At 74.4% G+C, this 56882-nt stretch carries 52 protein-coding genes and 1 tRNA gene (1 of these 53 running past the window's edge); 18 read left to right on the top strand and 35 right to left on the bottom strand.

Features of this window, described 5'->3' with window-relative positions:
- The 6 genes from kdpA to ACFUK0_RS13530 form a co-directional block, all read right to left on the bottom strand.
- Positions 1–220: the start of a potassium-transporting ATPase subunit KdpA gene (kdpA, locus tag ACFUK0_RS13555; protein WP_380249464.1), read on the bottom strand. It extends 1442 nt beyond the left edge of the window; the window shows 220 of its 1662 coding nt (coding positions 1–220); the start codon lies at positions 218–220; its stop codon lies off the left edge, out of view.
- A 1-nt stretch (position 221) separates the two neighbouring features.
- On the bottom strand, positions 222–311 hold the full coding sequence (kdpF, locus tag ACFUK0_RS13550; RefSeq protein ID WP_380249463.1) for a K(+)-transporting ATPase subunit F: 90 nt from the start codon (positions 309–311) through the stop codon (positions 222–224).
- A 378-nt stretch (positions 312–689) separates the two neighbouring features.
- Entirely contained in the window at positions 690–2675 is a 1986-nt protein-coding gene (locus tag ACFUK0_RS13545; RefSeq protein WP_380249487.1) for an APC family permease, read from the bottom strand.
- Positions 2676–2949: 274 nt separating this feature from the next.
- On the bottom strand, positions 2950–4827 hold the full coding sequence (locus ACFUK0_RS13540) for an APC family permease (RefSeq protein WP_380249462.1): 1878 nt from the start codon (positions 4825–4827) through the stop codon (positions 2950–2952).
- Between the two features lie 218 nt (positions 4828–5045).
- Positions 5046–5480, bottom strand: a complete 435-nt coding sequence (locus ACFUK0_RS13535; RefSeq protein WP_380249461.1) for a hypothetical protein — start codon at positions 5478–5480, stop codon at positions 5046–5048.
- An 11-nt stretch (positions 5481–5491) separates the two neighbouring features.
- Positions 5492–6040: a universal stress protein gene (locus ACFUK0_RS13530; protein ID WP_380249460.1), complete on the bottom strand. Its 549-nt coding sequence runs from the start codon at positions 6038–6040 to the stop codon at positions 5492–5494.
- Positions 6041–6386: 346 nt separating this feature from the next.
- Here ACFUK0_RS13530 and ACFUK0_RS13525 point away from each other — a divergent pair, with 346 nt between their 5' ends.
- The 9 genes from ACFUK0_RS13525 to ACFUK0_RS13485 all read left to right on the top strand — a co-directional run bounded on the left by ACFUK0_RS13525 (position 6387) and on the right by ACFUK0_RS13485 (position 12639).
- A complete protein-coding gene (locus tag ACFUK0_RS13525; RefSeq protein WP_380249459.1) occupies positions 6387–6746 on the top strand; it encodes an SAV_915 family protein in 360 nt (119 codons plus the stop codon).
- Positions 6743–7171, top strand: a complete 429-nt coding sequence (locus tag ACFUK0_RS13520; RefSeq protein WP_380249458.1) for a hypothetical protein — start codon at positions 6743–6745, stop codon at positions 7169–7171. The genes ACFUK0_RS13525 and ACFUK0_RS13520 overlap by 4 nt, the downstream gene beginning before the upstream one ends.
- Positions 7168–8526 (top strand): diaminopimelate decarboxylase, encoded by a 1359-nt coding sequence (lysA, locus tag ACFUK0_RS13515; protein ID WP_380249457.1) that lies wholly within the window; start codon positions 7168–7170, stop codon positions 8524–8526. The genes ACFUK0_RS13520 and lysA overlap by 4 nt, the downstream gene beginning before the upstream one ends.
- Positions 8527–8593: 67 nt before the next feature.
- A complete protein-coding gene (locus ACFUK0_RS13510; RefSeq protein ID WP_380249456.1) occupies positions 8594–8872 on the top strand; it encodes a hypothetical protein in 279 nt (92 codons plus the stop codon).
- Positions 8854–9111: a winged helix-turn-helix domain-containing protein gene (locus ACFUK0_RS13505; RefSeq protein ID WP_380249455.1), complete on the top strand. Its 258-nt coding sequence runs from the start codon at positions 8854–8856 to the stop codon at positions 9109–9111. Before ACFUK0_RS13510 ends, ACFUK0_RS13505 begins: the two co-directional genes overlap by 19 nt.
- A gap of 166 nt (positions 9112–9277) precedes the next feature.
- Positions 9278–9856 (top strand): universal stress protein, encoded by a 579-nt coding sequence (locus tag ACFUK0_RS13500; RefSeq protein ID WP_380249454.1) that lies wholly within the window; start codon positions 9278–9280, stop codon positions 9854–9856.
- 196 nt (positions 9857–10052) lie between these two features.
- Positions 10053–10502, top strand: coding sequence for a MarR family winged helix-turn-helix transcriptional regulator (locus ACFUK0_RS13495; protein WP_380249453.1), 450 nt, complete (start codon positions 10053–10055; stop codon positions 10500–10502).
- Positions 10499–11977 carry an MFS transporter gene (locus tag ACFUK0_RS13490; RefSeq protein ID WP_380249451.1) on the top strand — a complete coding sequence of 493 codons (1479 nt, stop codon included), beginning with the start codon at positions 10499–10501 and terminating at the stop codon, positions 11975–11977. The genes ACFUK0_RS13495 and ACFUK0_RS13490 overlap by 4 nt, the downstream gene beginning before the upstream one ends.
- Before the next feature lie 56 nt (positions 11978–12033).
- The gene (locus tag ACFUK0_RS13485; RefSeq protein ID WP_380249449.1) at positions 12034–12639 is read left to right on the top strand and encodes a hypothetical protein; all 606 of its coding nucleotides are present in this window, start codon (positions 12034–12036) and stop codon (positions 12637–12639) included.
- Here ACFUK0_RS13485 and ACFUK0_RS13480 read toward each other — a convergent pair.
- The 6 genes from ACFUK0_RS13480 to ACFUK0_RS13455 form a co-directional block, all read right to left on the bottom strand.
- Positions 12602–12678 (bottom strand) — tRNA-Pro (locus ACFUK0_RS13480). The two genes, ACFUK0_RS13485 and ACFUK0_RS13480, sit on opposite strands and share 38 nt — an antisense overlap.
- Before the next feature lie 164 nt (positions 12679–12842).
- Entirely contained in the window at positions 12843–14213 is a 1371-nt protein-coding gene (locus ACFUK0_RS13475; RefSeq protein ID WP_380249447.1) for an MFS transporter, read from the bottom strand.
- Positions 14214–14286: 73 nt separating this feature from the next.
- Complete coding sequence (locus tag ACFUK0_RS13470) at positions 14287–15099, bottom strand: DUF1684 domain-containing protein (RefSeq protein ID WP_380249445.1); 813 nt, start codon at positions 15097–15099, stop codon at positions 14287–14289.
- Positions 15100–15276: 177 nt separating this feature from the next.
- A complete protein-coding gene (locus tag ACFUK0_RS13465; protein WP_380249443.1) occupies positions 15277–16140 on the bottom strand; it encodes an acyl-CoA thioesterase in 864 nt (287 codons plus the stop codon).
- 184 nt (positions 16141–16324) lie between these two features.
- Positions 16325–16819 carry a transglycosylase family protein gene (locus tag ACFUK0_RS13460; RefSeq protein WP_380249441.1) on the bottom strand — a complete coding sequence of 165 codons (495 nt, stop codon included), beginning with the start codon at positions 16817–16819 and terminating at the stop codon, positions 16325–16327.
- A gap of 244 nt (positions 16820–17063) precedes the next feature.
- Positions 17064–17834 (bottom strand): transglycosylase family protein, encoded by a 771-nt coding sequence (locus ACFUK0_RS13455; RefSeq protein WP_380249439.1) that lies wholly within the window; start codon positions 17832–17834, stop codon positions 17064–17066.
- A 579-nt stretch (positions 17835–18413) separates the two neighbouring features.
- Between ACFUK0_RS13455 and ACFUK0_RS13450 the strand changes: the two genes are divergently transcribed.
- Together ACFUK0_RS13450 and ACFUK0_RS13445 are read left to right on the top strand one after the other, a co-directional pair.
- Positions 18414–19274: a hypothetical protein gene (locus ACFUK0_RS13450; RefSeq protein WP_380249437.1), complete on the top strand. Its 861-nt coding sequence runs from the start codon at positions 18414–18416 to the stop codon at positions 19272–19274.
- Positions 19275–19447: 173 nt separating this feature from the next.
- Positions 19448–20002 carry a hypothetical protein gene (locus ACFUK0_RS13445; RefSeq protein WP_380249435.1) on the top strand — a complete coding sequence of 185 codons (555 nt, stop codon included), beginning with the start codon at positions 19448–19450 and terminating at the stop codon, positions 20000–20002.
- 94 nt (positions 20003–20096) lie between these two features.
- Here ACFUK0_RS13445 and der read toward each other — a convergent pair whose 3' ends face one another.
- The 3 genes from der to ACFUK0_RS13430 form a co-directional block, all read right to left on the bottom strand.
- Positions 20097–21539, bottom strand: a complete 1443-nt coding sequence (gene der, locus ACFUK0_RS13440) for a ribosome biogenesis GTPase Der (protein WP_380249433.1) — start codon at positions 21537–21539, stop codon at positions 20097–20099.
- Positions 21540–21670: 131 nt separating this feature from the next.
- On the bottom strand, positions 21671–22384 hold the full coding sequence (cmk, locus tag ACFUK0_RS13435) for a (d)CMP kinase (RefSeq protein WP_380249431.1): 714 nt from the start codon (positions 22382–22384) through the stop codon (positions 21671–21673).
- Positions 22385–22525: 141 nt separating this feature from the next.
- The gene (locus ACFUK0_RS13430) at positions 22526–23611 is read right to left on the bottom strand and encodes a prephenate dehydrogenase (protein ID WP_380249429.1); all 1086 of its coding nucleotides are present in this window, start codon (positions 23609–23611) and stop codon (positions 22526–22528) included.
- Between the two features lie 228 nt (positions 23612–23839).
- Between ACFUK0_RS13430 and ACFUK0_RS13425 the strand changes: the two genes are divergently transcribed.
- The 3 genes from ACFUK0_RS13425 to ACFUK0_RS13415 all read left to right on the top strand — a co-directional run bounded on the left by ACFUK0_RS13425 (position 23840) and on the right by ACFUK0_RS13415 (position 28072).
- Positions 23840–26044, top strand: a complete 2205-nt coding sequence (locus ACFUK0_RS13425) for a DUF4139 domain-containing protein (protein WP_380249427.1) — start codon at positions 23840–23842, stop codon at positions 26042–26044.
- A gap of 2 nt (positions 26045–26046) precedes the next feature.
- On the top strand, positions 26047–27621 hold the full coding sequence (locus ACFUK0_RS13420; protein ID WP_380249425.1) for a DUF4139 domain-containing protein: 1575 nt from the start codon (positions 26047–26049) through the stop codon (positions 27619–27621).
- Between the two features lie 88 nt (positions 27622–27709).
- Positions 27710–28072 carry a DUF952 domain-containing protein gene (locus ACFUK0_RS13415; RefSeq protein WP_380249423.1) on the top strand — a complete coding sequence of 121 codons (363 nt, stop codon included), beginning with the start codon at positions 27710–27712 and terminating at the stop codon, positions 28070–28072.
- A 31-nt stretch (positions 28073–28103) separates the two neighbouring features.
- Here ACFUK0_RS13415 and ACFUK0_RS13410 read toward each other — a convergent pair whose 3' ends face one another.
- From ACFUK0_RS13410 to ACFUK0_RS13365, 10 genes are all read right to left on the bottom strand, one after another.
- Positions 28104–29084, bottom strand: coding sequence for a helix-turn-helix domain-containing protein (locus tag ACFUK0_RS13410; RefSeq protein WP_380249421.1), 981 nt, complete (start codon positions 29082–29084; stop codon positions 28104–28106).
- Between the two features lie 270 nt (positions 29085–29354).
- Positions 29355–30992, bottom strand: a complete 1638-nt coding sequence (locus ACFUK0_RS13405; RefSeq protein WP_380249419.1) for a pseudouridine synthase — start codon at positions 30990–30992, stop codon at positions 29355–29357.
- Positions 30993–31056: 64 nt separating this feature from the next.
- Positions 31057–31650, bottom strand: a complete 594-nt coding sequence (scpB, locus tag ACFUK0_RS13400; protein WP_380249485.1) for an SMC-Scp complex subunit ScpB — start codon at positions 31648–31650, stop codon at positions 31057–31059.
- A gap of 269 nt (positions 31651–31919) precedes the next feature.
- Entirely contained in the window at positions 31920–32870 is a 951-nt protein-coding gene (locus tag ACFUK0_RS13395; RefSeq protein WP_380249417.1) for a segregation and condensation protein A, read from the bottom strand.
- Between the two features lie 101 nt (positions 32871–32971).
- Entirely contained in the window at positions 32972–33493 is a 522-nt protein-coding gene (locus tag ACFUK0_RS13390; protein WP_380249415.1) for a hypothetical protein, read from the bottom strand.
- A gap of 41 nt (positions 33494–33534) precedes the next feature.
- Positions 33535–34593 carry a ParA family protein gene (locus ACFUK0_RS13385; RefSeq protein WP_380249413.1) on the bottom strand — a complete coding sequence of 353 codons (1059 nt, stop codon included), beginning with the start codon at positions 34591–34593 and terminating at the stop codon, positions 33535–33537.
- A gap of 488 nt (positions 34594–35081) precedes the next feature.
- Positions 35082–36200: an alanine dehydrogenase gene (gene ald / locus ACFUK0_RS13380; protein WP_380249411.1), complete on the bottom strand. Its 1119-nt coding sequence runs from the start codon at positions 36198–36200 to the stop codon at positions 35082–35084.
- Between the two features lie 258 nt (positions 36201–36458).
- Positions 36459–38576 (bottom strand): AAA family ATPase, encoded by a 2118-nt coding sequence (locus ACFUK0_RS13375; protein ID WP_380249409.1) that lies wholly within the window; start codon positions 38574–38576, stop codon positions 36459–36461.
- A gap of 221 nt (positions 38577–38797) precedes the next feature.
- Positions 38798–39445, bottom strand: coding sequence for an NUDIX domain-containing protein (locus ACFUK0_RS13370; RefSeq protein WP_380249407.1), 648 nt, complete (start codon positions 39443–39445; stop codon positions 38798–38800).
- 94 nt (positions 39446–39539) lie between these two features.
- Entirely contained in the window at positions 39540–41174 is a 1635-nt protein-coding gene (locus ACFUK0_RS13365) for a CTP synthase (RefSeq protein ID WP_380249483.1), read from the bottom strand.
- 756 nt (positions 41175–41930) lie between these two features.
- On the opposite strand from ACFUK0_RS13365, the gene ACFUK0_RS13360 reads away from it, so the two are divergent.
- Positions 41931–43925 carry a glycoside hydrolase family 15 protein gene (locus ACFUK0_RS13360; protein ID WP_380249405.1) on the top strand — a complete coding sequence of 665 codons (1995 nt, stop codon included), beginning with the start codon at positions 41931–41933 and terminating at the stop codon, positions 43923–43925.
- A 44-nt stretch (positions 43926–43969) separates the two neighbouring features.
- On the opposite strand, the gene ACFUK0_RS13355 is transcribed toward ACFUK0_RS13360, so the two are convergent.
- From ACFUK0_RS13355 to ACFUK0_RS13345, 3 genes are all read right to left on the bottom strand, one after another.
- Entirely contained in the window at positions 43970–45136 is a 1167-nt protein-coding gene (locus ACFUK0_RS13355; protein WP_380249403.1) for a glycosyltransferase family 4 protein, read from the bottom strand.
- Between the two features lie 261 nt (positions 45137–45397).
- A complete protein-coding gene (gene recN, locus ACFUK0_RS13350; protein WP_380249481.1) occupies positions 45398–47131 on the bottom strand; it encodes a DNA repair protein RecN in 1734 nt (577 codons plus the stop codon).
- 78 nt (positions 47132–47209) lie between these two features.
- Complete coding sequence (locus tag ACFUK0_RS13345) at positions 47210–47887, bottom strand: YitT family protein (RefSeq protein ID WP_380249401.1); 678 nt, start codon at positions 47885–47887, stop codon at positions 47210–47212.
- A gap of 153 nt (positions 47888–48040) precedes the next feature.
- On the opposite strand from ACFUK0_RS13345, the gene ACFUK0_RS13340 reads away from it, so the two are divergent.
- Positions 48041–49573, top strand: coding sequence for a PLP-dependent aminotransferase family protein (locus ACFUK0_RS13340; protein ID WP_380249399.1), 1533 nt, complete (start codon positions 48041–48043; stop codon positions 49571–49573).
- A gap of 38 nt (positions 49574–49611) precedes the next feature.
- Here ACFUK0_RS13340 and ACFUK0_RS13335 read toward each other — a convergent pair whose 3' ends face one another.
- From ACFUK0_RS13335 to ACFUK0_RS13315, 5 genes are all read right to left on the bottom strand, one after another.
- Complete coding sequence (locus tag ACFUK0_RS13335) at positions 49612–50154, bottom strand: MOSC domain-containing protein (protein ID WP_380249397.1); 543 nt, start codon at positions 50152–50154, stop codon at positions 49612–49614.
- Between the two features lie 28 nt (positions 50155–50182).
- Entirely contained in the window at positions 50183–51085 is a 903-nt protein-coding gene (locus ACFUK0_RS13330) for an NAD kinase (RefSeq protein WP_380249395.1), read from the bottom strand.
- Between the two features lie 114 nt (positions 51086–51199).
- Positions 51200–52006, bottom strand: a complete 807-nt coding sequence (locus ACFUK0_RS13325; RefSeq protein WP_380249479.1) for a TlyA family RNA methyltransferase — start codon at positions 52004–52006, stop codon at positions 51200–51202.
- A gap of 105 nt (positions 52007–52111) precedes the next feature.
- A complete protein-coding gene (locus ACFUK0_RS13320) occupies positions 52112–52312 on the bottom strand; it encodes a hypothetical protein (protein WP_380249393.1) in 201 nt (66 codons plus the stop codon).
- Positions 52305–53138 carry a hypothetical protein gene (locus ACFUK0_RS13315; protein WP_380249391.1) on the bottom strand — a complete coding sequence of 278 codons (834 nt, stop codon included), beginning with the start codon at positions 53136–53138 and terminating at the stop codon, positions 52305–52307. The genes ACFUK0_RS13320 and ACFUK0_RS13315 overlap by 8 nt, the downstream gene beginning before the upstream one ends.
- Before the next feature lie 180 nt (positions 53139–53318).
- Between ACFUK0_RS13315 and ACFUK0_RS13310 the strand changes: the two genes are divergently transcribed.
- Positions 53319–53666: a sterol-binding protein gene (locus tag ACFUK0_RS13310; RefSeq protein WP_380249389.1), complete on the top strand. Its 348-nt coding sequence runs from the start codon at positions 53319–53321 to the stop codon at positions 53664–53666.
- Between the two features lie 31 nt (positions 53667–53697).
- On the opposite strand, the gene ACFUK0_RS13305 is transcribed toward ACFUK0_RS13310, so the two are convergent.
- Entirely contained in the window at positions 53698–54741 is a 1044-nt protein-coding gene (locus tag ACFUK0_RS13305) for an HAD-IIA family hydrolase (protein ID WP_380249387.1), read from the bottom strand.
- Positions 54738–55361: a tetratricopeptide repeat protein gene (locus ACFUK0_RS13300; protein WP_380249385.1), complete on the bottom strand. Its 624-nt coding sequence runs from the start codon at positions 55359–55361 to the stop codon at positions 54738–54740. Before ACFUK0_RS13300 ends, ACFUK0_RS13305 begins: the two co-directional genes overlap by 4 nt.
- Positions 55362–55466: 105 nt before the next feature.
- Here ACFUK0_RS13300 and ACFUK0_RS13295 point away from each other — a divergent pair, with 105 nt between their 5' ends.
- Entirely contained in the window at positions 55467–56837 is a 1371-nt protein-coding gene (locus ACFUK0_RS13295; RefSeq protein WP_380249383.1) for a DUF1015 family protein, read from the top strand.
- Positions 56838–56882: the final 45 nt, after the last annotated feature.

Here is a 56882-nt window from a genome sequence, read left to right as displayed (position 1 = left end):
CCGAGACGGCCGAGAAGGCCAGCACCGAGCGGAGGTAGACCGGCCAGCGCTGGTCGGCGTCACCGTCGACGCCTATGACCCGGTAGAGGCCGCGTTCGACCCGGAGGTGCTTGGCGGTGGTGAGGAGCCTGGCGATGTGGTCGCCGAGGGGGCGGTAGCACAGGGCCAGTGCGCCCACCAGGGCGAGGGCCTGCAGCCAGCCCGCGAGAGTGGAGCTCATGTCAGAACTTCTCCGGGTGGATCAGCGCCAGAACGAGGTAGCCGACGAGAGCGACGGCGACGATGAGACCTGCGATGTTCTCGGCGCTCACAGCTTCTCCACCCCTCGCGCGATCAGGGCGATGACGGCGAACACGGCGACCGTGACGCCGACGAAGACGATGTCGGACATGGGCTCCACCAAAGTGGTTCAGGGGCCTGGCCGTACGGTCTCCTGGGAGTCCGCACAGCGCCGGAGGAGGACCGGCGTGGCCAGCAAACCAGCTGGTCACGCCGTTGGGAGCCGTCCTGACGGGCTCCATACGGCTGGTCCCGTGACCTTGACGCGTCCTTGATACCGGCGTCACTCACCTGCGACCGGAGGCCGCCCCGAACGACTGCCGGAGGCCGTCCGGACCGACGACCGAGGGCCGTCCGGAACGCGTCGGGCCCCGGGCGGCCGAGCTGCCCGGGGCCCTGCGCGTGCGACGTCAGACGCTTTCCGACTCCGCGACGTCCTTCGCCCGGACGGGCTCGCCCCGGCGCACCGCGCCCGGCGCCCGGCGGGCCGGGTGATCGGCCCTGGGGGCCGAGGACAGCTGCCAGGGCACGCTGATCACCATCACGCCGGGGGTGAACAGCAGCCGGCTCTTCAGCCAGAGCGCCGACTGGTTGTGCAGCAGGTGCTCCCACCAGTGGCCGACCACGTACTCCGGGATGAACACGGCGACGGCGTCGAGCGGGTTGCCCTGCCGGACGCCGCGGACGTACCCGACGACGGGCTTGGTGATCTCCCGGTACGGCGAGTCCAGCACCTTCAGCGGCACCTCGATGCCGGACTCGTCCCACTGGGCCCTCAGCTCGTCGGTGGCCTCCCGCTCGACCTCGACGCTGACGGCCTCCAGGGTGTCCGGGCGGAACGCCTGGGCGTAGCCCAGCGCCCGCAGGGTGGGCTTGTGCAGCTTGGAGACCAGCACGATGCCGTGCACCTGGGACGGCCGTGCCGACTCGGCGTGCGGGTCGTCCACGGCCAGTTCCTCGGCGACGGTGTCGTAGTGCCGGCGGATGCCGCGCATCATGGCGAACAGCACGATCGCGGCGACCACGGCCAGCCAGGCGCCCTGGGTGAACTTGGTGAGCAGCACGATCACCAGCACCAGCGCGGTGGTCACCGCGCCCAGGCCGTTGATGATCCGCGAGCGCTGCGCGGCGCCCCGCACCTGGGCGTCGGTCTCGGTGGCCAGCGCCCGGTTCCAGTGCCGGACCATACCGATCTGGGACAGCGTGAAGGAGGTGAAGACGCCCAGGATGTACAGGTGGATCAGGCTGGTGACGTCCGCCCGGTAGAGCCAGAGCAGGCCGCCGGCCACCACGGCGAGGGCGATGATGCCGTTGGAGAAGGCGAGCCGGTCGCCGCGGGTGTGCATCTGCCGGGGCAGGTAGCGGTGCTCGGCGAGGATCGAGGCCAGCAGCGGGAAGCCGTTGAACGCGGTGTTCGCGGCCAGGATCAGGACCAGCGCGGTGGCCGCCTGGATCAGGTAGAACAGGATGCTGTCGCTGCCGCCGAAGACCGAGGCCGCCAGCTGGGCGATCACGGTCTGCTGGGTGTAGGTCGAGCACTCACCCGCGATGCCGGTGAGCTGGCAGGCGTCGTCGACGTAGTGCACCTTCGCGATCAGGGCGAGCGCGGTGACCCCGACGAACATCACCACGGCCGTGATGCCCATGACGGCCATCGTGCTGGCGGCGTTGCGCGACTTGGGCGCCCGGAAGGCGGGCACGCCGTTGGATATCGCCTCCACCCCGGTCAGCGCCGTACAGCCGGAGGCGAACGCCCGCAGGCCCAGCAGCAGCAGGCCGAGGCCGGCCAGGGTGTCCTTGCCGTGCTCCGGGTCGACCCCGAACGCCGCGCTCTCGGCGACCGGGGCGTGCCCGAACGCCACCCGGACCAGGCCGGTGGCGATCATCAGCAGCATGGCCCCGATGAACAGGTACGTCGGCGCGGCGAACGCGTTGCCCGACTCCCGGACACCCCGCAGGTTCATCGCCATCAGCAGGGCGACGAAACCGACGGCCAGCAGGACGCGGTGGTCCGCGAGGCTGGGCAGCGCCGAGATGATGTTGTCCACGCCGGACGCCACCGACACCGCGACCGTCATCACGTAGTCGACCAGCAGTGAGGCCGCCACCACCAGGCCCGACTTGGGCCCGAGGTTTCTGGACACCACCTCGTAGGAGCCGCCGCCGCTCGGGTACGCGTGCACCACCTGGCGGTACGAGGCGACCACGACCACCATCAGCGCGACGACGCCCGCCGCGACCCACGGGGTCAGGTAGAGGAACGCGGTGCCGCCGACGGTGAGCACCAGCAGGATCTCCTGGGTGGCGTAGGCCACCGAGGAGAGCGGGTCGGACGCGAAGATCGGCAGCGCGAGCCGCTTGGGCAGCAGCGTCTCGCCCAGCTCCTCGCTGCGCATGGCCCGGCCGATCACGAGACGCTTGAGCGCCTGGGGCAGATTGAACACGTGGGCGAGCGTATGCGGCTCCGCCGTCGGGGCAACGGGCCCGAAAATGGCGTACCGAGCATGCGAGAGGCGCTCTGATCCAGCGTTTCCACAGGTCAGAGAGGTCCTGGGCCAACGGGCAGGTGGCCGCCCGCACGCGTCGGGGCGTGCCGTTAAGGGATCGTCAAGATATACCGATGGAATCGGACATTCCGCCGCAATCGGGCGGTTTGCCGGGGCGGGCCTCCTACATCCGCAACCGCAGCCGGCAGACCACCGCGTCGGTGTGGCGCCGCAGGGCCCGGTCGATCACGGCCCCGCGCCGGTTCTGCAGGGACCGCTGCCAGAGCCGGACGGGTTCCACCTCGGGGATCAGGACGGTGATCCGGTCGTAGGCGTGCTCGGCGGCGAGCTCGTTGACGAAGGCGGCGATCGGCGGGCCGAGGCGGCGGTGCGCGTCGGCCACCTCGACGAGGGCCACGCCGGGCTGCCACAGCTCCCAGTCCCGGCGCAGCGCTTCGGCGGCCTGCCGGTCCTCGGTGTCGGGGGCGGTGTGCACGACGGTGACGGCGAGCACCTCGTCGCCGAGCGAGACGGCGGCGCCGAGCGCGTCGCGGGTCAGCCGGGTGATCGCGGTGACCGGCACGACGACCAGGGAGCGCTGCCGCTCGACCGGACCCGGCACCCGGCCGAGTTCCAGCCGGGCGCCGATCCCGGCGTAGGTACGGTGGATCAGTTCGAAGAGCAGGACGAGCAGCGGCAGGGCGAGGCAGATGCCCCAGGCGCCCTCGGTGAACTTGGTGCCGGTGACGACGATCGCCGCCACGCCGGTGAGCAGTGCGCCGAAGCCGTTCAGCAGCGCCCGGCCCTGCCAGCGGGGGCCGCGCTCGCGGTTCCAGTGCCGGACCATGCCGACCTGGCAGATCGTGAAGCCGACGAAGACCCCGATCGCGAAGAGCGGGACCAGGCTGTTGACGTCCCCGCCGGAGGCGACCAGCAGCGCGGCCGACACGACGGACAGGAACAGCACGCCGTGCCGGTGCACCTGGTGGTCGGCGCGCAGCGCGAAGACGTGCGGCAGGTGGTTGTCCCGGGCCAGCAGGCGCATCAGGACGGGCAGGCCGCCGAAGGAGGTGTTGGCGGCCAGGCCCAGCAGCACGACGGTGGCGAACTGGACCAGGTAGAAGCCGAAGCCGTGGCCGAGCGAGGCGTCCGCCAGCTGCGCGAGGACGGTGACGCCCTCCACCGGCTGGAGGTGGAAGCGTCCGATCAGGACGGCCAGGCCGATCAGCATCACGCCGAGCAGTCCGCCGAGGGCGACCTCGGTGTGCTGGGCCCGCTTCACCCGGGGTGCCCGGAAGGACGGGACGGCGTTGGCGACGGCCTCCACCCCGGTCAGGGCCGAGCAGCCGGCGGCGAACGCCTTGAGCAGGAGCAGTGCGCCGACGGCGGTGGCGTTGCCGGCCAGCGCGGAGGCATGACCGGCGGCGGCCTCGGTGGAGGCAGGCGCGTCCCGGAACAGCCCGACGACGACGATCGCCATGACGGAGAGCACGAACACCGCCGTCGGCGCCATGAACCAGCGCGCGGACTCGGCGATCCCCCGCAGGTTCACGGCGGTGACGACGGCGAGGACCGCCAGGCAGAGCCAGACCCTCTGCCCGTACAGGCCGGGGAACGCGGAGGTCAGGGCGGCGACCCCGGCCGTCACCGACACCGCGACGTTGAGGATGTAGTCGATCACCAGCGAGGCGGCCGCCGTCAGGGCGGTCCGTCTGCCGAGGTGGGCCTTGGCGACGGCGTAGGCGCCGCCGCCGTCCGGGAACGCCGCGATCACCTGTCGGTAGGAGGCGACCAGGACGGCCAGCAGCACGGCGATCGAGACGGTGACCGGCAGCGTGAAGCCGAGTCCGTACCCGCCGGCCGCGGCGAGCACCAGCACGATCGACTCCGGCCCGTACGCCACCGAGGCCATCGCGTCCAGCGACAGCGCCGCGAGGCCGCCCGGAGCGGTCAGCCTGTCCCGGCGTTCACCGGCGGCACCGGCGGCACCGGCATCAGGGGGCTCGGGCTCACCGGCGTCCAGGGCCGGCACGAGTCGCTGCCCCTTGGTGGTACCGAACATGGATGGACCCTCCGTCGATCGGAATGTGCTCCGATCCTGGCCGGTGCACCGGCCGCTGCCGACGGTCCGTACGGGATCTTGACGGCCCCGCCGGAGACCCTGACGGGGCCTTGACGCCGAGGGCCGGACGCCGCTGCCCGGGGGCGGCAGCTCCCGGCGGAGGCGAACCGGGCGGCCGCGTACTCCCTTCCGCCCAGATGCTTGTGACTGACGCACAGTCATCTATGTTCCGAAAGCGGCCGCTTCGGTACGGAGAGGGGCTGCCCGTGGATTCGGCGCCGGGGCAGCGCCGCAGGCAGCGCGGCCAGCAGGGCGGCGCCGGCGAACAGGCCCAGGCGGGCGAGCTCGGTGCCGCTGCCGTCCCACCCGAGGGTGGCGTAGCGGTGGACCACGAAGCCGTTGAGGACGAGCCAAGCGGCTCCCCCGATCAGCGGGGCGGCCGCCGGACGGGAGGCCCTGCCGAGGAGTGCGCTCAGCAGGGCGAACGCCCCCAGGGCGAACCAGGTCGGGCGCAGCTCGCCGACCAGCGACAGGACGTACGCCAGCCCGAGGCCGGCGACCAGCGCGAGCACGCCCGACATGCCCACCGGCAAGCGGTCGTCCGCCGCCGGCCGGTAGCGGCGTCCGCCGGGAGGTACGGAGTAGCGCCTCATGACCGCCCCTGTCAGTGACTCGGAACGGACCGGCTCGGCAGGTGCCACGCGTTGCGGCGGTGCAGGGCCTCCAGTTCGCGTTGCAGGACGGGCCGGGGCACCGCGAGGACCGGGCAGCCCGCGTGCCTGACGCAGTACGCCGTCACCGAGGGCCGCAGCCCCCGGTGCAGCCAGCCACCGCTGCCGGCTCCGACGACCAGGACGTCACCCGGGTCCGCCGCGATGCGGACCAGGGCGTCGCCGCTGTCGCCGCGCACCACGGCGGCCGACAGCCGCACCCCCGGTGCCGCGCCGGCGAACGCCTCGTCGAGGGCCTCGCCCAGGCGGGCCTCGGCGGCCTCCCGGCAGGCGTCCAGGAGTGGCGGGCAGGGCACGCGGCGGTAGCCGAACTCACCACCCGGCGGTGCCCAGACCAGCACGGCCAGCACCTCGGCGTCGGTTCGGCGGCCTTCGGCGACGGCCCGGTGCAATGCGGCCAGACTGCCGAGTGATCCGCTGAGCCCGACGACGATCCGGCCGGCGCGAGGTCCGTCGTGGTAGCCCTGCCCGGTATCCGTCATGTCCGTCTCTCGTTCGCTCGTGTGCTCGCTTTTCCACCAGCCAACCGGCCCGGCGGCCGGTCGGGCCCGCCCCTGACGCTTTCCTGACGTCCGTGGCGGGGATCCCGACGCTTTCCTGACGCCGAGGCCCGGCGGCGCGCGGGGGACGCCGTCCGGTCCCGGCGTCGGGGTGCCCGCCGGCGAACGGGCCGGCGGCGTCAAGGCTTCGTCAGGGGAGCCGCCGGGACAGTCAACGGGACGTCAGGATCAGGCGCTCCGCGCGTCGGCCGACCTAGCGTCGGAGATGTTCCCAGCGGGTCGACGAGGACCCGTCCCTGTTCTCCACCAGCCCTCCGGAGCACCCGCCATGACCAGCACCACCCCGGCCCCTACGGAGCCCGAAGAACCCCGGCCCGTGCTGCACGTCCCGGTCCGGACCGTGGGAGCCGCGTACGCACTGCGGCTCTTCAAGCAGCGCGACGGCAGCCGCTGCGCCGTCGCCTTCTCCTCGGCCACCGCACTGACCGCGCTGCTCGGGCCCGCCCAGCTCTCCGTCCGACTCGCCGAACCCGCGCTGCGTGCCCTGGCCGCGCCGCTCGGCGCCACCGCGCTGGTCGTCGACCCTCAGCTGGTCGCGCCGCCCGTCGCCCGGGCCACCACGGCGCCGGCCGCCCGCACCGCGGTGCACGCCGCACCCCGCTTCCCCGCCCTGCAGCACCAGCGATGACCGCCCTCCGCACCGAGTCCGGCCCGCGCACCCCGGGGCGGCCACTGCGGGCCGTCGCCCGCGTCACCCACGGGCCCGTACCGCTGGACTTCGACCGGCTGGCGGACCGGCTCCCCGCGCTCCAATGGGGGCTCGCGCTCGCCGGGGAAGCCGATCTGGAACTGCACCTGGCCTGCACCGACCGGCACGAACTGCGCGCCGTCGTCGCGGACCTCTGCCGCGCCGGGGCCGCCAGGGTGCAGGTCGAGCTGGTCCTGCGCCGCCTCGTCCCCGCCGGAGCCACGGCAGCCGGCAGCGCGCCGGTCGTGACCACCACACCCGTCGTTCCCACCGCGCCCGTCGTGACCATCGCAACCGTCGTGACCACCGCGCCGGTCGTGACCATCGCAACTGTCGTGACCACCGCAAGGAGCACCACGTCATGACCCTCTCCCCCGTCCGCGGCTGCCTCTACACCGACGAAGCCGAACCCACCCCCGGCACCCCGGTCGGCGCCCCCTGGCCCGTCTCGGCCCAGGACGGCCCCGCCGGGTTGACCGTCGCCGGGGTCTCCCTCGCCGACGCCGCCGACCGCTTCGGCACTCCGCTCTACGTGCTCGACGAGGACGAGTTCCGCTCCCGCTGCCGCGCCTACCGCGCCGCGCTGCCGGGCGCGGAGGTGCTCTACGCGGCGAAGGCCTTCCTGTGCAGCGCCGTCGCCGACTGGGCCGCCGAGGAGGGCCTCGGGCTCGACGTCTGCTCCGAGGGCGAACTGCGCCTCGCCGCCGCGACCGGCTTCCCGCCCGCGCGGATCCTGCTGCACGGCAACGCCAAGAGCCCCGAGGAGCTGCGCCTCGCCCGGCGTCTGCGGGTCGGGCGGATCGTCGTCGACAACCTCGCCGAGATACCCCGGCTCGCGGCCCTGAGCAGTGCGGACGCGCCGCAGCGCGTCCTGGTCCGGATCGTGCCCGGGGTGTCCGCCGGCCACCACGAGGCCGTCCGGACCGGCGTCGCGGGGCAGAAGTTCGGCTTCGCCGTCGAGGGCGGCGACGCGTCGGAGGCCGTCCGGCGCATCCTGGGCCAACCCGGCCTGCAGCTGGCCGGGTTGCACTGCCACCTCGGATCCCAGATCACCTCCGTCGAGCCGTACCTCACCGCCGTCGACCGCCTCGTCGAGCTCCTCACGGCGATCCGCGACGAGCACGGCGTCCAGCTCCCGGAGCTCGACCTCGGCGGCGGACACGCGGTGCCCTACCTCCCCGGGGAGACCGGGCTGGACCTGGACGAGTTCGCCGCGCTCGTCCCCGTCCGGCTGGCCGACGCCTGCAAGCGCCGCCGCCTGGACGTCCCCCGCCTGGTCGTCGAGCCGGGCCGGGCGGTCGTCGCGCCCGCCGCGGTCGCGGTCTACCGGGTGCTGACGGTCAAGCACACCGCCGACGGCCGGGTGTTCGCCGCCGTCGACGGCGGTATGAGCGACAACCCGAGACCCGCCCTGTACGACGCCCGGTACACGGTGCGCCTGATCGGCCGTACCTCCACCGCCGGCACCCGCGAGGTCGACGTGGTGGGGCGGCACTGCGAGGCCGGCGACGTCCTGGTCCGGGCCGCCCGGCTGCCCGCCGACCTGCGGGCGGGTGACCTGCTGGCCGTCCCCGCCGCCGGCGCCTACCAACTCTCGATGGCCTCCGGCTACAACCTGGTCGGCCGCCCCGCCGTCGCCGCCGTCCGCGCCGGACGGGCCAGGCTGCTGATCCGGCGCGAGAGCGTCGAGGACTTCCGCGCCCGCGAGGTCAGCCGCTGACCCGGCCCACCTCTCTCACTCACTCGCCTGCCCAGACCTGCTGACGCCTCACCGAGGTGGTGTCCACATGACCGCTCTCAACCCGTTCCACATCCGCACGCCGATCCGCACGTCCATCCGCTGCGCCCGGGCGGACGGACCCGCGCACCTGCTCCTGACCGGCATCCTTCGCCGACTCGCCGACAGCCCCCTCGACAACACGGTGCTGTGGGCGCTCGGCGGCCCCTCGTCCACCAGGGGTGACAGCCCGCACCGTCCTGCCGTCCCCCTCCAGGCCTCCTGGCGGCCGGTCGTGGGCGCCGACGGCCGGCAGCGGCTCGAAGCCCGGTGGCGCCCGGAGCACTGACCACGCTGGAGTTCGAGCTGCTCGCCCACCTGGTCGCGCACCCCCTGCGGGTCTACACCCGCCGCCAACTGCTGAACCTCGTACGGGCCCAGGAGCCGCTCGGCGACGCACACACCGTCGACGTCCACATCGCCCGGCTGCGACGCAAGCTCGGCCCCGAGCACCGGGACCGGATCTCCACCGTCCGGCAGGTCGGCTACCGCTTCGACCCACGGGGCGCGGCAGCCACGAGCGGCTGACAGCCCGCCCCTGCGCCGCCGTGTCAAAGCCGCATCAAAGAAGGGCCGGGCCGCGTAGGACGTGCGTCAAGGACCGGCGCCGCAGGGGCGGCCGGGGCGTCGAATGGAGGGGCGGGGCCCGGCCGGGACGCCGGGACGCCGGGACGCAGAAGGGAAGCGAGCAGCCATGGTCGGGAACATTCGGGTCATCGTCGGGGTCAACGGCTCGTTGAGCAGTCTCGCGGCGCTCCACCGGGCGGTGGAGGAGGCCGGCCGACGGGACGCCCTGCTCGTCCCGCTGATCGCGTGGTCCGGCGCGGACACAGCACTACGGCCGCTCTCGGAGCTGGAACACGCCGCCCGCAGGCGCCTGGACACCGCTTTCGAGCAGGCCTTCGGCGGATACCCCAACGACATGATCATCCGCCCACTGGTGGTCCGCTCCGAACCCGGCCGCGCCCTGGTGGCCGCCGCCAACAGCCCGGGCGACCTGCTCGTCCTGGGCAGCGGCCACCACGGCCGGGTCCAGCAGGCTCTGCACGGCTCGATCGCCCGCTACTGCCGGGCCCACGCACACTGCGAGGTGGTCGTGGTCCCACCGTCCGCCCTGCTGGAGAGCCTGGAACTCACCGCCCGCAGCGGCGCACCCATGCCGTTCCTGACCAGCAGCCCCCGCACCACGCACCGTCCCGCTGCCCGGGGTGCCCTTCCGCTGAGCAAATCCACCCGGCGCGCCCCGGCGAAGGCAACAGCAGTCGAGACCTGAACATCTCGGCATGTCGTTGCTCAACAACAGCTATTTGCAGACGAATTGGCGGAGCAGCACCGGCGCCTCAAGCCGCCGGACACCATCGCACATGAGGCACCGCCATCGTTCACTTCGTACATGGCCATTCGGGTGCCGGCATAGAATTCGACAGTCCAGACTGGACAGTCTGACCTGTGCAATCTAGCGTGGGGCCATGGACGAGACCACCGAGGGCATCTCCGATTCCGCCGTGCGCGCAGCCAGTGAGGTACGGGCCGTCTTCAGTCGCCTGCGCCGACGGCTGCGCGAGCTGGCCGGGCCGGAGGGCCTCACCCCCTCCCAGGTCTCGGTGCTCAGCCGACTGGACAAGGAGGGCGCCTCCTCGGCCAGCGCCCTGGCCGGCGCCGAGCGGGTCCGGCCCCAGTCGATGGCCGCCACGCTGGCGGCACTCGACCAGCAGGGGCTGGTCCAGCGCCATCCGGACCCCGAGGACGGCCGCCGCCAGCTGGTCACCCTCTCCGTGGCCGGCCGCGAGCGGATCGAGGGAGACCGGCAGGCCCGCACGGAGTGGCTGGCCCACACCCTGCAGGAACGCTTCACCGAGGCCGAGCGGCGCACCGTCATCGAGGCGCTGGGCCTGCTGGACCGGCTGAACCAGCCGTGATCGTCAGCACCGCCCGCCGCCCCGGCGGCCCACGCCCTGCCGGGGCCCGCCCCGCCCCCGGCTTCGACCGCCGACTGATCACCCCGATGATCCTCGGCTCGGTCCTCAATCCGATCAACTCCTCGATGCTCGCGGTGGCCCTGGTACCGATCGGAGCCGCCTTCGGGACGCCCCTGTCGCAGACCGTCTGGCTGGTCTCCGCGCTGTACCTCGCCACCGCCGTCGGCCAGCCCGTGGTCGGACGACTGGTCGACATGTACGGGCCCCGCCGGCTCTACCTGGCCGGCACCGCACTGGTCGGTGCGGCCGGCCTGCTGGGGGCCCTCGCGCCCTCGCTCGGCGTCCTGATCACCGCGCGGGTGCTGCTCGGCCTGGGCACCTGCGCCGCGTACCCGGCCGCCATGCACCTCATCCGCAGCGAGTCCGCCCGCACGGGCGACGACAGCCCCAGCAGCGTCCTGTCCGCACTCTCGATCGCCAACCAGACCATCGCCGTGATCGGCCCCACCCTCGGTGGCCTGCTGATCGGCCTGGGCGGCTGGCGCACGATCTTCACCGTCAACATCCCGCTCTCCCTGGCCTGCCTGGTGCTCGGCGCGCTGCGGCTGCCCCGGAACCCCGCCAGGGAGCGCAGGCCCGGCGCCCGGCCGGCCGCACCCGTGGACGTACCGGGCATGGCACTGTTCGCCGCGACGCTCACCGCGCTGATGCTCTTCCTCATGGACCCGCATCCCGCGCACGGGTACCTGCTCCTGCTCACCGCCCTGGCCGCGGCCGGCTTCGCGCTGCGGGAGCTGCGGGTCCCGCAGCCGTTCATCGACCTGCGGGTCCTCGGCGGCAACCGGCCGATGCTGGCCACCTTCCTGCGCCAGCTCCTCACCTGCACCACCGGCTACGCGTTCATGTACGGCTTCACGCAGTGGCTGGAGCAGGGCCGGGGACTGCACGCCTCGGCGGCCGGCCTCGTGCTGCTGCCGATGTCGCTCGCCGCGGTCGTCGCCACCGGGATCACCGGACGGCGCAGGGAGGTCCGCGGCAAGCTCCTGACCGGCAGCATCGCCCAGATCGCCGCCTGCGCACTGCTGCTGACCGTGCACCCCGGCAGCCCGCTCTGGCTGCTCGGCACCGCGGCCGTGCTGGTCGGCGTCCCACAGGGCCTCAACGGTCTCGCCAACCAGAACGCGCTGTACCACCAAGCGGATCCGGCCCGCACCGCCTCCTCGGCCGGCCTGCTGCGCACCTTCACCTACCTCGGCGCGATGAGCGCCTCGGCCGCCGACGCCGTGTTCTTCCCCCACCGCGCCGACACCCCGGGCCTGCACCGGCTCGCCCTGTTCATGCTGGGCACCTCCGTCGTGCTGCTGGTGGTGGTCCTGCTGGACCGCTCGCTGCGCCTGGCCGGCCCCGGCGGCACGGACTCCGGCCCGGCCGCCCCGAAGGACGCGCCACGCCGCCAGAAGCCTCCCGACAGCTGACCGCCAGGCGGGTTCCCGAGGCCGGAGGAACAGTGGCCCCGGTCGAGTCCGGCGCATTGCCTCGCGACGGGTCTGCCGAACCCGGTGGCGATTGCGCCTCACCACTGCACTCGCACGGCAGCACCCGCGACCAGGACCAGCCCGCCGACGGCCTCGTCTTCACCAGGAACGGCCGCCGACTGCACCCGCAGTACGTCCTCAACCGCTTCCACGCCCCGTGCCGTGCGGCCGGCGTCCCGAAGACCACCCTGCACGACCTGCGCCACCTCGACGTCACCCTGGCCATGGACGCCGGCACCGAGATGGCCATCCTCTCCAAGACCGTCCGCCACTCGACGTTCTCGACCGCCGTGAACCTCTACCACCACCTGCGCGGCAAGGCGGCCCGCGGCGCCGTCGACGGCATCGCCGACGCCTCGACCACGCCGACCAGGACGCCTACCGCGGCATCAGCCACCCGCACAGAAAGGGGCCGCGCCACCCACGGCTTTCCATTCGACCCGCCCCGCCGAGAACACTCACAGCCGTGGCGCAATGCGACCACCAGGCGACCACACGCTGACGGAACAACAGAAAGGCCGTCCCCACCTCACGGTGGAAACGGCCTACGACCTGCGAAAACGCTGGTCGGGACGACAGGATTTGAACCTGCGACCCCTTGACCCCCAGTCAAGTGCGCTACCAAGCTGCGCCACGTCCCGTGGTCTCGGACCTTGGGGCAGGTGCCTTGCGGCTCTGCTCTTCGGTTTCTCGACCTTGTCGCCATTGTTCCGGTGACGTGGAAAACAATACAGCACGTCGGGGGGTGCTCGCTGCCAGGTTTCGGGTGGCGGGGTGGCGGGGGTGAGCAGGGCGGCGGTGCAGGTCAGGGTGTGGGGTGGCGGGCGTCGTAGCGGAGGAAGGCGGGGCGGCGGGCGGCCAGGAAGATGATGGCGGCGACGCAGGCGAGGCCTCCGGTGACGACGGAGACGGCGGGTGAGGTGAGGGAGGCGACGGCGCCGGACTCGAAGTCGCCGAGGCGGGGGCCGCCGGCGACGACGACGATGAAGATGCCCTGGAGGCGGCCGCGCATCTCGTCCGGGGCGGCGACCTGCATCATCGTGTTGCGGAAGATCATGCTGACGGTGTCGGCGCAGCCCGCGACGGCCAGCAGGAGGAGGCCTAGCCAGAGGTTGCGGGCCAGACCGAAGGCGGCGATGGCCAGGCCCCAGGCGGCGACCGAGACGAGGACGGCGGCGCCCTGGCGGTGGATCTTTCCGATCCAGCCGGAGAAGAGTGCGCCGGCCAGGGCGCCGATGGCGGGGGCGGAGACGAGCAGGCCGACCGTACGGGCGTCGCCGCCGTAGAAGCCGACGGCGATGGCGGGGAAGATGGCGCGCGGCATGCCGAAGATCATGGCGGCGAGGTCGGCGAGGAAGCTGGTGCGCAGGTTGGGCTGTTCGCGCAGGAAGCGGAGTCCGTCGAGGACGGAGGCCCGGCCCTTGCGGTCCCCGAGGGGTCGCATCGCGGGCAGCCGCCACATGGCGTAGAGGGTCGCGGTGAAGGCGACGGTGTCGACGAGGTAGGCGGACTGGGCGCCGTACGCGCCGATGAGGACGCCGCCGATCATCGGGCCGACGGTGAGGCCGAGGTTCATGCTCACGGTGTTCAGGGCGTTGGCTGCCGGGAGCTGACGGGACGGCACCAGTCGGGGGATCATCGCGGAGCGGGCGGGCGAGCTGATGGCGAAGAAGCCCGCCTGGGCGGCCACGGCCGCGTACAGCACCAGGACCTGTCCGAGGCCCGCGAGCGCCTGGCAGGCCAGTACGGCGGAGACCAGGGCGAGGCCGGCCGCGCCGATCAGGCCGAGGCGGCGGCGGTCGACGGTGTCGGCGATGGCGCCGCCGTACAGGCCGAAGGCGATCAGCGGGAACAGGGAGCAGAGGCCGGTCAGGCCGGTGGCGAAGCTGGACCCGGTCAGGTCGTAGACCTGGACGGAGACGGCGACGGCCGTCATCTGCTGGCCGATGGAGGAGACGGCCTGGCCGAACCAGACGCGGCGGTAGTCGGCGTTCTCCCGCAGCGGGGTCAGGTCGGCGAAGGCTCCCCGCGCCGCCCGGCGGTACCAGGACCCGCGCTCCGCCGCCGGCGGGAGGGGCGCGGCGGGGGCGGCCCGCGCGTCACCGGCCGCAGGCAGGGCGTCCGTCGCGGGGAGGGGTATGGAATGAGGCGCGGGGGCGGGTTGGTTCGTCGGCACAGTGACACATGCTCGACCCTCATTCCTGGCCGCCGCCCACCGGGGTGGCCGGCAGCCAGGACGGACCGGGTGGTCAGCGGGTCAGAACCTGCTTCTCACCTGCCTCGACGGCGACGGTGAGCCGGTTGCCCGGCGGCGGGAAGGGGCAGATGAAGTGGTCGGCGAAGGCGCAGGGGGGCAGGTGCGCCTGGTTCAGGTCGAGGACGGTGCGGCCGTCCGCGTCGGGGGCGGGCAGGGTGATGAAGCGGAAGCGGTAGGTGTCCTTGCCGCTGGTCGCGTCGGCGATGACGCCGCTGAGCCCGGCCCCGGAGCGGCTCACGGTGAGGGTGTGCTGTTCGCCGGTCAGGGTGAACGTGATCAGGCCGGTGACCTGGAGCGGGCGCTCCCGGCCGTCGGCGTTCGGGACGACCAGGGCCTGGTCGTCCTCGAACGGGGTGAAGACCGCCGGGACGGCCCACTCGGGCGAGTAGGGGTAGGCGGCGATACCCGCGAAGGCGGCGCGGGCCGGGGAGGCGGGGTCGAAGACCCGCAGCGCGATCTCGCCCTCGCGCTCGATCGGGACCAGCTTCAGGTCGCCGAGCGCGGCCACGTCGGCGGCCGGGTCGGTGTCGGGGCGGAGCAGCACCTCGCCGTCCACGGGACTGTCCGAACCGCCCTCCGGGCCACCGCCCGGACCACCGGACACCGTGATGCCGTCCGCCGCCGTGGCGCGCAGGCGCACACCTTCGCTGTCGCTCCACCACAGGCCGGGCAGGCCGGGGATCGCCGTGGGCTCCGGCTCCAGCCAGTGCGTGCCGGTGAGCGCGAGCTGGCCGTGCGGTGAGCTGACCGCGGCGGCCCGGCCGTCGGTCCAGTACTTCCATGCCTCGGCGGCAGTGGCTGTCATCGAAACCCCTCCAGTGCGGTGCGATAGGTACCGACTGGGTCAACGCTCAGGGCCGGGGTGGATCATTCCCCGCAGGCCACGCACGGCCACGCACGGCCACGCACGGCCAGGCACAACCAGACACAACCAGACACGACCAGACACGGCCGCCGCCGCGCTGCTGCTCCCGCACGGCCGCTACCGCTGCGACAGCGGCCGGAACAGGCCCTCCTGCATCACCGAGACGACGAGCCGGCCGCTGCGGTCGTAGATCTCCCCCCGGGCGAGGCCGCGGGCGCCGTGCGCGACGGGCGAGGCCTGCTGGTAGAGCAGCCACTCGTCCGCGCGGAACGGCCGGTGGAACCACATCGCGTGGTCGAGCGAGGCCATGTCGAAGTTCCGGTGCCCCCACAGCGGCTCCACCGGGACCCGGACGGAGTCCAGCAGGGTCATGTCGCTCGCGTACGTGAGGGCGCAGACGTGGATGAGCGGGTCGTCCGGCAGTGCGCCGTTGGTGCGCAGCCAGACGCCGCTGCGGGGCTCGATGCCGGTCAGTTCCTCCTTCGTCCAGCGCAGTCGCTCGACGTAGCGGATGTCGAAGGGCTGCCGGCGGCTGATGAACGGCGGCAGCTCGCCGAGTCTGGCGCCGACCTCCTCCAGGGCGCTGGGCAGGTCCTCGGGCGCGGGAACGTCGGGCATCGCGTCCTGGTGCTCGATGCCGCCCTTCTCCGGTACGTGGAAGTCCGCGGTGAGCGCGAAGATCGAGCGGCCCTGCTGGATCCCGAGCACCCGGCGGGTGGTGAAGGAGCGGCCGTCCCTGATGCGGTCGACCTGGTAGACGATCGGCACGCCGGGCACGCCCGGGCGCAGGAAGTAGGCGTGCAGCGAGTGCACCGGGCGGTCCCCGTCCACCGTGCGGCCCGCCGCGACCAGGGCCTGTCCGGCGACCTGGCCGCCGAAGGTGCGTTGGAGCTGCTCCTCGGGGCTGCGGCCGCGGAAGATGTTCAGCTCGATCTGCTCCAGGTCGAGCAGCTCGACCAGTTGGTCGACGGGGGTTCCCATGGTGCGTGTCCTCTCCCTGACGGCCCGGGAGAGGTCTTCTGCCCGGCTGCCGCCTTCGTCCAGTCGAATTCTCCAGCGGCCCGGCGCATTCCCGCCGCCCGGGGTGGGCGGCACAGGCGGCGGCAGGACGGGCGTCGCACCGGCACCGGCACCGGCACCGGCCCGGCCCGGTCATCCGGCACGGTCATCCGGGACGGGGTGGCCGGCTGCGGGTACGGGCGTCCGGCTCGTACCCAGGCGCCGGGCCCACCGGGCCGGCGTCCAGCAGACCGATGTCGCGGGAGCAGGAGGGCCAGGCCTCCCAGCCCTGCTGACGGAGGATCTCCTCGGCGACGGTGATCTGCTCGCGCCGGGTGGCGTGGTCGGGGCGGTCGGCGAACGCGAAGCCGTCGGCCTCCTCCCAGGTCGGGGGCCAGATCTGCAGGCCGCCGTAGTAGCCGTTGCCGGTGTCGGCCTGCCAGTCGCCGTCGCTCTCGCACTCGGCCAGTTCGTCCCAGACCATGTCGTGGACAGCCGGGAGGACTGTCGGGAGGACCGCTGGGAGAGCCTTGGGGAGGCCGACCGGGGCGCTGGCCAGGACGGTGGCCCGAAGCACGGCGGGGACGGGGGCGGGCGGAAAGGCGGCCGGAGCCGCCGCGACGGCGGGCGACGTGAGTGCGGTGGCCGATGCCGGCAGCACGAACAGCAGCGCCGCGGCGCCGCGTAGAAGTGATTCTCGTTCGATCCTATGAGGGCACAGCAGCCGAGCCTAGGCGCCGCCCTGTCCGCCGGCGGCCCGCTGCGGAGTGACACGCCGCAGGTGCCCGCCGTCCGGGGCCCTCGGCGCGCGGGCGGACGGGGGCCGAGGGCCTGGCGCCGGGGGGGCGACAACGCCGAACGGCCGCCCCCGAAGGGAGCGGCCGTTCCGCGTGTCAGCGGTCGGGTCAGACGCTGAGGGTCTGGCCCGGGTAGATCAGGTTGGCGTTGCCGCCGATGACCTGGGCGTTGTTGCTGTACAGGGTGTGCCAGTCGACGCCCTGCGCGGCGGCGATGCTGCTCAGCGTGTCGCCGGCCTTGACGGTGTAGTTGCCGCCGGTGCTCTTCTTGGCGGCCGGCTTCCACGACTTCGAGGCGTTGTCGGACTTCCAGGACTTCGCCGGGTCCGAGGCCTTCGGGGCCTGGGCGGGCTTGGCGGTGTTGGTGGTCGCGGCAGCGCTGTCCGAGGAGGAGGCAGCGGGCTTGGCGGCCGGCTTCGGCGTGGCGGCCTTCGGCGCGGCGGCCGGGGCCGGGGTCGCGGCGGAGGTGTCGACGGCGGCGGGGGCGCCACCGGCGGTCAGGCCGGCCTTGACGGAGCAGACCGGCCAGGCGTCGGGGCCCTGCGAGGCGAGGACCTTCTCGGCGATGGCGATCTGCTGCGCCTTGGTGGCCAGGTTGGCCTGCGGGGCGTAGGCGGTGCCACCGAAGGCGGCCCAGGTGCTGGAGGTGAACTGCAGGCCGCCGTAGAAGCCGTTGCCCGAGTTGATGCTCCAGTTGCCCGTGCTCTCGCACTGGGCGACGGCGTCCCAGGTGGACACCGAGGCGGCGGAGGCCGTGGTGGCCGTGACGAGGCCGGCCACCGGCAGGGCGGCGACAGCGCCGGCCATGACGACCATCCGCACGCGGTTGCGCTTGGCGGGGGTGGTGGTGGCAGCGGCAGTCTCGTTACGGAAGGTCATGAGGTTCCTCTCGACAGCCCCGGGCGGGCATGCGGAACCAGACCCTCGACGGGCCCGTTTCGCGTGCCTCACTCACTGAGCGGCCGAGCACGTATGGGACGTGCCGCGCCGCCCCGGCCTACCCCCTGCGCACCGGCGGCCCGTTCGAGACGGCCGGCCGGCGGGCACGTCCGGCGCCGGGCGAACCGGCGGGCCGTGCGGTGGGGGTGAACCCGGGTGGTGCTCGTTGCACCGAGAAAGAAGCTACGAGCGCCTGGGCCAGGAACCAAACAGTTTGAGGTCTTCCCAGCTCAGCGAAGCGTTACCGATGGTAACGATCACGGAAACAGGTCTTGATTGTCCGTTTTGACCGTCATTTCCTAGATCAAACCATTGCCGCCCGTGTCCCACCTCACAGTTCACCGCGGCCCTGTTCATGCCAGATGTCGACGCAATGTGACCACAGGAGCACTCTTCGGAGCCGAGGACGGGGCAATACCTGTCAGGTGCCGCACCCACCCGTGACCCCTGACACAGGGGCACGTTGGTAATGGCGGCCGGGGGCGCCCCCGCCACCGTGCAACAACCCGAGGAGTCTTCGTGCCGCACATGCTCGATGTCAGCGACGAGGTTCGATCCGAGATCGGCGACGACGAGGCCGACCGCCTGCTCGGCGGGAACCACGCACCCGAGACCTACGAGTGCACGTCCTGCCGGACACCGGGTGACACCCTCCTGGAGCCCACCAGCACCGTTCTGTTCATCGGCGACGAGACGGCGGTGCTCGCCTTCGCGCACTCCCGCTGCATCCCGTCCCAGGTGGTGCCGGTCTCCGAGGAGCAGCTGCTCGGCGCGGTCGCCAGCATCAGCCAGGCCCAGGGCGGCGTGCCGGCGCAGGGTCCGGCCACGGTCACCCCGCAGCACCCGCTCGCCCCGCCCGTGGCGGACGCGCCGGCCCCCGCACCGCTGCCGGCCCCGACCACGGCCGGCCAGGCCGCCGTCCTCGGCATCACCTGCGGGCTGGTCCTGCACGGCGACACCGGCCACGCCGCGCTGGTCGTCGAGCCGACCGGCCCGGTCGGCCGGCCGGGCAACACCACGGGCTCGGACGAGTTCCTCAGCCTGCTCCAGGACGCCGGGTTCCAGCCGCTGACGGACATCGACGTGACGCCCGCCCAGCTGAACGGCTGGTCGGTGCTGATGGTGATGGGCCAGCTGCACGCGATCCTGCAGCCCGCCGCGGCCGGCGGCAGTACCGGCTGGTGGCAGGCGCACCAGCCGCTGCAGGTCACCGACGCCTGGCGGGTGGCGGCCGGCAAGCAGGCCGAGGTCACGATGTACGCGGTGCCGGCCGGGACCATCGGACGCCAGCCGCGCGAGGACCTGCTGCGGCTGGCGCTGGAGCGGGCCGCGTCCCAGGGCCGCGTGGTCGGCGCCTCGCTCCCGCTCGCCGGCACCTGAGCCGGCGCCCCCGAGCCGGCCCGACGCGCGCATCACGTTCACCACGTACGTCACGTAGGTCATGCACGTCACGTACAACCACGCGGCCGGGCGGAGTGCGGGGATGCGGCTCCGGGCGGCCACGGGGCCGCACGCAGCCGCATCCCCGGCCGTTCTCGCTCGTTGGCTCCTACGTGTACAGCTACGACGTCGCCGCAGCCCACCGTCAGCCCACCAGCTCCACCGTCACCACCAGCCGCCCGATCCCGGCCATGCGCCCGTCGTACGACGCGGAGCACCCGCACTCCGCGACACCGATCTACGACGAGCTGTACTCCGAGTACCGCAGGCTGTTCCGGGCCCTGCCCGGCGACCGCGCGGGCGAGGAGGACCTCCGCTTCACCGGGTTCGCCGTCCGGGACTCGTACGCCGGCCGCTCCGAGGCGCGTCCGCACCCGCCGCAGCAGCAGGCCTTCCTGACGTACGCCGGGCAGGCCCCCGGCGCACCGCAGTTCATGCCAGGTCAGCAGAACGGGCAGCAGGCCGGGCAGCAGGGCGCCCAGGGCGGTCCGTCGGACGGGCAGCAGGGCGGCGGGCACCAGGGATCGCACGGGGGCCAGCTCGGCAACGGGCAGGGCTGGGTGGCGGCCGGCTACCTCGGCCAGGTGCAGCCCGCGGGCACCGGGACGGGCGGGCGGCACCGCAACCGGCTCTCGCTGCCGCCGGGCCGGAGCTCCGCCGACTCCTGACAGCGGGCCACCCGGGAGCGGGAAAGGCCGCGGGCCCCGGCACCCGTCCGGGTGCCGGGGCCCGCGGCCTTCAGCGCGTCCGTCCTGCTGCGGCCTACTTGCGGCGGCGCTTCTCGCGCACCCGGACGGAGATCGAGATCGGCGTACCGACGAAGCCGAACTCCTCCCGCAGGCGGCGCTCGACGAAGCGGCGGTAGCCGGCCTCCAGGAAGCCGGAGGCGAACAGCACGAACCGCGGCGGACGGATGCCGGCCTGGGTGCCGAACAGGATGCGCGGCTGCTTGCCACCGCGGATCGGGTGCGGGTGGGCGGCCACCAGCTCGCCGAGGAAGGCGTTGAGCCTGGCGGTCGGGATCCGGGTCTCCCAGCCGGCCAGCGCGGTCTCGATCGCCGGGACGAGCTTCTCCATGTGGCGGCCGGTCAGCGCCGAGACGTTGACGCGGGGCGCCCACTGCACCTGGACGAGATCCTTCTCGATCTCGCGCTCCAGGTAGTAGCGGCGCTCCTCGTCCATCTGGTCCCACTTGTTGTAGGCGATGACGACGGCGCGGCCGGCCTCGACGGCCATCGAGATGATCCGGGTGTCCTGCTCGGCGAGGGTCTCGCTGGCGTCGACCAGGACGACGGCGACCTCGGCCTTCTCCAGCGCGGCCGAGGTGCGCAGCGAGGCGTAGAAGTCGGCGCCCGCGGTGAGGTGCACCCGGCGGCGGATACCGGCCGTGTCGACGAACTTCCAGGTCTTGCCGCCGAGTTCGATCAGCTCGTCGACCGGGTCGCGAGTGGTGCCGGCCATCTCGTTGACGACCACCCGCTCCTCGCCGGCGACCTTGTTCAGGAGGCTGGACTTGCCGACGTTCGGCCGGCCGATCAGCGCGACCCGGCGCGGGCCGCCCTGCGCGATGCCGAAGGTCTGCGGCGGGGCCTCGGGCAGCGCGGCCATCACGGCGTCGAGCAGGTCGCCGGAGCCGCGGCCGTGCAGGGCCGAGACGGGGTACGGCTCGCCGAGGCCGAGCGACCAGAGGTACGCGGCCTCGGCCTCGGTGGACTGGCCGTCGACCTTGTTGGCGCAGAGCACGGTGGGCTTGCCGGCCCGGCGGATCAGCTTGATCAGCGCCTCGTCGGTGTCGGTCGCGCCGACCGTGGCGTCCACGACGAAGAGCACCGCGTCGGCGCTCTCGATGCCGAGCTCGGCCTGCGCCGCCACCATGGCGTCGATGCCGAGGACGTCGAGCTCCCAGCCGCCGGTGTCGACCAGCTTGAAACGGCGGCCGTTCCAGGTCGCCTCGTACGAGACGCGGTCGCGGGTGACGCCGGGCTTGTCCTCGACGACGGCCTCGCGGCGGCCGATGATGCGGTTCACCAGGGTCGACTTGCCGACGTTGGGCCGGCCGACGACGGCCAGGATCGGCAGCGGGGCGTGGCCGCCCTCGCCGTCGAAGTCCTCGCCGTCGAAGCCCTCCTCGGCCGCGAGGGCCATGAACTCGGCGTAGTCGGCGGCGTCGAGCTCACCGGAGTCGGTGGTGGTCTCTTCGGTCATGTTCGTTTGTCCGTTTCCCGGCCCGGCCCTTCCCAGGGACGTGCCGTGCGTACCTGCCCTCGTTACGGGCAGCGCGAAAATCAGGGGGTGGAGCGGGGTGGAGCGGGGTGGAGCGGGTGGTGGTGAGGTGCTCAGACCGCAGACAGGCCGGCCCGCTCCTCGACCAGCGCGGCGATCGTGGCGATCACCTGGTCGAGGGTCAGCTCACTGGTGTCGACCAGGACGGCGTCGGCGGCCTGGGTGAGCGGTGCCGTCTCCCGGGAGGAGTCGGCGGCGTCCCGGCGGGCGAGGTCGGCCGCCATCGTGGTGATGGTGGCCTCGTCGACGCCCTTGGCCCGCAGCTCGGCGGCCCGGCGCCCGGCGCGGGCGGTCTCGGAGGCGGTCAGGAAGATCTTGACCGTGGCGTCCGGGAACACCACGCTGCCCATGTCCCGGCCCTCGGCGACGATGCCGCGCTCGGCGACCCCGGCGCAGCCCCGCTGCAGCTCCACCAGCCGGGCCCGCACCTGCGGGACGGCGGCGACGGCGCTCACCTCGGCGGTGACCTCGGGGCCGCGGATCGGGCCGGAGACGTCCTGGCCGTCGACCGTGATGGTCGGGCCGACCGCGTCCGTACCGGAGACGATCACCGGCTTGGAGCAGGCGACGGCGACGGCCTCGCGGTCCTCGACGTCCACCTCGTTGGCGAGCATCCACCAGGTCATCGCGCGGTACATCGCGCCGGTGTCCAGGAAGCTCAGCCCGAGCCGGGCGGCGACCGCGCGGGAGACGGTCGACTTGCCCGATCCGGAGGGTCCGTCGATGGCGACGACGACCGGGGCGTGCGCTCGGTCGGCAGTGTCCACGGGGCGAACCTCTCTCTAAACCTGGGGATGTCTCCCTCAAGGTTAGTCGACCCGCGCCGGACGCCCCGCCGCACCGGCCCTCACCCGTCCGGCCCAGCGCCGGGGCGCCGCCGCGGATCGTGCCGGACGGCGCCGGACCGCTCAGTCCCGGACGCTCCACCCGTGGGCGCGCAGGGTCGCCGTGAGGGGTTTGACCGCCGCCGGGGCGACGGACAGCTGGACGAAGCCGACCTGCTGGGCGGTGGAGTGCTCGATCACCACGTCCTCGATGTTGACGCCCGCCGCGCCGACCTCGCCGAACAGGCGGCCCAGCTCGCCCGGCTGGTCGCCGAGGACGACGGCGACCGTCTCGTAGCGGGTGGGCGGGGCACCGTGCTTGCCGGGAATGCGGGCCTGGCCGTGGTTGCCGCGCCGCATCACCGCCTCGATGCCGGCCGCACCGGCCCGCCGCTCGGACTCGTCGGCGGCCTGCATGGCGCGCAGCGCGGTGACGGTGTCGCCGAGGTCGGCGGCGAGGTCGGCGAGCACGTCGGCGACCACACCGGCGTTCGCGGAGAGGATGTCGACCCACATGGCGGGGCTGGAGGCGGCGATCCGGGTGACGTCGCGCACGCCCTGGCCGGCGAGCCGGACGGAGGTCTCGTCGGCGTGCTCCAGGCGGGCCGCGACCAGGGAGGAGAACAGTTGCGGGGCGTGCGAGACGAGCGCGACGGCCCGGTCGTGCTCGGCCGCGTCCATCACGATCGGCATGGCGCCGCACAGGGCGACGACCTCCAGCAGCGCGTTGAGCGTGTCGGTGTCGGTGTCCGGGGTCGGGGTGAGCACCCAGGGCCGGCCCTCGAAGAGGTCGGCGCTGGCGGCCAGCGGGCCGGAGCGCTCGCGGCCGGCCATCGGGTGGCCGCCGATGTAGTGGGTGGTGTCGCAGCCGAGCGCGGTGATCTCGGCACGCGGGCCGGCCTTTACGCTGGCGACGTCGGTGTACCAGCGGGCCAGGCCGCGCCGCTGGCAGTCCGCGAGCACCTTGCCGACGAGGGCGGGCGGCACGGCGATGATCGCCAGGTCGACCGGGCCGTCGGCCGGCTCGGTGGTGCCGGCGCCGAGCGAGGCCGCGGTGCGGGCGGCGTCCGGGTCGGCGTCCTCCAGGTGGACGGTGAGCCCGCGGCCGGTGAGGGCGAGCGCGGCGGAGGTGCCGATCAGTCCGGTGCCGACGACGGCGACAGTGCGCATGGCGGGGTACGTCTCCTGACGGGCTGACGGGCGGGCGGGCTGTCCTGGGGCGGGGCGGGGCGTACTCACGTGCTCACGTGAGCACGTGCTCGGCTGCGAGGCCATCCTCTCGCATCCGGCCACCCGGCCGCGCACACGCCCGAGGGCGGCCAAATCCGAGGACAGCGGGCCGGACGGGCGGCAGACTGGGCGCCCGGGAGCAGCGGCGCGGACGAAGGGGTTACCGGGGTGGCGGCAGAAGCGGTCGGAATCGGTGCGCACGACAGCGGTACGGACAACATCGGTGCGGACGGTACGGACGGGGACGGGGACGGTACGGGCGAGGCCGGCTGGGAGTCCGTCCTCGACTCCGTCGTGGTGTACGCCGTGGGGGCGTTGTGCCGGCGCCGGGCGGCCGGGGTCGTCCCGGCGGGGCGGCGGGTGCGGCTCACCGGGCTGCCGCGGGTGCTGGACGGCCGGTCCCTGCGGGCCAGGGTGGTCGGTGGTGCGGCCGGCTGGAGCGTGACCGAGGCCCGGCTGGAGCCCCGGGCCGAGCTGCGCCCGCGGGCGGGGCTGCCGGAGCTGCGCCGCAGGCTGGACGAGGCGCGCGAGCACGAGAGCGCCGTCCGGGAGCGCCACCGGCTGCTGCTGGTCCGGATCGCGGAGAGCACCGCGCTGCGCGCCGTCCCGCCGCCGCGCCGTGACGACGAGGGCCATCGCCGCACGCCCGCCGACGCCTGGCTGGAGCTCGCGGACTTCGTGGACGAGCGCCTCACCGCCCTGCACGCCCGCGCCGAGGAGCTGACCCGGGAGCTGCGGCTCGCGGAGCACGAGACGGAGGTGCTCACCGACCGGCTCCGGCGGGCCTCGACGGCGCGGCCCGCGCAGCCGGTCGAGACGTCCGCGACCGTCCTGCTGACGCTGGCCGGGCCGGCCGCCGCACCGGAGTCCGTACCGGCGGCCGTCGAGGTCGAGATCGAACTGGAGTACGGCGTGCCGGGCGCGCGCTGGGTGCCGGCCTACCGGCTCGGCTACAGCCGCGGGGCCGGCACCGGCAGCCTGCTGCTGCGGGCCTCGGTGGTGCAGCGCACCGGCGAGGACTGGACGGGCGTCCGGCTGGCACTGTCCAGTGCGGACCTCCAGCGCCGCACCGATCTGCCCCGGCTGCGCTCCCTGCGGATCGGCCGCAGCCAGCCCGCGCCGCCGCCGACCGGCTGGCGGGAGGCGCCGGGCGGCCTGGCCGACCTGTTCACCGCGTACGACGCGGTGGGCCCGCGCCCGGCCCCGGCCCGGCCGCTCGCCGTCTCCGCCCCCGCCGTCTCCGCCCCCGCCGGGCCGCCCTCCGCCTCCGCCCCCGTCTGGGCGACCGGCGGCGGGACCCTCGAAGCGGGCGGCCCGCCGCTCCCGCCGCCCGCACCGTTCGCGCCGATGATGGCGGCCTACGGCGGCGCGGCGCCCGCCCCGCAGGCCGCTCCGGCGGCCGACCTCGCGAGCCCGGACGTTCTGACGTCCCGCAGCGCGCCCTCCCGCAAGCGCGTCGGCGCCGCTGCGCCGAGCCCGGCGCCGCCCGGCGGCCTGCCGCCCGGTGCGGCGCCCGCCGGACCGCCCGCCGGACCGCCCGCCGGACCGCCCGCGCCCGACCCCGCCCTGCTCGACTACCCGGCCCTGGAGCTGGCGGGCCCCGACCAGGGCCCGGCCCGCCGGGGGGTGCTGCGCCCGGCACCGGCCGCCGAGCCGGACTCCGCCGCGCGCGGCCTCGCCCAGCGGGTGACCGATCTGCCGCTGCCCCGGCACGCCGTGCCCCCGCGCCGCTCGGCGGGCTCCTTCGACCACCGCTTCGACGCCGCCGCGCCCGCCGACATCCCCTCCGACGGCACCTGGCACACCGTCACGGTCGGGGAGGTCGAGGTGTCGCTGCGGCCGGAGTACGTCTGCGTGCCGTCCGTCGAGGAGAAGGTGTACGGGACGCTGCTGGTCGCGAACGACTCACCGCAGGCCCTGCTGGCCGGGCCGGTCGAGGTGACGGTGGACGGCGACTACCTGCTGACCGCCGCCCTGCCATCGCTCCCGCGCGGCGGCGGCAGCCGGCTGGGCCTGGGCGTCACCGAGAGCATCGAGGTGGCGCGCCGCACCGAGCTGCGGGAGTCCACGGCGGGGATGCTGAACAGCAGCACCGTGCTGGAACACCGGGTGCACGTGGAACTGGCGAACCGGCTGGGCCACGCCGTCACGGTGGAGGTCCGCGAACGGGTGCCGGTCGCGTCCGAGGACGGGATCAGGATCGAGGAGCGGGCCGGCTGGGCGCCGCCCGACGACCCGTCGGACGAGCTGCCGGCGAGCACCCGGCTGTGGCGGGTCGAGCTGCCGGCCGGTGGCCGGGCCGAGCTCGACGGCGGCTACGAGATCCGTATCCCGGCCGGCAAGGCCATCGTCGGCGGCAACCGGAGGAACTGACCATGGCACCCCTGACGACAACCCCGCTGCCCCAGGCTCCGCCGGCCGCCTTCCCGGTCACCGCCGTCACCTGTCTGGAGGACCGCAGCCAGGTCGAGCGCTCGGCCGTCTTCGACCTGGCCGCCGGAGTCCAGCAGCTGCGGCTGGGCCCGGTCACCGCCCTCGCCGTCGACCGGACGCTGCGGGCCGAGAGCGACCGGCCCGGCGTCCGGGTGCTGGACGCCCGGGTGGTCCGGGCCTGGACGCCGCCCGCGCCGCTGCCGCCCGGCCCGGACGACTCCCGGCTACGGCACCGCCTGCACGAGCTGGAGGAGCTGGTCCGGGAGAACGAGCGGCAGCGCGACCGGCTGGACGCCCGGCTCGCGCTGCTCGCCCAGCTCGCCGCCGACCTGCTCCGCGAGATCGGCGAGGGCGCCGGCCGCGGCGAGGTCGAGCGGGGCCGCTGGGCCCGCGAGCTCGACCGGGTGGACGGCGAGCGCGAGCGCCACGGCGAGGAGCTGCGGGCGGCCCGCTCGCGGCTGCGGGTGCTGGCGGAGGAGCGCGAGCAGGCCGCGGCGGCCCTGGAGCTCGCCGAGGAGGAGCCGGCCCGGCTCACCGCCCACCTGGAGATCACCGTCGAGGCCGCCGAGGCCGGGCCCGCCGGGCTGACGGTCACCCATCTCGTCCCGTGTGCGCTCTGGCGCCCCTCGTACCGGGCGGTGCTCGCGGACGGCACGCTGCGGCTGGAGTCCGAGGCGGTGGTCTGGCAGCGCACCGGCGAGGACTGGCCGGGCGTGCGGCTCACCCTCTCCACCGCCCGCTCCGCGCTCGCCACCGACCCGCCCCGGCTCACCGAGGACCGGCTCGCGCTGCGCGAGCGCAGCGCTGAGGAGCGCCGCACGGTCGAGGTGGAGCTGCGCGAGGAGGCGGTCAGCACGCTCGGCCCGTCCGCGGCCGTACCCGGGATGGACGACGGCGGCGAGGTGCGGGTGCTGCCCGCGCCGGCCCCGGCGACGGTGCCTTCGGACGGCCGGGCGCACCGGGTGCCGCTGGGCGGGTTCAGCACGTCGGCGAGCAGCGAGTACGCCTGCGCGCCGGAGCTGTCGCCGCTGGTCACGCAGGTGGTGCGGTTCCGCAACGAGGCCGGTCACGCGCTGCTGGCGGGGCCGGTGGAGCTGGTGCGCGACAGCGGTTTCACCGGCCGCGGCGAGCTGGGCTTCACCGCGCCGGGGGCGGCCGCGGAGCTGGCCTTCGGCAGCGCGGACGGCTACCGGGTGGTCCGCGAGACGCAGGAGCAGGCTTCGACGGCGGGGCTCGCCCAGCGCCAGGTGTCCACCCGTACCGTCCGGCTGTTCGTGTCGCGGTTCTCCGGCCCGGAGGAGCGGGACGAGCAGGTGGTGACGGTGCGCGAGCGCGTCCCGGTCTCGGAGGTGTCGGCAGTGGAGGTGCGGCTGCGCAAGGAGCACTGCTCGCCCGCACCGGACGCCTTCGACGCCGAGGGCATCGTCCGCTGGGACCTCGCGCTGGCGCCGGGCGCCCGGCGGACCGTCACGCTGGTCTACGAGGTGTCGTCCTCGGCGAAGGTGGCCGGGCTGTGAGGGCCCCCGGGCGGGAGCGGGTGACACCAGCGCGCGAAGGCCCGCCGGGAGGTCCCGCTGTGACGGCCGCTCAAGGTACAACAGGAGAATGATCCTGCACCTCGCACCCCTGGACGACTGGCTCACCGACCCGGGGCGGCCGTACGCCACCGCCTCGCTGCTGACCGACGGGTTCATCCACTGCGCGGCGGACGAGCGGACGGCGCTCGCGGTGGCCAACGCCTTCTTCGCCGACTCCCCCGGCCCGCTGATGGTGCTGCTGGTCGAGGAGTCGCTGGTGGAGCCGATGGTGAAGTGGGAGGAGCCGCACGGCGCCCCGCCGCCCGGCGCGACGCCGGGGGTGCTCTACCCGCACATCTACGGGCGGTTGAACCGCAGCGCCGTGGTCGGCCTGGAGAAGGTGGAGCGGGGCCCGGACGGGCGCTGGGCGAGCCTGCTCCCCTGGAGCTGAGGCCCGCCCGCGCCGCGCGTGCGGCCCGCGGTCAGAGCCAGCCCCGCTCCCGGGCCGCCATGCCGGCCTGGAAGCGGGTGGTGGCACCGAGTTCGCGCATCAGGCTCTGCAGCCGGCGCTGGGTGGTGCGGGCGCTCCAGCCGAGCGAGCGGGCGATCGACTCGTCGGTCAGGCCGGCCGCCAGCAGGCCGAGCAGCTTGCGGTGGTCGGCCTCGGGCTCCAGCGAGCCGTCGGCCGAGCCGATCGCGGCCTGGAGCTGCACGGCCCGCTCCCACTCGGCCTCGAAGAGCGTGTCGAGGGCCTGGAGCAGGGCGGAGGGGTGGATCACGTACGCGGCGTCCAGGACGCTGTCGCCGACGCTGATCGGGATGATCGCCATCCGGTCGTCGGACATGATCATCTTCATCGGGAGCACCGGCCGCACCCGGGCCTCCTCGCCGGCCTCCACCCCGACCAGGATGTTCTTCTCCAGCCGGCCCGGCCAGGCCACCGCCTCCCGGTCGTAGATCGTCCGGATCCGCAGGCCCTCCTTCATCCGCTTGCCCTGCAGCGGGATGTTGACCACCGGGTCCTGGATGTACGGCGGGCAGTCGAAGCCGCGCACCTGGTACTGGCTGGTCTCGGTGATGTGCTCCAGCCGCTGCGCGATCGCCTCGCCGCCGGTCAGCACCTCCACCGAGTGCGCGGGGTCGGTGTAGCGGGACGCCTCCCGGAAGGCGTCCATCAGGCGGTGCATCTCGGCACGGGCGTGCCGCAGTTCGGCCTCCCGGTGGCCGATCAGGGTGCCGATGGCGACGTCCGGGGCGACCGGTAGGAACCGCTGGCGGTCGACCGGGGCGCGGGTGGCCATGCCGTGCTGGGCCAGCCGGTCCAGCGCCCGGCCGCTCTGCTGGAGGGTGAGGCCGCACTGCTCGGCCAGGTCCTCCGCGGTCGACTGCGGATTGGCCACCAGTGCCGTGTAGACCTGCCCGTCCGGCTCTGCCAGTCCCAGTGCGCTCAGTGCTTCGGACACGACGTGCTCCCCTGTTCGCCTCTCCCTGCCCCACCATGGCGCAGTCCCCGGCGCAGACCCCGTGTGGCGCAGTCCCGCCACCCGGCAGGCCGTTGTCAGGTGGCAATCCTCTGCCACGGATGATCCGGCTGACAAGCCGGTGCGGCCAGGCTCACACGGTGCCCCCGACAACGGGAGGGCCTCCCCGCCGGTCGGCGGGGAGGCCCTTCATCAGCAGGTATGACGCGTCCTGCGGTCGTGCCCGGCGGTGCGCCGGTCCGGCCGGCGGTCCTACAGACCGACCTCGTTCATCAGCTGGCCGACCTCGGGGTTGGTCAGGCGGCGCAGCCAGCCCGACTTCTGGTCGCCCAGGGCGATCGGGCCGAAGTGGGTGCGGACCAGCTTCTCGACCGGGTAGCCCGCCTCGGCGAGCATCCGGCGGACGATGTGCTTGCGGCCCTCGTGCAGGGTCACCTCGACCAGGTAGTTCTTGCCGACGTTCGAGAGCACCTTGAAGCTGTCGGCACGGGCGAAGCCGTCCTCCAGCTGGATGCCCTGGGCGAGCGTCTTGCCCAGGTCGCGCGGGATCGGGCCCTGGATGGCGGCCATGTACGTCTTGGTCACGCCGTACTTCGGGTGGGTGAGACGGTGGGCCAGCTCGCCGTGGTTGGTGAGCAGGATGATGCCCTCGGTCTCGGTGTCCAGGCGGCCGACGTGGAACAGCCGGGTCTCCCGGTTGGTCACGTAGTCGCCGAGGCACTGGCGCCCGTCCGGGTCCTCCATGGTGGAGACGACGCCGGCCGGCTTGTTCAGCGCGAAGAACAGGTACGACTGGGTGGCGACGGTCAGGCCGTCCACCTTGATCTCGTCGTTCTGCGCGTCGACCCGCTTGCCCTGCTCGGTCACCAGCTTGCCGTTGACCATGACGCGGCCCTGGGTGACCAGCTCCTCGCAGGCGCGACGGCTGCCCATGCCGGCCCGCGCCAGCACCTTCTGCAGGCGCTCGCCCTCGGGCTCGTCGAAGGTCTTCGGCAGCTTCACGGCCGGCTTGTCGTGCCGGGCCAGCACCGCGTCCTCGATCTTGGCCTGCAGCTCACGGGAGCGCTGCGGCTGACGGCGCGGGTCGCCCGGGGCGCCCTGCCCGGGCTGGCGCGGACGCGCCGGCCCCTTGGCCGGCGGCAGCGCCTTGCGGGCTCCGTAGTGGCCGCCGGAGCCGAACTCCGGACGGTCGTACTTGCGCTCCTCGGGGCGCAGCGGACGGTCCGGGTACTGCGGACGGTCGTCGCGCCGGCTGTCACGGCTGTCACGGCTGTCACGCCCGCGGTCGTCACGACGGTCGTCACGACCGTACGAACCGCCGCCACCGGACCCGCCGCGGTTGCCGCCGCCGTACGAACCGCCGCCACCGGAGCCGCCACGGCCACCGCCGCCGCCCTGGCCGCCACCGCGGCCGTACGAGCTGCCGCCACCGGAGCCGCCACCGTACGAGCTGCCGCCCGAGGAGCCGCCGCGCGAACCGCCGGAGCCACCGGAGCCGCCACCGTAGGAGCGGCCGCCACCGGAACCGCTGTACGAACCGCCGCCGCTGCCGCTGCCGCCACCGTAGGAGCCGCCGCCGGAGCCGCCGCGCGAGCCGCCGCCACCACCGTACGAACCGCCACCCGAGGAGCCGCCGCGCGAACCGCCGGAGCCACCGCCGTACGAACCACCGCCGGAGCCGCCGCGCGAACCGCCGCCGCTGCCACCGCCGTAGGACGAACCACCACTGCGGCCGCCACCCTGGCCGCCGCCACCACCGTAGGAGCCGCCGCCGGAGCGACCGCCGCCGTACGAACCGCCGCCCCCGGAGGAGCTGCCGCCCCGGGCCCCGCCCTGTCCGCCCCGGCTGCCGCCGCCGCTACTGTTCCTGTCGTTGCCACTGCTACGCATCAAAAAGTCCGTACGTCGATTCCGTCTGGGATGTGCAAGTCGTCTCGGCCGACCTCACCGCCCCCTACCGGTCGGACTCTGTCCGACCGGTCTCGCCACTGCGGTCCGCAGATTGCGCGGCAGCGGCGGCGACCGCATCCGCGATCGTCGTGCCCTCCAGGGACTCCGCTTCCACGTCGTCGACCTCGGGCAGGAAGGGCGCGAGCTCCGGCAGCTCGTCCAAGCCGCGCAGCCCCATCCGTTCCAGGAAGTAGTTCGTCGTCCGATACAGGATCGCACCTGTTTCGGGCTCGGACCCGGTCTCTTCCACCAGTCCTCGCTGTACCAGGGTACGCATCACGCCGTCACAGTTCACACCACGGACGGCGGATACCCGCGATCTGGACACCGGCTGCCGGTAGGCGACGACCGCCAGCGTCTCCAGTGCGGCCTGCGACAGCCTGGCCTGCTGCCCGTCCAGGACGAACCGCTCGACGGCCGGCGAGCACCGCGCCCTGCTGTAGTAGCGCCAGCCGCCGGCCACCAGCCGCAGCTCGAAGCCGCGCCCCTGGGCGGTGTACTCGGCGGCGAGTTCGCGCAGGGCGGCGGCGACGGCGGCGCGGGGGTGCTCCAGGACGTCGGCGAGGTGGGCCTCGGTGGCGGGTTCCTCGACGACCATCAGGATCGCCTCCAGGGCCGGCTTCAGGGCGACCGCGTCCCCGTCCGGCCCGGCGTCCCCCTCCGGCCCGGCGTCCCCGTCCGCCTCGAAGGGCGCCGCGGCGGGCTCCCCGGCGGGCTCCTGCCACTCCTCGGCGCGCGGGCGCCCCGGGAGGCCCAGCGGGCGCCGCTGCGGCCTCCGGGCGGCGGGGAGGGCCGCCAGGTCGCTCCCGGGGCCGCCAGGGCCGCTCTCGGGCCTGCTCACGGGGAGTCCGGCGCTCTCGGGTGCGGTCATCGCGGTTCACCGTCCTTGCGGGCCTTGCGGGCCTTGCCGCCCCTGCGGGTTCGCGCCCCGGGTCCGGCGGGGTCGTCGGGGTCGTCGGTGCTGCCGGGCGGCCGGTCGAACTCGTCGGTCACCTCGACGGTCGTCCGGTCGGCCTCCGCCACCCACCGCACCAGCAGTTCGCCGAGCGCCTCCGGCTGCTCGAAGGCGAGCACCCGCTCGCGGTACAGCTCCAGCAGGGCGAGGAAGCGGGCGACCACCACCAGGGTGTCCGGGGCGTCGGCGACGAGCCGGCCGAAGGTGGCCTCGCCCAGCGAGCCGAGCATCCCCACCACCAGCGCGGCCTGCTCGCGGACGCTGACCGGCGGCGCGTGGATGTGGTCGACGTAGACGACCGGCGGGGGTTTCGGGGCCATCGCCCGCGCGGCGAGCCGGGCGAACTCCTCCGGCCCGATGTTGATCACGACCTCGGGCAGCAGCTTCGCGTGGTGCGGCTCCAGGCCGGCGGTGCGGGGGCGGTGCAGCAGTTCGGCGGCCCAGCGCTCGCCGAACACCTCGGCGGCCCGCTTGTAGGCGCGGTACTGCAGGAGCCGGGCGAACAGCAGGTCGCGGGCCTCCAGCAGGGCGAGGTCCTCCTCGTCCTCGATCTCGGCGGCGGGCAGCAGCCGGGCCGCCTTGAGGTCGAGCAGGGTGGAGGCGACGACCAGGAACTCGGTCGCGGCGTCGAGGTCCCAGTCGGGGCCCATCGCGCGGATGTGGGCGATGAACTCGTCGGTGACGCGGGACAGCGCGACCTCGGTCACGTCCATCCGGTGCTTGGCGATCAGGCCGAGCAGCAGGTCGAAGGGGCCCTCGAAGTTGTCCAGCCGTACCTGGAAGCCCCCGCGCTGCTCTGCTGCTGCGGGTGCGGCGCGATCAGCGGTGGTGGCGGTGTCCGGAGTGCGGGGCGGGCTCGGCATGACAGCCCATCTTCACCCCGGGAGGCCGTACCGCCCGTTCCGGGGGCGCCGACACGCCGCCCCCGGCGGCCGGGCGCCGGTGCGCCCCGGCCGGAGGGCGCTCAGCGCCCGCGCAGCCGCCGGACCAGGATGCTCGCCTCGCCGCGCTGCTCCAGGTCCGCCAGCACGACCGCGATGGCCTCCCGGACGATCCGGCCGCGGTCCACGGCCAGGCCGTGCTCACCGCGCAGGACCAGCCGTGCGTGTTCGAGGTCCATGAGCTCCTCGGCGGACACGTACACGGTGATCTTCTCGTCGTGCCGCTCGCGGCCGCTGGGGCGCCGCGGTGCCCGGGTGCGGGCCCGGGCACGCCGGGCCGGGTCCCCCGCGCCGTTCTGGTCCTCGGCCGCGCCGTGCTGGCGGGCCGCCTGCGGGCCGGGCTGGCCGGCTCCCTGGCCGGCCTGGCCCTGGCCCGGTGAGCCCTGCGCCGGGCCGGGCACGGTGGGCCGCTCGCCGGGCCGCTGCTCGGGGGCCGGGCGGCCGGTACGCGGGTCCCGCTCCGGCGCCCCGGCGCCGTTGACGTCCCGTGAGGTCTCCGTTCTGGGCGCCTCGGCCGACCGGCTGAGGGACGGCGAGAGGGCCATCCCCCCGGTGGTCCGGAACAGCTCGTCGGCACCCGGGAGACTCACTCGGCGGGGCGGCACCGGTCGAGCACCTCCCTGGCGAGCTGGCGGTAGGCGGCGGCGCCGACCGAGTTGGTCGCGTACGTGGTGATCGGCTCGCCGGCGACGGTGGTCTCCGGGAACCGCACGGTACGGCCGATGACGGTGTGGAAGACGTGCTCCCCGAAGGCCTCGACCACGCGTGCGAGCACCTCACGGCTGTGCACCGTGCGGGAGTCGTACATGGTGGCCAGGATGCCGTCCAGGCGCAGCTCGGGGTTGAGCCGCTCGCAGACCTTCTCGATCGTCTCGGTCAGCAGCGCGACGCCGCGCAGCGCGAAGAACTCGCACTCCAGCGGGACGATGACGCTGTGAGCCGCGGTCAGCGCATTGACCGTCAGCAGGCCCAGCGAGGGCTGGCAGTCGATGATGACGAAGTCGTAGTCGGGCAGCAGCGGCTTGAGCGCCCGCGCCAGCGCGGACTCCCGGGCCACCTCGCTGACCAGCTGCACCTCGGCGGCGGACAGGTCGATGTTGGAGGGCAGCAGGTCCATGCCGGGGACGGCGGTCTTCAGCAGCACCTCATCGGCCGTCAGCCCCCGCTCCATGAGGAGGTTGTAGACGGTGACGTCGAGCTCCATCGGGTTGACCCCGAGGCCGACGGAGAGCGCGCCCTGCGGGTCGAAGTCGACCAGCAGCACCCGGCGGCCGTACTCGGCGAGCGCGGCCCCCAGGTTGATGGTCGACGTGGTCTTGCCGACGCCGCCCTTCTGGTTGCACATCGCGATGATCTGCGCGGGGCCGTGGTCGGCCAGCGGCGCGGGGATCGGGAAGTACGGCAGCGGCCGGCCGGTCGGGCCGACCCGCTCGCGGCGCTGGCGCGCGGCGTCGGGGGCCAGGGTGGCGGCGTACTCGGGGTCGGGCTCGTACTCGGCGTCCGGGTCGTCGTAGGCGCCGTAGGCGAACTCGCCGTAGGCCAGACCGTGCGACGGCAGCTCGGTTTCGTACTCGATGACCGGGGCGTTGGCCTGGCGGGCCTCGAAGGTGCGGACCGCGACCGAGCCGACCTCGGCCGAGCCCACGGTGGCGTGTCGGGCCCCGGGCCCCTCACTCGGCTGTCCGGCGGTGTGCCCCGCCAGTCCTGGCTGACCACCCCCGGGAGCAAATGTCGACTCATTCACAAGTCGTCTTACCTCCTTGGGCATCCAGGACTCTATGTCGATTCGTCAGCGTGGCAGCATGCCGACGGTTTGCGACTCTAGGCCGTTCCGGGCGTTCGCAGCAACACAATCCACGGTAGTGGGCAGGATGTGTCGACTATCGGGCCACCCTCTGTCAAGGGATGGGCGGCCCCTTGACCCTAACGTTTCTGCGGTCGGGTGACGCGACCCACAGAAATTGACGACACTTCCGCCGGCCGCCGCCGGAGGTCGTCCGGGCCGGCGTCGCGAACCCGCGCGCCCCCCCGCCGGCCGCCGCACGCGGGCATGCCGAAGCCCCCGGCCCGAGACGATCGGGCCGGGGGCGTGCGGTCCGCCCCGCGAACGGGACGGACCGCCCTGAGGGTGTGTCAGGCGAGCACGCTCTCCAGGGAAACCGACTCCAGGCCGAAGGCCTCGGCGACACCCGCGAAGGTGATCTGGCCCTCGTGCGTGTTGAGGCCCTTGGCGAGCGCGGCGTCGCGGCGCAGCGCGTCCTTCCAGCCACGGTTGGCCAGCTCCACGATGTAGGGCAGCGTGGCGTTGGTCAGCGCGTAGGTGGAGGTGTTCGGGACGGCGCCCGGCATGTTCGCCACGCAGTAGAACACCGAGTTGTGGACCTGGAAGGTCGGGTCGTCGTGCGTGGTGGGGCGGGAGTCCTCGAAGCAGCCGCCCTGGTCGATCGCGATGTCGACGAGCACGGAGCCCGGCTTCATCCGGGAGACCAGCTCGTTGGTGACCAGCTTGGGGGCCTTGGCGCCGGGAATCAGGACGGCACCGATCACCAGGTCGGCGTCGAGGACGGCCTTCTCCAGCTCGAAGGCGTTGGAGGCGATCGCCTTGATCTTCGTGCCGAAGATCTTGTCGGCCTCGCGCAGCTTGTTGATGTCGCGGTCGAGCAGGGTGACGTCGTAGCCCATGCCGATGGCGATGGTGGCCGCGTGCCAGCCGGAGACGCCACCGCCGATGACGACGGCCTTCGCCGGGTGGGTGCCGGGCACGCCGCCGGGGAGGGTGCCGCGGCCGCCGGCCGGGCGCATCAGGTGGTACGAGCCGACCTGCGGCGCGAGCCGGCCCGCGACCTCGGACATCGGGGCGAGCAGCGGCAGGGCACCGCCCGCGAGCTGCACCGTCTCGTACGCGATGGCCGTGGTGCCGGACGCGAGCAGCGCGTCGGTGCCGGCCCGGTCGGCCGCCAGGTGCAGGTAGGTGAAGAGGGTCTGGCCCTTGCGCAGGCGGTGGTACTCCTGGGCGATCGGCTCCTTGACCTTCAGCAGCAGGTCGGCGGTCGCCCAGACCTCGTCGGCGGTGGCGAGGACGGTGGCGCCGGCGGCCACGTACTCCTCGTTGGGGATCGAGGAGCCGAGACCGGCGTTGTCCTCGATGTAGACCTCGTGTCCGTTACGGACCAGCTCATGCACGCCGGCGGGCGTGATGGCCACGCGGTACTCGTGGTTCTTGACCTCGCGGGGGATGCCGACCTTGGTCACGGCTAAACACGTCCCTCTTACCTGTGGTCCCGGCCGGGGAATGACCGGCGGGCGACGCGCACGGGCAGCCACCGGAGGACACCGGGGCACATCTCGCTGCGCGACTAGGTTCGAGTGTAATGAAGCCCAGTCGGCGTGTCAGCCTTCCAAACTGACCAAATCGGCGGGACACATTGGCAGGTTCGTAGGCTTGCGCGCGGGATTTTCCAGCAATTACGACGAAAAACGGCATCTGGGACATTACTCCGAAGCCGATCGCTACCAACCGCCATCGACCTGCTCCCGCAGGTGCTCCAGGGCGACCGTCACCGCCTCCCGCCCCCGGTCGTCGCCCAGCCGGCGCAGCACCGCCAGCGACGCCCGGTACTCCCGCTCGGCCTCCTCGAACCGGCGCTGGGCGGTGTGCGCCTCGGCGAGCCGGGCCAGCAGCCGGGCCTCCGCGGGCTGGTCCCCCAGCTCCTGCCGCAGCCCGAGCGCCCGTCCGTACGCATCGGCGGCGCGCACCGGATCACCCAGCGCGCGATGGCAGCCGGCCGCCCCCTCCAGGGCGCGCGCGCAGGCGGGCTCGTCCTCCGCCGTACGGGCGTGCCCGAGGGCCGCCCGGTAACGGCCGGCCGCCTGGTCCCAGTGCCCGGCCGCGGCCTGCAGGTCGGCCAGGTTCAGCAGGGCGGCGGCCGCCCGGCGGGGCGCGCCGTGCCGCTCGGCCACCCGGAGCACCAGTTCGTGCAGCTGGTGCAGGTCCGCGGGTGCGGCGCCGCCGGTCAGCGGCAGGGCGCGGAGCAGCGCGGTGACCAGCCGGCCGGCCGAACCGTCCAGGTCGCCCTGGCCGATGGCGCCCGCCACGGCGCCCAGCAGGAGGTCACGCTCGCCGAGCAGCCACTGGCGGGCCTGGTCGGCGGAGCGCAGCCGCAGCGGCCCGGGGAGCGCCTCGGGCCCCGGGCCGCCGGCCGGGTCGAGCAGCGCCCGCGCCGAGTCGACCAGCCGGACGAGCCGCTCCAGCAGCCGGGCCCGCGCGAGTTCGGTCTCAGCGGGGCGGTCGGTGGCCTCGCGCAGCTGCACCAGCCGGGCGTACAGCCGGCCGGGCACCCGGTAGCGGGGGGTGCCGTCGGCGGCGGGCGGCTCCTCGCCGAGCAGTTCGTGGCCCGCCAGCGCGGCCAGCGTGGCGGCGGCCTCCGGGGCGGGGCAGCCCACCAGGGCGGAGGCCGTCCGCAGGTCGGCGGTCTGCGCCGGGGCCAGGGTCAGGGTGCGCAGCATCCGCGCCTGCCCGGCCGGCAGGGTGCCGTAGAGCAGGGTGAAGGCCCCGATCAGCGGGTCGTTGTCCGGCACCGGCACGGGCTCGGCGGGCCCGACCTCGGCCGTGGGCGGTGCGACGGACGGTGCGACGGACGGTGCGACGGACGGCCGGGGCGTGGCAGGGGGCGCTGCGGCCGCCGGCGGCTTGCCGGGGGGCGCGGGAGCGGTGGCGGGGCGCGCGGGTGCGGGCCTGCCCTTCCCGGCCTTCCCGGCCGGCTCCTGCGGCGACGGCTTCCGCACGTCCGGACGGTCCGCCTGCGGCTCGCCCGCGGCAGGCCGGCCGGCCCCCTGTTTCCCGCCCGCCGTGCGGGCCGGGGCCGCGGCCGGCGCGGGGGCCGCCGCCGTGACCCGGGCCAGTTCGCGGGCGGCGTCCGTGACCGCCGCCTTGGGGTTGCCGCGCAGCCAGCCCGCCATCAGCCGCAGGGCGGCCGGACGGGAGGCGCAGGCCTCCGCCAGGTCGGCGCCGCCGACCGGGTCGCAGCTGATCCGGTTGCCGCCGACCAGGTCGCCGAGGAGGCCGACCGAGGTGCGCTGTTCGAGGCCGCCGAGGATGCACGGGTCGATGTCCTCGATCCCGGTGAGCGGGCCCGCGGTGGTGGCGACGACCAGGCACCCGGGCTCGTCGGCGAGCAGTGGCCAGAGCTGCCCCGCGTCCTTGACGTCGTCCAGCAGCAGCAGGACCCTGCGCCCGGCCAGTGCGGCGCGCAGCCGTACGCAGGCGGGGTCGTCGCGGCCGTCCTGGCCGGCGCCGGGCAGCAGCATGGCGTCGAGGGTCCCGCCGAGCTGCTCCAGCAGGCGGCGGGCGACCTGGCCGGGCGGCACCCGGCTGCCGTCGGGGGCGGAGAGCCGGGCGAACAGGGTGCCGTCGGGGTGGTCGCCGGCGACGGAGCGGGCGAAGTGCACGGCCAGCGTGGTGCGGCCGGAGCCGGGGCGTCCGGCCAGGACCAGGACGGGGCTGCGCCCGGCGGCCGGCCGGGCCGCGGCGGCCCGCAGGGCGGCGAGTTCGGTGCGCCGTCCGGCGAACACGGCGGGGCCGGCGGGCAGGCCGTCCGCGGCTCCGTCCGGGGTCGGCCGTGCGTCCATCGTCGCCGTCTTCCTCGCCACCAGCGCCACTCCCGACCAGTCACTCTGCGGAGCCGGCCCCCGGGCCTGTCCGGCAGCTCCCGCGGGCGGACTGCCGGCCAGGCCCGTAGCGGGCCCTGTGTGCGAAGCGTAGTTCGACGGTCCGGCGCCGCGGGGGTGACATCCGGTCGTACGAACCGGTAAATCACCCCTGTGGATCAACGCCGGTCCGCCGGGGGCGCTCAGCCCGCGTCGAACGGCCTGGCCGGCCAGGGCGCCTCGGCCGGGCGCAGCGCGTCCAGGCCGCCGGCCTGGCGCAGCGCCGCGTGCAGAGCGAGGGAACCGGCGCTGAGCGTGGGGTTGTGCAGCTCGCCGGCCAGGACGAGGCGGACGAGCTCGTCGAGCGGCACCCGGGCCACCTCGATCTCCAGCTCCTCCCCGTGCGCGGCGTAGCGCTCGCCCTCGGCCTCGGCGAGATCGGAGGCGAGGAAGATCCGCAGGGCCTCGTCGGTGCCGCCGGGCGAGGTGTAGAAGTCGATCAGGACCTTCCACTCGCCCGCCTTGCAGTGCGCCTCCTCGTACAGCTCGCGCTGGGCGGCGTGCAGCGGGTTCTCGCCGGGTACGTCCAGCAGGCCCGCGGGCAGCTCCCAGAGGCGCTGGCGGACGGGGTGGCGGTACTGGCGGACGACCAGCACCCGCTGCTGCTCGTCGAGGGCGAGGATGGCGACCGAGCCGGGGTGGAGCTGGTAGTCCCGCCGGGCGGTGGTGCCGTCGGGCATCTCGACCTCGTCGGTGCGCACCCCGGTGACCCGGCCCCGGAAGGGCGTCTCGGAGCTGAGGACGCGCCACTCCTCGGCGACGTCCCGGATCGGCTGTGCTGCGTCCGTCATCTCTTCTCCCCTTTTCGTCAGTACGACGCTAATGTACGCCGAACGGCGGCCGCGCGGGGGTTCCGCGCGGCCGCCGTCCAGGAGCGGACCGGTCCTACTCGCCGCCGACCTTGATCTTGATGGCCGCGGCCACCAGACCGGCGAACAGCGGGTGCGGGCGGGTCGGGCGCGACTTCAGCTCCGGGTGGGCCTGGGTGGCCACCAGGTAGGGGTGCACCTCGCGCGGGTACTCGACGTACTCGACCAGGTCGCCCTTGGGCGACAGGCCGGAGAAGACCAGGCCGGTCTTCTCCAGGTCCGCCCGGTAGGCGTTGTTGACCTCGTAGCGGTGGCGGTGGCGCTCGTCCACGTACTGCTCGTCGCCGTACACCTCGCGCACGATCGAGCCCTCGGCGAGCTTCGCCGGGTAGGAGCCCAGCCGCATGGTGCCGCCCAGGTCGCCCTTGCCGTCGACGATGGCCAGCTGCTCGGCCATGGTCGAGATGACCGGGTGCTTGGCGCCGGGCTCGAACTCGGTGGAGTTCGCCTCCGCCAGGCCGGCCAGGTTGCGGGCGGCCTCGATGACCACGCACTGCAGGCCGAGGCAGAGCCCCAGCAGCGGCACCTTGTTCTCACGGGCGAAGGTGATCGCGGCGACCTTGCCGGTGACGCCCCGGTCGCCGAAGCCGCCGGGGATGCAGATCGCGTCCACGTCGCCGAGCTGCTCGCGGGCGCCCTCGGGCGTCTCGCAGTCGTCGGAGGTGACCCACTTGATCTCGACCCGGGCGTTGTTGGCGAAGCCGCCGGCCCGCAGCGCCTCGGTGACCGAGAGATAGGCGTCGGGGAGGTCGATGTACTTGCCGACCAGGGCGACCTTGACGATGTGCTGCGGCTCGTGGACCCGGCGCAGCAGGTCGTCCCACGTCGTCCAGTCGACGTCGCGGAAGGCCAGGTCCAGGCGGCGCACCACGTACGCGTCCAGGCCCTCGGAGTGCAGCACCTTGGGGATGTCGTAGATCGACTTGGCGTCGATGGCCGCGACCACGGCCTCCTCGTCCACGTCGCACATCAGCGAGATCTTGCGCTTGATGGCCTGCGGCACCTCGCGGTCGGCCCGCAGCACGATGGCGTCCGGCTGGATGCCGATGTTGCGCAGGGCCGCGACCGAGTGCTGGGTCGGCTTGGTCTTCAGCTCGCCCGACGGGCCGATGTACGGCAGCAGGGAGACGTGCACGAAGAAGACGTTGTCCCGGCCGACCTCGTGGCGGACCTGGCGGACGGCCTCCAGGAACGGCAGCGACTCGATGTCGCCGACGGTGCCGCCGACCTCGGTGATCACCACGTCCACGTCGTCGGTCGCCATCCGGCGGATCCGGGACTTGATCTCGTTGGTGATGTGCGGGATGACCTGGACGGTGTCGCCCAGGTACTCGCCGCGGCGCTCCTTGGCGATGACCGTCGAGTACACCTGGCCGGTGGTGACGTTCGCCGAGCCGTGCAGGTTGGTGTCGAGGAACCGCTCGTAGTGGCCGACGTCGAGGTCGGTCTCGGCGCCGTCGTCCGTGACGAAGACCTCACCGTGCTGGAACGGGTTCATCGTGCCGGGGTCGACGTTGAGGTACGGGTCGAGCTTCTGCATCGTCACGCGCAGCCCGCGGGCCTTGAGCAGCGCACCGAGGCTGGAGGCGGTGAGGCCCTTGCCGAGCGACGAGGCGACACCCCCGGTGACGAAAAGGTGCTTGGTCGTCACGGCGCGGCCGTTCGATGCCTTGCCGGAATGGGGCTGTGCCAAGAGGGGGCTCCCGTGGTTCGCGTGTCGAAGAGACTTTGAAGGTGGGGCCTTCGGCTCGCCGTCCGACGCGGGGCGGATGCTCACTGAGCGTGCCCGGCCGGGGCTCGGTAGAGCTCCGTTGGGGTCGTCGGGTCGGCTGGTCCGGGGCGTTCGATCCCACCAGTCCACGGGATACCAGGGTATCAGTGCACCGGACCGGACGCTTTCCGGCCCGCCGCCCCCGGCACCCGGCGGACATCCGGCGGCCACCGGTGCGCCCCCCGCGCCGCGCTCGACCGGGCCAGGGGCACCGGCCCGGAAGGATCAGCTCCGCATGGCCCAACAGGATGAACCTGTCACCGACGCCGCGCGGGTAGGGCCGATGCACGGCATTTCCGCCGGAATATGCCGCCACGCGGGCCACTCTGCGTGTGCTCCTCCCCACCCGTCCGACGTAAGCTTCTCGGACGCATCGCCGACAGCAGAGCACGCGGAGGGCGAGGGAGGGTCAGATCACCCCTCGGTCCCCGATGCGCGACCGGACCTCCTCGTCACCCCGATCCCCCTCCCGCCCACCAGGGGCCCACCAGAGCCCCCTGCGGACACCCCGCCGGCCCCGCCACCACCATGACGGAGCCCCGAAGGTGCCCGGGCGCGGACACAGGCCGGCTCCGCTCCCGCTCGCTCGCAGCCGTCGACGTCGCGTCGCGCCCACCTTGCGAACTGGAGATCCACGTGGCCGGCCGTATCGAGGACTACGCACTCATCGGGGACATGCAGACCGCTGCCCTGGTCAGCAGGGACGGGGCGGTCGACTGGCTGTGCCTTCCCCGCTTCGACTCCCCGGCCGTCTTCGCCGGCCTGCTGGGGACCGATGAACACGGGTTCTGGCGGATCGGCCCCGCCGAGACGGTCGCCGGGCCGGCCGGCCCGGGTGCCGACGCCCCGGCCGCGGCGCCCCGCAGCACGTTCACCGATACGGGTGAACTCCGGATCCCGCCGCCGAGCGCCTCCGCGCCCGCCGTACCGGCCGACCGGCGCCGCTACCGCGGTGACTCGCTCATCCTCGAACAGGAGTGGGACACCCAGGGCGGCAAGGTCCGGGTGATCGACTTCATGCCGCCCCGCCCGCTGGCCGGCCGGGACGCCGTCCCGCAGATCATCCGGATCGTCGAGTGCCTGGAGGGCCGGGTCCGGATGCGCTCCGCCCTGCGGATGCGCTTCAGCTACGGCCGGGTGGTGCCCTGGGTGCACCGCGTCGAGCAGGCCGACGGCGGGCACCGCACCGTCGCCGTGGCCGGCCCCGACTCCGTCTGGCTGGACGGCGAGGCCGAGACGTACGGCCGGGACCTCACCACGTACGCCGACTTCACCGTCACCGCCGGCGAGCGGATCGCCTTCGCCCTCACCTGGCAGGCCTCCCACCTGGACGCCCCCAGCGCGCCGGACGCCGAGGCGATGCTCTCCGCCACCGAGGACTTCTGGCGCGAGTGGGCCGGCCAGTGCACCTACCAGGGCCCCTACCGGGAGGCCGTGGTCCGCTCGCTGATCACCCTCAAGGGCCTCACCTACGCCCCCACCGGCGGCATCGTCGCCGCCCCCACCACCTCGCTGCCCGAGGACATCGGCGGCGAGCGCAACTGGGACTACCGCTACACCTGGCTGCGCGACGCCGCCATCACCCTCTCCTCGCTGCTGCGCACCGGCTACCGCGACGAGGCCCGCGCCTGGCGCGAGTGGCTGCTGCGGGCCGTCGCCGGTGACCCGGAGAACCTGCAGATCATGTACGGCATCGCGGGCGAGCGCGAGCTGACCGAGTCCTCGCTGGACTGGCTGCCCGGGTACGAGGGCTCGCAGCCCGTCCGGGTCGGCAACGGCGCCGCCGGGCAGCTCCAGCTGGACGTCTACGGCGAGGTGGTCGAGGCCCTGCACCTGGCCCACATGACCGGCCTGGCCCGCAACGACCACGCGCACCACCTCCAGCTGAAGCTGATCACCTACCTGGAGGAGCACTGGACGGAGCCCGACGAGGGCATCTGGGAGGTCCGCGGGCCGCGCCGGCACTTCGTCCACTCCAAGGTGATGGCCTGGGTCGCCGTCGACCGCACCATCAAGCTGCTGGAGCAGCTCCCCGCCGACGAGCAGGCCGGCACCCCGCTGGAGCACTGGCGCGAGCTGCGCGACACCATCCACCGCGACGTCCTCGACAAGGGCTACGACGCCGAGCGCAACACCTTCACCCAGTACTACGGCGGCAAGGAGCTGGACGCCTCGCTGCTGCTCATCCCCCAGGTCGGCTTCCTGCCCGCGGACGACAAGCGGGTGATCGGCACCATCGAGGCGATCCAGCGCGAGCTCTCCACCGAGGACGGCTTCGTGCTGCGCTACCCCACCCACGACGACGAGGGCAACAACGTCGACGGGCTGTCCGGCCACGAGGGCGCGTTCCTGGCCTGCTCGTTCTGGCTCGCCGACGACCTGGCGATGATCGGGCGGGTCACCGAGGCCCGGGAGCTGTTCGACAAGCTGCTGGCGCTGCGCAACGACCTCGGCCTGCTCGCCGAGGAGTGGGACCCGCGCCTCAAGCGCCAGGTCGGCAACTTCCCGCAGGCCTTCAGCCACGTGCCGCTGATCGACACCGCCCTGCGGCTGACCGCCTGCGGCGGCGCCTACCTGGCGGCCCAGCCGGACCGCGCCGCCGCCGACCAGGACGAGCAGGCCGTCGTGTAACGGCACCGGGCGGCCGGGCGGGGCCTGGACGGGGCCGGGCGGGGTCAGCTGCGCTGGACCAGCTCGTCGTAGGTGCTGAGCACCTGGGCGACCGTCGCGGCCTCGTCCGGCCACGTCCCGGCCTGCTGCCGGCCGGCCTCGGCAAGGCGCTCACGGCGCCCGGGGTCGGCCAGCAGCTCGCGGACGGCCGCGCCGAGCGCCGCGGCGTCGCCCGCCGGGACGAGCACGGCGGCGTCACCGACGAGCTCGGGGATGCCGCCGACGGCCGTGGAGACCACCGGGACCCCGGCCCGCAGCGCCTCCTGGACGACCAGCGAGCGGGCCTCCCAGCGGCTGCTGACCACCACCACGTCGGCCGCCGCGAGCAGGTCGGGGACGTCGGTGCGGTAGCCGAGCAGCTCGACCGGCAGGCCCTCGGCGGCGACCCGCTCGCGCAGCCCGGGGCCCTCGGCGCCCTCCCCGGCGATCACCACCAGCGGCTGCGGCGCGAGGCCCGCCAGCTCCCGGGCGGCGTCCAGCAGCAGCCCGAAGGCCTTCTGCGGGACGAGCCGCCCGATCGCCAGCACCACCGGCCGGTCGGGCGCGTCGCCGAGCAGGGCGGCGCGGGCGGCGGCCCGGTCCAGCCCGCCGGGCGGCATCGGCGGGGCCGCGACCGGGCCGAGCCGGGCGTCGGTGGCGCCGAGTTCGCGGGCCCGGGCGACCAGGTCCGAGCAGGCGCCGAGCACCAGGTCGGCGGCCCGGGCCACCCGGCGTTCCATCAGGCGCTGGAGCCGGCGTTCCATCCCGGTGGCCAGCATCGCCTGGTGCGAGGTGACGACCAGCGGGGTCTCGGGGCGCAGCCCGGGGAACCGGCCCGCCGTGCGCAGCGCCAGGTCGGAGAGCAGCCCGGCCCGCAGGCCGTGCGCGTGCACGACGTCCGCGCCGGTGAAGGCCCGGCGCAGCTCGCCGATCGCGGCGGCGTCGCTGCGGGCGCCGGCGGTGGGGGTGATGTCGACCAGGTGGAACCTGGCGCCGGTGGCGGAGAAGCCGAACAGCGCGTCCGTGCCGGCCGGCGCGCAGACCGTCACGCTCACTCCGTGCGCGACCAGGCCCTGCGTCAGGGAGCGCACGTGCGCGCCGATGCCGGCGGTCCCGGCGGACATGACGAGTACCACGTGCAGCTGCCCCGGCTCGGGGGCGGCCGCCGGGGTCCGGGCGGCGGATGGGTCCACGTCGTCTCGCTCCGACTCGTTCAGGAACTGGCGCCGCTGCTGGGGGCCGTGTCCTCCCATCTGGCGGTGGGAGGCCGCCTCCGGCCCGTGATGGCGGGCCAGGAGGGCCGGTGGGGCCCGCGAGCGGCGCTCGGGACTGGAAGGCCAGTGTCCAGCGGCCACGATGCCAGGTCCGCGGCCCTCTTGGACAGTCGGCACCACGGCGGGGCGCGTCGTGGCCCCGCCGGGCGGCGGTGGCCGGCCCGGCCGGGGCCGGCCGCGCTACCGTCCGCGCGGGGCGCGGGCGGCGGCCAGCAACTCCTCGGCGTGGGCCCGGCCCAGCTCGGAGTCCTCCAGGCCCGCCAGCATCCGGGAGAGCTCCCGGACCCGCTCCTCGTCGTTCAGCACCTTGACGCCGCTGCGGGTCACGGTGCCGTCGTTGGTCTTCTCCACCACGAGGTGGCGGTCGGCGAAGGCCGCGACCTGCGGGAGGTGGGTGACGACGACGACCTGCGCCGACTCGGCCAGCTTGGCGAGCCGGCGGCCGATCTCCACCGCCGCCTTGCCGCCGACGCCCGCGTCGACCTCGTCGAAGAGGTACGTCGGCACCGGGTCCGCCCCGGCGAAGACCACCTCGACGGCGAGCATCACCCGGGACAGCTCACCGCCGGAGGCGCCCTTGGCGATCGGACGCGGCGAGGCACCGGGGTGCGGTGCGAGCAGCACCTCGACCTCGTCCACGCCGTGCGCGCCGTAGGCGACCGTCCGGCCGTCCAGCTCGATGCCGGCCGGGTCGTCGAGCAGGCTGATCCGGAAGGTGACCCGGGCGTGCGGCATGGCGAGTTCGGCGAGCTCGGCGGAGACGGCCCCGGCGAAGGCGTCGGCGGCCGCGTGCCTGGCCTGCGACACCTCGGCCGCCAGCTCGGCCAACTCGGCGCGCAGCGCGCTCTCCCGGGCGCCCAGCTCGTCGATCCGCTCGTCGTCGCCGTCGAGTTCGGCGAGCCGGCCGGCACCGGCCTCGGCCCAGGCCAGCACCTCGGCGAGGGTGTTCTCCGGGCCGCCGTACTTGCGCAGCAGGTGGGACAGCACCGAGCGGCGCTCCTCGACCGCCGCGAGGCGGACCGGGTCGGCGTCCAGGTCGTCCGCGTAGCCGGCCAGGTCGCCGGCCACGTCGGCCAGCAGGTAGCCGACCTCGTTGAGGCGGTCGGCCAGCGGGGCGAGCCGCTCGTCGTGCGAGCGGACGCCGTCCAGCGCCCGGCGGGCCTGGGCCAGCAGGGTGCCGGCGTCCAGCGAGTCGGGCTCGGACGGGTCGCCCGCGAGGGCGGCGTGGGCGAGCGTGGCGGCGGAGGAGAGGGCGTCGGCGTGGCCCAGCCGCTCGGCCTCGGCCGCGAGTTCGGTGTCCTCGCCGGCGACGGGTTCGGCGGCGGCGACCTCGTCCAGGCCGAAGCGCAGCAGGTCGGCCTCCTGGGCCCGCTCGCGGGCCCGGGTGGTCAGCTCCTCCAGCGTCGCCGAGACCTCGCGCAGGCTGCGGTAGACGCCCCGGTAGCGGGCCAGCGGCCCGGCGACGGCCTCGCCCGCGTAGCGGTCCAGCGCGCCGCGCTGGCGTGAGGGCCGCAGCAGCCGCTGCTGGTCGGTCTGGCCGTGCACGGCGATCAGGTCCTCGCCGAGTTCGGCGAGCAGGCCGACGGGCACCGCACGGCCGCCGACGTACGCCCGGGAGCGGCCCTCGGCGGAGACGGTGCGGCTGATCAGCAGCGCGCCGTCGTCGAGTTCGGCGCCGGCCTCGACGGCGCGCTGCGCCGCCGGGGAGTCGGCGGGCAGTTCGAGCCGGCCCTCGACCACCGCCCGGCCGGAGCCGCCGCGCACCAGGCCCGGGTCGGCCCGGCCGCCGAGCAGCAGGCCGAGGCTGGTCACCACCATGGTCTTGCCCGCACCGGTCTCACCGGTGACGACGGTGAACCCCGGTGCCAGTTCGACCACGGCGTCCTCGATGACACCAAGATCTCGTATCCGCATCTCGTCCAACACGGTGACGACCTTACGAGGTTCCGGACCCGTCGCGCGACGAGCGGCAACGCCGCGCCCCCAAGTTCATCAGTTCCGGGGCTTGTCCGGCAGCTCCGTGGGTGCGGCCTGCGGCACCGCGCACAGCCGCAGGAAGAACTGTGCGAGCGGGCCGATGGCGAGCGCGTACGCGACGGTGCCCACCCCGGCGGTGCCGCCGAGCAGGATGCCGATGACCAGGACGGTCAGCTCGATGCCGGTACGGATCAGCCGCAGGGACCGGCCGGTGCGCCGGTGCAGGCCGGTCATCAGCCCGTCGCGCGGGCCGGGGCCGAGGCGGGCGCCGATGTAGAGGCCGGTGGCCAGTCCGTTGAGGACGATGCCGGCGGCCAGCAGCGCGATCCGGGCGGTGAGCGGTCCGGGCGCGGCGACCACCCGCAGGGTGAGGTCCATCGCCAGGCCGAGCAGCAGCACGTTGCCGACCGTGCCGACGCCGGGCCGCTGGCGCAGCGGTATCCAGAGCAGCAGGACGGCGGCCCCGGTGATGGTGACCCAGGCGCCCATCGAGAGGCCGAGGTGGCGTTGCAGGCCCTGGTGGAGGACGTCCCACGGGTTGACGCCGAGGGTCGCGCGCATCATCAGCGCCATGCTGGAGCCGTAGAGCAGCAGGCCGGCCAGGAGCTGCGGGAGGCGGCGGCCGAGGGCGCGGCCGCCGGCCGCGGTGGTGAGCCCTCCCGGGGTCCTGCCGGGCATGACGGTGGTGGCCATCGGGTCTCCTTGCGGATCGGGCCGGTGGGGCCCGGCGGGGGTGTTCGCGAAGCGGGCGCCCGTTCACGGAGTGGACGGGTCTGGTGGACGGCGCGGCCGCCCTGTCATCATCGGGAGTCCACCGGGGCCACTTCCAGGGCCAATTCCGAGCAAGTGGACCGATCGGACTTGATCACGATGGCCGAATGGCACACCACCGTCACTCCCCCCGCCCTCGCCCGGCTGCTCGCCGCCGCCCGCCTGCCCGAGCCGGCCGGGCACCGCCCCGCCTACCGCACCCTGGCCGGCCAGGTCCGCACGCTGGTCTCCGAGGGCCGGCTGCCGGTCGGCGCCAGACTGCCCGCCGAACGCGAGCTGGCCGCCGCGCTGACGCTCAGCCGCACCACCGTCGCCACCGCGTACGAGGCCCTGCGTGCCGAGGGCTACCTGCACAGCCGCCGGGGGGCCGGCAGCTGGACGGCCCTGCCCGAGGGCGCCCGGCCGCCGAGCGACGCCATGCACCCGGTGCCGCCGGACGAGCAGGACCAGACCCTCGACCTCGGGGTGGCGGCGCTGCCCGCCCCGCAGCCCTACCTGGGCGAGGCGGCGGCGCGGGCGGTCGAGCAGCTGCCCGCGTACGCGGCCGGCCACGGCTGCTACCCCACCGGCCTGCCCGTCCTGCGGGAGGCGATCGCCCGCCGGTTCACCGCGCGCGGACTGCCCACCACGCCCGACCAGATCCTCGTCACCACCGGCGCGATGGGCGCCCTGCACCTGGTGCTGCGCGCCCTGCTCGGGCGCGGCGACCGGGTCGCCGTCGAGGCGCCCACCTACGCGCACACCCTCCAGGCACTGCGGCTGGGCGGCTCCCGGCTGGTGCCCGTCCCGCACGCCTGGCCCGGCGGCCCGGAGCGGCTGCCACTGTGGGACGTCGCCGAGTGGCAGCGCGTCCTGCGCGGCGCCGCGCCGAAGGTCGCGTACGTCATCCCCGACTTCCACAACCCGACCGGCACGCTGATCACCGAGGAGCAGCGCCGCCGGCTGCTCGCCGCCGCCCGGGCCGCCGGGACGGTCGTGCTGGTGGACGAGACGACGGCCGAACTGGGCTGGGGCTCGGCCGACGACGCGCCGATGCCCCGGCCGACGGCCGCCCTGGACCGGGGCGCGCACGTGGTCACCGTCGGGTCGGCGAGCAAGCTGCTCTGGGGCGGCCTGCGGATCGGCTGGGTCCGGGCCGCGCCGTCCTTCGTCCGCCGCCTGGCGGTGGACCGCGTCTACAGCGACGTGGGAACCCCCGTGCTGGACCAGCTGATCGCCGCCGCCCTGCTCGGCGATCCCCTGCCGGACGTCCGCTCGCACCAGCTCCAGCGCCTGCGCGCCACCGCCGCCGCCCTCACCGCCGGGCTGCGCGAGCGGCTGCCCGGCTGGCGGTTCGCCGAGCCGCCCGGCGGCCTCTGCCTCTGGCTGGCCACGGACGGCGTCTCCGGCAGCGCGCTCGCCGCCGCCGGGGAGCGCGGCGGGGTGCGGATCGCCGCCGGCACCAGGTTCGGCTCCGACGGCGCGTTCGAGAACTTCATCCGGGTCCCGCTGACCGTGCCCGCCGCGGCCGTCCCCGCGGCCGTGGAGCGGCTCGCCGCGGTGGCGGCCCGGGCGGCGGCCGGCGAGCACTGGCCGGCCGCCGAGGACCGCCCGCCGCTGGCCGTCTGACGACCGGCGGGCAGGCTCGGCAGGCTCGGCAGGCCCGGCTACACCGGTTGCAGCGGCACGTGCGGGCCGGCCGGCAGCTCGACCCGGACGGCGTCGCCGGGCCGGACCTCGCCGTCGGCCAGCACGATGCCCATGATCCCGGCCAGGCGGACCACGTCGCCCGCCTCGTCCCGGCCGACGACCTGCTTCAGCAGGCCCTCCCGGAAGGCGTTGATCTGCGGGCAGGGATTGCGCAGACCGGTCACCTCGACCACCGCGTCCGCACCGAGGTGCAGCTTCGCGCCCCGCGGCAGCCCGAGCAGGTCGAGGCCGCGGGTGGTGATGTTCTCCCCGAGGTCGCCGGCCGCGACCTCGTACCCGGCGAGCCGCAGCTGCTCGTGCAGCTCCGCGTGCATCAGGTGCACCTGACGGAGGTTCGGCCGGGTCGGGTCCTGCGCCACCCGCGAGCGGTGCTGGACGGTCACCCCCAGGTGCGCGTCCCCCTCGACCCCGAGCCCGGCCAGCAGCCGCACGGCCGGCTCGTTCGGCTTGCTGAATTCGTGCCCCGCACTACGGCTGACCGCCGTTATCGCCCCGCTCATCCCGTTCGACTCCTCGTCTCGGTACCACTCAGCAGGCGCCCGCGCGCCCGCGCCAACCCGTCACCGGCAGCGCGAACTTGGCCACCAGCCGGTCCGTGAAGGGCGCCCGGTGCAGCCGCGCCAGCCGGACGGGCGTCTGGCCCCGGCGGACCTCCACCCGGGCCCCGGCCGGGAGTTCGACCGAACGCCGCCCGTCGCACCACAGCACGCCGTGCGGGGTCTTCGGCTGGACCTCCACCGCCAGCACGGAGTTGGGCGAGGTCACCAGCGGCCGGGCGAACAGCGCGTGCGCACTGATGGGCACCATCAGAAGCGCCTCCACCTCCGGCCACACCACCGGGCCGCCGCCCGAGAACGCGTACGCCGTCGAGCCGGTCGGGGTCGCGCAGACCACCCCGTCGCAGCCGAAGTTGGAGACCGGCCGGCCGTCCACCTCGGTCACCACCTCCAGCATCCGCTCCCGGGAGGCCTTCTCGATCGACGCCTCGTTGAGCGCCCAGTCCTGGTGGATCACATCGCCGTTGGTGCGGACCACCACGTCGAGCGTCATCCGCTCCTCGACCTCGTAGTCGGCGTCCACCACCCGCTCCACGACCACCGCGAGATCGTCCCGCTCGGCCTCGGCGAGGAAGCCGACCCGGCCGAGGTTGATCCCGAGCATCGGCAGCCCGTGCTCGCGGGCCAGTTCGGCGCCGCGCAGCAGCGTCCCGTCCCCGCCCGCGACGAGGATCAGCTCGCAGCCGTCCGCCGCCCCCCGGCCCGCGGCCACCTGTTCCACGCCGTCCGGCAGGTCCAGGTCGACCGCCTCGGTGGCCAGCAGCCGGATCCTGATCCCCGCCTTCAGCAGACCCTGTACCAGGCCCTCCACGCTGCGCAGCGCGGTCTCCCGGCCGGTGTGCGCGATCAGGAAGACCGTACGTCCCTCGCTCATGCTGCCCTCTCCCTACGCCTGCCGGGTCGCCGTTCTCCGAAACTCGGCCCGCCTCCGGGCCTGCGACCCGGTGCGGCCGTCATGGCTATGACGGCCGGACGTCCGCAGAGCAGCCTATCGGGGCCCCTCGGCGACGGCCCGGTCCGCCTCGGCCGGGTCCAGTTCCGGGGCGTCACGGCGCAGCCACAGGAAGTACTCGACGTTCCCGGACGGGCCGGGCAGCGGGCTCGCGGTGACCGCCCGCACCCCCAGCCCGGCGGCCCACGCCTGCTTGGCCACCTGCCGGACCATCTCCGCCCGCAGCTCGGGGCTGCGCACCACCCCGCCGCTGCCGAGCCGCTCCTTGCCGATCTCGAACTGCGGCTTCACCATCAGCACCAGGTCCGCGTCCGGCGCGCTGCACCCCGCCAGCGCGGGCAGCACCAGCCCGAGCGAGATGAAGGAGAGGTCTCCGACGACCAGGTCGACGGGCCTCCCGCCGATCTGCTCCAGGGTGAGTTCGCGCACGTTGGTGCGGTCCATCACGGTGACCCGCTCGTCGCTCTGCAGCGACCAGGCCAGCTGGCCGTAGCCGACGTCCACGGCCAGCACGTGCGCGACGCCGCCGCGCAGCAGCACGTCCGTGAACCCGCCGGTGGACGCGCCGGCGTCGAGCGCCCGGCGGCCCTCCACGACCAGGCCCTGCGGGACGAACGCCGCGAAGGCGCCCGCCAGCTTGTGCCCCCCGCGCGAGACGTAGTCGGGGTCGTTGTCGTCCTTGGCGACCACGACGGCGGCCGCGGTCTCCACCTGGGTCGCCGGCTTGGTGGCGGTGGTGCCGCCCACGGTCACCCGGCCGGCCGCGATCAGCTCGGACGCGTGCTCGCGCGAACGGGCCAGGTTGCGGCGGACCAGCTCCGCGTCGAGTCGGCGTCGTGCCACTGCCACTGGGGTTTCAGCTCCTACTGCTGCTTGCTGCTGCTTGCTGCCGTCCTCGTGCACGGCGTGCGCTGCGTGCCGCGTGTGCCGCGCGCCGCGTGCGCCGTGTCAGGGAAGGTCGAGCGCGGTCAGGGTGTCGGCCAGCCGCTGGTGAACATCTTCGTACACCGGGACGTGCTCCTCGGTCGGCACCCCGTCCAGGGCCTGAAGGCGGACGAGCGCGGCGTCCACCCCGGGGTGGCCCGTGGGGGTGATCTCCGCCGGCGACGGCTGCGGCGCCCCGTCCGGCGGTGCGGTGCCGTCAGGCATCGGGGCCCTTGCTGCTGGTGCTGCGGCGCACCGTCGTCCGCTTGGTGGCGGCCCGCTTCGCGGTGGCGTTCGCCGGGGTCGCCTTCTTCGCGGCCGGCTGCTTGGCGGAGGCCGTCTTGGTGACGGTGGTCTTCTTTCCGGCCGCCTTCTTGGCACCGGTCCTCTTCGCGGCACCGCTCTTCTTCGCGCTGTCCGGCACCTCGGCCGCGGCCTTCTTGGCGGCTGCCTTCTTGACCGGCGCGGCCTTCTTCGCCGGTGCTGCCTTCTTGACCGGGGCGGCCTTCTTCGCCGGGGCGGGCGGCCCCTCGGCCGGCCCGCTGTCGTCGACCTCGACCCGCTCGGTCACTATCGGTTCGGCCGTCCGGGGGTCCGAGTCGTTCTCCGGCACCCAGTCGGCCTGCTCCCAGCCGTGCCCGAACAGTCCGTCCGCACGGGCCGCGGGGGGCTCCTCGGGCGACTCGGCCGCCCGCGGACCGACCTCCTCCTCGACGTCCCGCAGCCGGTTCTCCAGGTAGGCGAGCACGACGCCGACCTTGGTCACCTGGTCGCCGACCATCTCGAACGCCTTCTCCACCTCGCTGCGCGCCACCCCCGTCGCGAGGTCGAACCCGGCCCGGCCGGCGGTCACCGCCTCCTCCGCCAGCGTCTGCAGGGACTTGACCGAGGGCGGGAACTGACCGGCGGCCCGCGCCTTGCGGTCGACCTCCGCCAGGTCGATCCCGCTGCGCTCCAGCAGTTCGGCGGCCGTCAGGACGACCCGCTTGCCGACCTCCTCGGCCAGCTCGGAGGCGATCGCCACAAATCCCCGCACCGTCTCCCGAAGCATCCGGGTGCCTCCCTCGCGCATCGCTCCGTCGCCGACGGGCACCGGACGGACCCGGGTGCCCACTCACGACGCTACCGCCAAGGGGCCCCGCCCCGCTGCAAGGGATCCTCCTGACGGGCTGCGATAGCGTGAACCCCCGGACACCGCAGACCGGACCGCAGCACAGAAGTGGACAGCAGCATGGCCAACGCCGAGGAGTGCCGCGAGGCGCTGGAGCAGCTCAGCCGGAACATGGCGGGCTCCACCGGCGACGTCCGCAAGGCCGCCGCGCTCGACCGCTCGCTGAGCTGCTGGATCACCGACCTGGACGTCACGTTCAACGGCCGGCTGCGCGAGGGGCGGATCCAGGACGTCACCGAAGCCCCCGGCGCACCGGCCGAACGGGCCGAGATCCGGCTCGCGATGTCCGGCGACGACCTGGTGGCCCTCGTCGGCGGCAGGCTGAACTTCGCCTCCGCCTGGGCCGGCGGCCGGGTCAAGCTGGAGGCAGGCTTCCGCGACCTGCTGCGGCTGCGCACCCTGCTCTGACCCGGCCCGGCCCCGCCGGGGCCGACGGGCCTCAGAACCCGAGGTCCGCCAGCGCCTTGCGCCCGTCGGCCGCACCGTCGGCGCCGTCCGACGCCATCCAGGCAGCCGCGCACAGGGCCCGCAGGCCGTCGTAGCGGTCCTCCCCCACCCCGTCGAGGTGCAGCACGCCGTCCTGCACGGACGCCGTCCAGCCGCCGCAGGCGAACCCGCCGCCGGCCACCGCCGACACCGCCGGCTGGGCGAGCAGCAGCCCGCGCAGGTCGGCGGCCAGGTAGGTGGGCCGGTGCTCGGCCGGTGCGGCCAGCAGCAGCGCCGGGGTGGTGACGCCGGTGAAGACCAGCAGGCTGTCCACCCCGCCCCGGTGGGCGCCCTCGATGTCGGTGTCCAGGCGGTCGCCCACCACCAGCGGCCGCTTCGCCCCCGTGCGCAGCACCGTCTCGCGGTGCATCGGCGGCATCGGCTTGCCCGCCACCTCGGGGTCCACCCCGGCGGCGGCCCGGACGGCCGCCACCAGGGTCCCGTTCCCGGGTGCGATGCCGCGCGCGGTCGGGATCGTCAGGTCCGTGTTGGAGGCGACCCACGGCAGGCCCTGCTGCACCGCGTACGCGGCCTCGGCCAGCTGCTGCCAGCCCACCGACGGGTCGTAGCCCTGCACCACCGCGGCCGGGCCCTCCGCCAGCGAGCGGACGGCCACCAGCCCGCGCTCGGCCACCGCCTCCAGCAGCCCGGCGCCGCCCACCACGAGCACCTTGGACCCGGCCGGCACCTTGTCGGCCACCAGCCGCGCCGCCGCCTGCGCCGAGTTGATCACATCGGCGGCGTCGGCCGGCACACCCAGCTCGGTGAGGTGCTCCGCGACCACCCGCGGCGGCCGCGAGGCGTTGTTGGTGACGTACGCCAGCCGCATCCCGGCGGCCCGCGCCGCGTCCAGCGACTCCACCGCGTGCTCGATCGCGTCCGGGCCGGCGTAGACCACCCCGTCGAGGTCGAGCAGCGCCGTGTCGTACGCCTCGGTCAGCGGGCGGTCACTGCCGCCCGGTGCGGTCCGTCGCGCGGTGCCTGCCGTGTCGCTCATTGGTGCTCTTCCTCGTTGTCCACTGTGTCGGGGTGGCCGGCGCCGCCGGTGCTGCCGGTGCCGCCGGTGCTGGCGGTGCCCGCGGCCGCCCCGCTGTCCGGGCGCGTCGCTGCGCCGTCGCCCTGCTGCGGGGGCTCCAGGTAGCCCGGTGCCCCCGGGAGCAGCGGCCCGTACGCCCCGGCGCGGGCCGCCAGCGTCGCCCGGCTCTGCCGGAGCGCGGCCTGGTAGTGGGCCGTGCCGGGGCTCATCGCCACCGCGAGGGCCAACTGCTTGGCGGACGTCTCGAAGTCGCCCAGCCGGGCCGCCGAGACGCCCCACCCGAACCGAGCGTAGTCGTCCGACGGATCGGCCAGCGCCACCAGCCGGAAGTTCTCCTGCGCGGCCGCGTACGAGCCCGCGTCGAACTGCGCCCGGGCCAGCGCCTCCCGGATGCTGAGCGACTGCGGCTCGGCGAAGGCCGCCCGCGCCAGCAACTGCTCCGCCGCGGCCGGGTGCCGGTCGGCCAGCAGCTGCACGCCGCGCCGGTACCAGTCGTAGACGTCGCCCGCGGGCTCCCCCGGGCGGCCCTGCTCGGGCGTCCCGCCACCGGCGCCGCCCACCCACTCCTGTCCACTGCTCATGCCGTACCTCGCTCCCGCTCCGTGCCCGCACTCCGATGCACCGGCCGGTCGGTCGGCCGGGTGTTCCGATCTCTCAACAACGCGTACCCGATTACGATGCCCAGAATGAGTGCACCCAGTGCAGAGAGCGGAGCGGAGTCTCCGCAGGGCGGCCCCGGCGATCCCGGGCACGTCGCCACCGCAGGACTGTCCCTGTCCCCCTTCCGAGGCCTGCGCTACGACCCCGACCGGGTCGGCACCCTGGCCGCGGTGACCTCGCCGCCGTACGACGTCGTCGACCCCGGCCGCCGGCTCGACCTGGAGACCGCCGACCCGCACAACGTCGTCCGGCTGATCCTGCCCCGCCCCGAACCCGAGGACGCGGGCGACCGCCCCGACCGCGACACCCGCTACCGCCACGCGGCCCGGCTGCTGCGCGACTGGCAGCGCGAGGGCGTCCTCGCCCCCGATCCCGAGCCCGCGCTGTACGTGTACGAGCAGCGGGCCGCCGACGACGGGGACGGCCCCGGCCGGCTGCAGCGCGGCCTGATCGGCGCGCTCGCCATCAGCGGCCGGGAGGCCGGCGTGGTGCTCCCGCACGAGGACGTCATGCCCCGGCCGGTCGCCGACCGGGTCGGCCTGATGCGCACCACCCGAGCCAACCTCGAACCCCTGCTGCTGACCTACCGGGGCAACGGCGGCGCGGCCGGCGTCATCGAGCGGGCCGTCGAACGCGAACCGCTGCTCACCACGACCACCACCGACGGCACCCACCACCGCCTGTGGGCGGTCACCTCGCCCGCCGACCTCACCGAGGTCTCCCGCGACCTCGCCACCTGCCGGGCGCTGATCGCCGACGGCCACCACCGCTGGGAGATGTACCTCCGCCTCCAGCGCGAGCACCGCCACCTGCCCCGCAGCCCCTGGGACCGCGGCCTGGTGCTGCTCGTCGACACCGCCCGCTACCCGCTGCGGGTCCGCGCCATCCACCGCGTCCTGTACCGGCTGCCGATCGCCGACGCGCTGGAGCGACTGCGCGACCAGTGGCGGGTCAAGGAGGTCCCCGGCCCGCTGAGCACCGCCCAGGACGCCCTCACCGACCTCAAGCGGCACGGCGGGAACGGCTTCGTGCTCACCTCCGGCCACGGCACCTACTGGCTGATCGGCGAACCGGACGAGGCCCTGCTCGACGCCACCGTTCCGCAGGACAAGCCGCAGGAGTGGCGCCACCTCGACGCCACCGTCCTGCACGCCGCCCTGCTCGACCACACGTGGCACATCCCCGACGGCCCCGACGACATCGGCTACCTGCACACCGCCGCCGGCGCCGAACGCGAGGCCGCCCGCACCGGCGGAACCGCCGTCCTGCTGCACCCCGTGCGGGAGAGCGTCGTCCGGCGGCTGGCCGAACAGGGCGTCACCATGCCCCGCAAGTCGACCTCCTTCGGCCCGAAGCCGGCCACCGGGCTGGTCCTCCGCAGCCTCGAACTCGGCTGAGAATCGACGGAGAAACGACAGAGGCCCCGCAGCACCCTCCGGGGG

The organism is Kitasatospora sp. NPDC057223, assembly GCF_042669755.1.
Taxonomy (GTDB): Bacteria; Actinomycetota; Actinomycetes; order Streptomycetales; family Streptomycetaceae; genus Kitasatospora.
This window is presented reverse-complemented; position numbering and strand designations above follow the sequence as displayed.

Excerpts from the sequence above, each read along its gene's own strand:
- ACFUK0_RS13545 (WP_380249487.1), bottom strand. The coding sequence starts at position 2,675 with ATGCGCAGCGAGGAGCTGGGCGAGACGCTGCTGCCCAAGCGGCTCGCG.
- ACFUK0_RS13540 (WP_380249462.1), bottom strand. The coding sequence starts at position 4,827 with ATGTTCGGTACCACCAAGGGGCAGCGACTCGTGCCGGCCCTGGACGCC.
- ACFUK0_RS13535 (WP_380249461.1), bottom strand. The coding sequence starts at position 5,480 with ATGAGGCGCTACTCCGTACCTCCCGGCGGACGCCGCTACCGGCCGGCG.
- ACFUK0_RS13530 (WP_380249460.1), bottom strand. The coding sequence starts at position 6,040 with ATGACGGATACCGGGCAGGGCTACCACGACGGACCTCGCGCCGGCCGG.
- ACFUK0_RS13525 (WP_380249459.1), top strand. The coding sequence starts at position 6,387 with ATGACCAGCACCACCCCGGCCCCTACGGAGCCCGAAGAACCCCGGCCC.
- ACFUK0_RS13520 (WP_380249458.1), top strand. The coding sequence starts at position 6,743 with ATGACCGCCCTCCGCACCGAGTCCGGCCCGCGCACCCCGGGGCGGCCA.
- lysA (WP_380249457.1), top strand. The coding sequence starts at position 7,168 with ATGACCCTCTCCCCCGTCCGCGGCTGCCTCTACACCGACGAAGCCGAA.
- ACFUK0_RS13510 (WP_380249456.1), top strand. The coding sequence starts at position 8,594 with ATGACCGCTCTCAACCCGTTCCACATCCGCACGCCGATCCGCACGTCC.
- ACFUK0_RS13500 (WP_380249454.1), top strand. The coding sequence starts at position 9,278 with ATGGTCGGGAACATTCGGGTCATCGTCGGGGTCAACGGCTCGTTGAGC.
- ACFUK0_RS13495 (WP_380249453.1), top strand. The coding sequence starts at position 10,053 with ATGGACGAGACCACCGAGGGCATCTCCGATTCCGCCGTGCGCGCAGCC.
- ACFUK0_RS13470 (WP_380249445.1), bottom strand. The coding sequence starts at position 15,099 with ATGACAGCCACTGCCGCCGAGGCATGGAAGTACTGGACCGACGGCCGG.
- ACFUK0_RS13465 (WP_380249443.1), bottom strand. The coding sequence starts at position 16,140 with ATGGGAACCCCCGTCGACCAACTGGTCGAGCTGCTCGACCTGGAGCAG.
- ACFUK0_RS13455 (WP_380249439.1), bottom strand. The coding sequence starts at position 17,834 with ATGACCTTCCGTAACGAGACTGCCGCTGCCACCACCACCCCCGCCAAG.
- der (WP_380249433.1), bottom strand. The coding sequence starts at position 21,539 with ATGACCGAAGAGACCACCACCGACTCCGGTGAGCTCGACGCCGCCGAC.
- ACFUK0_RS13430 (WP_380249429.1), bottom strand. The coding sequence starts at position 23,611 with ATGCGCACTGTCGCCGTCGTCGGCACCGGACTGATCGGCACCTCCGCC.
- ACFUK0_RS13420 (WP_380249425.1), top strand. The coding sequence starts at position 26,047 with ATGGCACCCCTGACGACAACCCCGCTGCCCCAGGCTCCGCCGGCCGCC.
- ACFUK0_RS13415 (WP_380249423.1), top strand. The coding sequence starts at position 27,710 with ATGATCCTGCACCTCGCACCCCTGGACGACTGGCTCACCGACCCGGGG.
- ACFUK0_RS13405 (WP_380249419.1), bottom strand. The coding sequence starts at position 30,992 with ATGCGTAGCAGTGGCAACGACAGGAACAGTAGCGGCGGCGGCAGCCGG.
- scpB (WP_380249485.1), bottom strand. The coding sequence starts at position 31,650 with ATGGTCGTCGAGGAACCCGCCACCGAGGCCCACCTCGCCGACGTCCTG.
- ACFUK0_RS13395 (WP_380249417.1), bottom strand. The coding sequence starts at position 32,870 with ATGCCGAGCCCGCCCCGCACTCCGGACACCGCCACCACCGCTGATCGC.
- ACFUK0_RS13390 (WP_380249415.1), bottom strand. The coding sequence starts at position 33,493 with ATGGCCCTCTCGCCGTCCCTCAGCCGGTCGGCCGAGGCGCCCAGAACG.
- ACFUK0_RS13375 (WP_380249409.1), bottom strand. The coding sequence starts at position 38,576 with ATGGACGCACGGCCGACCCCGGACGGAGCCGCGGACGGCCTGCCCGCC.
- ACFUK0_RS13370 (WP_380249407.1), bottom strand. The coding sequence starts at position 39,445 with ATGACGGACGCAGCACAGCCGATCCGGGACGTCGCCGAGGAGTGGCGC.
- recN (WP_380249481.1), bottom strand. The coding sequence starts at position 47,131 with ATGCGGATACGAGATCTTGGTGTCATCGAGGACGCCGTGGTCGAACTG.
- ACFUK0_RS13345 (WP_380249401.1), bottom strand. The coding sequence starts at position 47,887 with ATGGCCACCACCGTCATGCCCGGCAGGACCCCGGGAGGGCTCACCACC.
- ACFUK0_RS13335 (WP_380249397.1), bottom strand. The coding sequence starts at position 50,154 with ATGAGCGGGGCGATAACGGCGGTCAGCCGTAGTGCGGGGCACGAATTC.
- ACFUK0_RS13330 (WP_380249395.1), bottom strand. The coding sequence starts at position 51,085 with ATGAGCGAGGGACGTACGGTCTTCCTGATCGCGCACACCGGCCGGGAG.
- ACFUK0_RS13320 (WP_380249393.1), bottom strand. The coding sequence starts at position 52,312 with ATGCCTGACGGCACCGCACCGCCGGACGGGGCGCCGCAGCCGTCGCCG.
- ACFUK0_RS13315 (WP_380249391.1), bottom strand. The coding sequence starts at position 53,138 with ATGCTTCGGGAGACGGTGCGGGGATTTGTGGCGATCGCCTCCGAGCTG.
- ACFUK0_RS13310 (WP_380249389.1), top strand. The coding sequence starts at position 53,319 with ATGGCCAACGCCGAGGAGTGCCGCGAGGCGCTGGAGCAGCTCAGCCGG.
- ACFUK0_RS13305 (WP_380249387.1), bottom strand. The coding sequence starts at position 54,741 with ATGAGCGACACGGCAGGCACCGCGCGACGGACCGCACCGGGCGGCAGT.
- ACFUK0_RS13300 (WP_380249385.1), bottom strand. The coding sequence starts at position 55,361 with ATGAGCAGTGGACAGGAGTGGGTGGGCGGCGCCGGTGGCGGGACGCCC.
- ACFUK0_RS13295 (WP_380249383.1), top strand. The coding sequence starts at position 55,467 with ATGAGTGCACCCAGTGCAGAGAGCGGAGCGGAGTCTCCGCAGGGCGGC.